Origin of the sequence: Terriglobus aquaticus (assembly GCF_025685415.1) — a bacterium.
GTDB classification, from domain to species: Bacteria; Acidobacteriota; Terriglobia; order Terriglobales; family Acidobacteriaceae; genus Terriglobus; species Terriglobus aquaticus.
On the sequence record NZ_JAGSYB010000001.1, the window covers coordinates 2,354,844 to 2,412,514 of the forward strand.

Consider the following 57,671-nt stretch of genomic DNA (forward strand, 5'->3'; position numbering starts at 1 on the left):
GATTCAGTACGTCGGCTGGACCCCGGTCATTGGCTTCGACCCCCGCATGGGCCCGCCCAAGACAGTACTGCCGGGCTCCATCGTCATCAACTTCAATGAGCATTTCGGGCTCGACGTCATGTGGCCCCACTTCCCCATGGAGTTCGCTCACCTATTTACGGAGCGACTTGCCTTCTGGCATGCCGACCTGCTCTGCAGGCTACCTGTCATGGAGAAGCTCCGCGACATCTTCAATGCACTTCCCGACGGTGCCATCGCCGCCGTGCCCGACTACGGTGGCCGTCGCAACTGGCTGCGCTTCAAGCACCATCGCTATTGGGAACTGGCCGGATGCACGACTCGGGGTGCCAGCCAATCGCAGTTTGACCACGGCACCGGCTGGTGGAGGCACATGGCCGAGCACCCAAGCGTTCCGAATGAGGCTGAGCGGAAGCGCAGACGCACCTACTACTACGACTCCGGCGTGGGCATCATGTTCTGGAAGCGCAAGTTCGGCGGCAAGGTCGTAGACATCCCGAACAGCCTCGTGAACGAAGGCCACTGCACCTCGATCAACCGCAAGAACTATAAGCAGGTGCAGCCCGGCGGTCCGCGCAATTTAGGTGCGGAGATCGACATGAACTTCGACATTGAAGAAGTCGCGAGGCAGCTCGGCATCGCGCACCTGCTCCCAGCATCCGCATGACGTCTAGCGAACAATCGAGTTCCCCCGGGCTTAGGGTTGCGCACATCATGCCCTGGGCTGGCATCGGCGGCGTCGAGATTGCCACACTTCGCCTTGTTGACGCGACGAGGCACCAAATCGATCATGTCGCGTTCTGCATGCAGGACGCCAACGTTGCTCCCGCCTTTGCGGAACGCGGCATTGAGACGGTCCTGTACCAGCAGCCCGTACCGAGCCTGCGCCACTTCGGCCGCTTCTATCAGCAGTCCAAACTGGTTGCGTCCAAACTCCGCGACGCCGGTGCTGACATCGTTCATTTCGCTGAAATCAACGGTGCGATCACCTGCGGCTTTGCCGCAATGCTTGCAGGGGCCAAGCGCGTCAGCCATGTGCGCAACGTGTATCCGACTCGCCCGTTGTGGAAAGACTGGCTCATCCTTCGCACGGTTCAGGCATTCATCTTCGTGTCCAAACAGGCGAGGGACTTCTCACCGATACCAGGCGGCAAGCGCAAAGCGCGAGTCATCTACGACGCGGTAACTGTTCCAGCCCCCAATGCTGACCAGCAAACCTCTGCACAGCTCCGCAGCGATCTTGGCATTCCGGAGGGTGCGCCTGTGGTCGGCATGGTCGCCCGCGTCAACCCGCAGAAGGACTACCCGACTCTGGCCCATGCGGCCGCACTCGTGCTGCAGCAACGCCCCGACACACGCTTCCTCATCGTTGGCGACAAGAGTATGGTCGACGTGAATCGCGCGCACTACGAGGAAGTCTCCGCGCTGCTTCACAAGCTCGGCATCGCGAGCAGCTTCGTGTTTGCGGGGCATCGCGAAGACGTCAAGCCGCTCATCGGCATCATGGACTTTTGCGTCCTGTCGACGCATCGCGAGGGCTTCCCTCTCTCGATCCTCGAAACCATGGCACAACGCAAGCCCGTCATCGCTACCGAGGTAGGTGGCATCCCCGAGATCATTCGTCCTGGCGAGAACGGCTATCTGGTCCCGCACGGCGACGCGCAGGCCCTGGCGGACCGCATCCTCTCGCTGATCAACGAACCCGCACTCGCACAACGCATGGGCCAACAGGCCGCTGCCCTGGTCCAGCGGGATTACTCCCCGGAACACTTCGCCGAAGAGATCATTGCGGTATACCGCAGCTTGGTTCCGCGAGGCGTGCAGACTGCTTCATGAAGCCGCCCATCGGTTTCGTACTCGTCACGCATACGGCTCCCGCTCAGGCGATTCGACTGTGTCACCGGTTGAATCACATGTTCGGCGATCCGCCGATCGCTATCCATCATGACTTCGGCAAAGCCGCACTCAATCGGGCAGACTTTCCTGCTAACGTTCGCTTCGTTGACCAGTGGGTCAACAGCGGCTGGGGCACCATCGGCGTCGTCGATTCGCTCATGGCCGCCCTCCGTCTGCTGTACACAGATCGCAACGACGGCTGGGGCGACCCCGACTGGTTCGTCTCACTCAGCGCCGCCGATTACCCGATCCAAACCGCGGAGCACATCCTCCACCAGCTTCAGAACAGCAGCGTCGACGGCTACCTCGACAATCGCGAAATCACCTATGCCTCGTCTGCATACTCGTCGGAGCGGCCAGGCGGAGCCTTCCCCTTCGCGCAGCCACGCTACCAGCAGCTTGCGTTTCGCCGCTACGTGGCCATCCCGTACCTGCCGTATACCATCGCCCGCCGCTTCGACGTGCCTGCGGAACGGTACTGCTTCACGGCGCCCTGGCTGATCCGGCGGTTCACACCCTTCCACGATGGCCTGCGTTGCTTCGCCGGCGATGCCTGGATGACCATGCGTCGCAAGGTCGCCCACCTTCTGCTGGCGAACGATCCGACGTGGCAGCGATTGCATCGCCATTTCGCATCGCGCCCCTCCCCAGAGGAGGCGATCTATCACACTTTCCTGCTCAATCGAGCAGACGTGCGCCTCGATGCAAAGAACCTGCGCTACACCGATTGGCGCGGCCAGCACGCACATCCGCGCACCTTGGGCGAACACGACGTCCCTCTTCTGCTGCGCTCAGCCGATCACTTTGCCCGCAAATTTCCCGATGACGCGGCGCTACTGCAACGGCTCGATCAGCAGGTCGAGCAACACTCCACCTCCAGGGCCTACGGCATGCACCCCAGCGTCTCCGTCATCATTCCCAGCTACAACTGCGCTCGCTACCTTCCGCGCGCCATCGAAAGTGCTCTCGCGCAAACCTATACCGATCTCGAAGTCATCGTGGTTGACGATGGCTCCACCGACAACACCGCCGAGGTAATACAGCCCTACCTCGACCGCATTCGCTACATCCGCCAGGCGAACAAGGGCCTGCCCGGCGCTCGCAACACCGGCATCCGCGCGTCGCAGTCGGAGTTCGTCGCTCTACTGGATGCCGATGACGCCTGGCTTCCGGACAAGCTGGAACGCCAGATGCCGCGTTTTCAGGATCCGGCCGTGACCATCGTCTTCACGGACCTGAGCGTGGAGTACGCCGATGGCAGCACAAAGCCTTCCTTCCTCGCCGAGCGCCCCCTAACCTGCGAAGGCGACGTCACCGACGCCTACATCCAATCCCGCTTCCTGTTTCCATCCGCGATGGTGTTTCGCCGCGACGCCATGGAAGCCTGCCGCCTGTTCGACGAGACCATGCTCGCCTGCGAAGACGTGGAGCTGTTCACCAAGATGACTTTGCGCGGCAAAGTGGCCTGGGTCAACGAACCGCTCATGATCCGCACCGAAGGCACCGGCCAGAACATCACCGGCAACGGTGAAAAACTGCAGAACTACCTGATCCGCGCGTTTCACTCCTTGCTCGGCAACGAGCCCATGCCGCAGAGCACACGTCGCATCATGCACCGCGAAATCGGGCTCAACTACTTCTACCGCGGCTACACCCGCTGGAAACAGGGCAAGCCCGGCGCTCGCCACGATCTTCTGCAAGCCATTCGCTTCGGCCCGCAAGTCCGGCTCAAGGCCTTGCGCACCCTGCTCGCCACGTATCTAACACGCTCGGGGCGGGCTGCCTGACCCGTTCTGGTACGTCACTTCGCGCGTCTGCCAATGCTAGAATCGCGTTGGTTCACCCTAGGAAAGTCCGGCGGCTGCAGGTGGCCATGCGCTGCGAAGGCCCGCTATCCGTGTTCGCCCTATGAGCTCTCTCGCCGCCCGCATCATTGCTTTCTACCTGCCGCAGTTCCACCCCATCCCCGAGAACAATCTATGGTGGGGTCCCGGATTCACCGAGTGGACCAACGTCGCAAAAGCCAAGCCGCTCTTTCGCGGACATCGGCAGCCGCGTCTGCCGGCTGACCTCGGCTTCTACGACCTTCGCGTCCCCGAAACCCGCGAGCATCAGGCGGAACTTGCCCGCGCCGCCGGCGTTGAGGCGTTCTGCTACTGGCACTACTGGTTCGGCAACGGCCGCCGCATCATCGAACGCCCCTTTGAAGAGGTTCGCGACAGCGGCAAACCCGATTTTCCGTTCTGCCTCGCCTGGGCCAATCAGTCCTGGACCGGCATCTGGCACGGCAATCCGAAATCGCTCCTTATGGAGCAGACCTACCCCGGACGCGCCGACGAAGAAGCCCACTTCCGCTGGGCGCAGAAGGCGTTTGAGGACCCGCGCTACCTCAAGGTCGATGGCAAACCCATGTTTGTCATTTTCGCTCCGCACGACCTGCCTTCGTCGTCTGCCTTCATCGATCACTGGCGCGAGCTCGCCGCGCAAGCCGGCTACCCGGGCCTCTACTTCGTCGCCATCTCCAACCGCTACAAGCACGGCGTCGATCCCTGGCAGTCCGACTTGCTCGCTCCTTTCGACGCAGTAACACCGCTTGCTCCCCAGGACTACCTGGAGACCAAGGGCCGTGCCACGCGGGACACGAACTGGAACCGCCGCTGGAAAGAGCTGAATTTCGGCGAGCGCTTCAATCGCCGCAAGCCGAAATCGTGGCTGCGCCCAACCCGCATTGAGTACCGCGACGTGGTCGCGCACGCCATGGCTGACATGCCGCAAGGCGAGCGCTTCTTGCCGTGTGTTCTTCCCGGCTGGGACAACACGCCGCGCTCTGCTCACCGCGGCGTCGTCTATGAAGGCGAAACTCCGGAACTGTTCCGGCAGTACCTGCAAAAGGCTGTGGATCGCGTTGCCGGAAACACCCCGGAACACCGTATCGTCTTCCTCAAAGCCTGGAACGAGTGGGCCGAGGGCAACTACGTTGAGCCGGATTCGGTCCACGGCCACGCCTACCTCGACGTGATTCGCTCCGTCGTCGGCAACTAAAGAGGCGCCATGAGTACCAACACCGTGGAAGCGGCGGAAACCTTACCGCCGGATCAGCTCGATTTCGCCTTCGACCAGCAGGACCTGAAGCGTCGCACCGTGCAGGGCAGCTTCGCCACCATGGGCGCCCAGGCGATCAAGTTCGTCGTCCGCTTCGGCTCCGCCGCTGTCGTAGCGCGCTTTCTCAGCCCCGCCGAGTATGGCCTGGTCGCCATGGTCTCACCCATTCTCGGATTCATCAGCACCTTCAACGACATCGGTTTCGGCCAGGCCATTGTCCGCTCGCCCGACATTACGCGGTCCCAGGTCTCTTCTCTCTTCTGGCGCAACCTTGCCGTCAGCATCGGCCTGGCCCTCCTCATGGCGCTGGGTTCCCCGCTGGTCGGCCGTTTCTATCATGAGCCGCGCACCGTCGGCATCGTGATCGCGCTGGGCGGCATGCTCGTGCTGAGCACCCTGAACATGGTGCCAAACGCCCTGCTGAAGCGCCGCCTGCAGTACTCGGCCCTGGTCATCGGCGATCTGGCAAGCCTCTGCGCCGCTACCACCGTAACCATCACGCTCGCGGTCACCGGTTTCGGTTACTGGTCGCTGGTGCTTGGCCAGCTTGCCTCGTCGTTCACCATGGTCATCATCACCTTCTCGTTTGCACGATGGTGGCCAACCGCATTCCAGCGCGAGACCTCCGTCACCCAGCACATGCGCTTCGGCCGCAATCTGACGGTCGTCAACCTGGCCACCTACTTCAGCATGACGGCCGACAACATGATCGTCGGAGTCGTCGCCGGCAAGACGGAACTCGGCCTTTACGACCGCAGCTACACGCTCACCGTGCAGCCGCTCAACCAACTCCTGGCACCGATCAACCAGGTGTCTATCCCGCTGCTATCCAAGCTCCACGATCAGCCCGAGCTCTTCCGCCGCTCGTACCAGACCATGCTTCGGCTGGCCCTACTGGCCACCATGCCCGCCATGCTGTGGTGCGTTCTGCTGGCACAGCCCATCATTCGCGCCATGCTTGGCCCTCACTGGACCGGCGCCGCTCCCATCTTTGCCTGGGTCTGTCTGGGGGGCCTGCTTGCGCCGCTGTTCTCCAGCACCGGTTGGGTCTTCACCACCGAGAATCGCACCGACGAGCAGATGCGCTACTCAGTCGTCTCTTCCCTCATCGGCATCGCTTCGTTTGCCGTCGGGGCGCACTGGGGTGCTTATGGCGTCGCCAAGTGCTCCGCACTCGCGTTCCTCTTCCTACAAACCCCTCTCATTCTCTACATCATGACCCGTCGCGGTTACATCGGCCGCGGACATCTGGCCCGCACGATCCTGCCGTTCCTGATCGCCTCGCCACTCGTAGCGGCGGCCCTGTACTGGATGCGCAACGTACACAAGCTCCCCGCAGTGGCGGGCGTGCTTGTGGTCAGCTATGCTTTGTTCGCTCTCATCCTGTTCCTGCTTCCGGGCGGCCGCGATCTCTTCCAAACCATCCGCAATCTGAAGTCGAGCTTCCGCCCATCCTGATTGAGAAGCCGTCTCCTACCGCTTCCGCAACGAACGCAAGGTAATCGACGCGGTCGTGCGCAGGTTGGCCGTCTGCCACGGCGCAAGCGTCAGGGCATGCAAGGCGTTCCGAAGGCCAGTTCCAAACTCCTTGCGATCCGCAAAACCTTCCGCCTGCTGGCGATAGATGCGAGCCAACGCTTCCTGCCTTGGACGCCAGCCGCAACCGGGCTCGCCATAGTGCTTGTCCACGAAGAAGCGCTGCGTTTGCAGCATGCGTAGAGGGTCTGCCGACTGCGAAGAGGCGGACATGCGATACCGCACGTGCACCTCCGGGACGAAGCCAACCTTGAACCGCTGGGCAATGCGTAGCCATAGGTCCCGGTCTTCGGTTGCGTGCATTGTCTCGTCAAACATGCCCGCACTCTCCAGGCACTTGCGCCGGATCGTCACCGATGAACAGGGCACTTCCATGCTGCGCGTGTAAATCCGCTCCGCCACGTAGCCTTCGGCCTTGCCGCTGTTGCCGTAGAAGGTATCCACCGTCACATCCGGCTCGCGAAAACGCGTGATCCCGCCGTAAGTCAGCCCAACCGTCGGTTCGCGCTCAAAGATCTCGACCGCGCGCGCCAACCGGTCCGGCAACCACACATCGTCCGCGTCCAGCATGGCGATGAGCGGCGAACTGGAAACCCGGATCGCGGTGTTGCGCGCCGCCGACGGCCCACCATTCTTCTGCCGCACGTAGGTCATGCGATCGCCCAGCCGCTCCTTGTACTCGCGCGCTACGGCCTCCGTGTCATCCGTCGATCCGTCGTCCACCAGCACCAGGTGCCAATCCGGCTCCGTCTGCGCCAGCACACTCCCAATCGACGTGGGCAAGTATCGGGCGGCATTGTAGGCGGCCATTACCACATCCACTTTGCTCAAGCGGCGGACCTCTCTCTGCTACCGGCCGCGCACGCCTTCACGTACACCTGCTCGGTTTGCGCCGCAATGCTCTTCCACGACTCGGAGCCGAACTCCTTTTGCCGTACCGCGGCGGCCAGCCGCTCTCGCAGACCCGCATCCTGCAGCACGCGCAGCATCGCCCGACCCAGCGCCTCGACATCGCCGGGCTCGACCAGCAGGGCATCTTCCTCGTTCGTCAGCAACTCGCGAAACACCGGCAGGTCGCTCGCAACGATCGTCTTTCCCAACGCAACACCCGTCGCCAGCGCACCACTCGTCGTAATCGCGCGATACGGATACACCACGACCGACGCCGCCCTGTAGAGCGCCACCAGCTCTTCTGTCGACGTAAACCTCAAGTCCAGCACCACGCGGTGCAGCCCAAGACGAGTCACTTGGGCCCGTACCGCATCCGTCAGCTCCGTCGACCCTGTTCCCACGACTACCAATGTCGCTCCCGCAAACTCCGCCTCTACCGCTGCCCACGCCTCCAGCAACAGGTCCAGACCCTTGTACGCCGACAGGATGCCTTGCCAAAGCACCAGTTGCTGGCCATCGGCGATCCCATACCCCTTGCGCACCCCATCCTCGTCAGCAAGCGGCAGATCGTAAAAGAACGGCCCGTGCGGGATCACGTCAACCTGCTCATTCGCAATCCCGAACTCCGTCTGCAGTCGCGCGCGGATCGAGTCCGAGTGGCAGATCAGGCGATCCACGCTGCGATACAGATCCTCAAATTTTGCACGGTGCAGATCGGCGGTGTTGTGCGGCATCAGGTCATGCACGGTCAGCACCACGCGCGCACCGCGCCGTTGTGCCAGCCGCATCAGCCATAGGTCCATGGGTGCGCGCGACAAGAACATCGGCAGAAACTGCACATGCAGCACATCGGGCGGACGCACCAGAAACTTCGCACCCAACGCACCGTGATTCAATGCGGTCTCCGCCACCTTCAACAGGCGGCGCAGCGTGCGCGGCAACCGCGGGAAGCGCCCCACCACATCCATGCAGCCCGGCTTCAACGTCAGACCGCGGCTGTCGAAGCAGTGCAGGTCCAGGTAGTACGTGATCGACCCAACGCTTACGTCCACGCCGTGCTGCAGCAGAGCTCGCGACAGGTACGCCGTGTAGTACGGCACCGTCGCTAACAGGTCCATCATGTACACGCGCAACCTCACCGGGCTGTGACTCATGCGCGCCGCTCCGAACGCGCGGCTTGCTGGTACACCTCGCGATAGTCCGCACTCATCCGGTCGGCAGAAAACTCTTGCACGATACGCGCGCGTGCATTGCGGCCAAACGCCAGACGCTCAGTCTCGCTGCTCAGCAGCCGCAGCATGGCAGCCGCCAAGGCGTGCGCATCTCCGGGAGTCACCAGCAGCCCGGTCTCACCCGGCACCACTAAGGTAGGAATCTCACCCGCAGTGGTCGCCACCAGCGGCAGCCCGCTCGCCGTGCCCTCGAGCAATGCGACCGGCAAGCCCTCCTGCCGCGACGCCGACACCATCAGGTCCAGCCCTGCATACACCGGCAGCATCGCTTCCTGGTGGCCCAGCAGGCGCAGCCGGGACTCGATCCTCAGCTTCCGGATCTGTTCCTCAAGCTGAGGCCGGTCTGGTCCCTCGCCCACAACGACAAACTCGATGTCAGGCAAGGTCTGCAGCACTTCAGCCGCAGCCTCGATAAACACGTCCACACCCTTCTCACGCGAAAGCCGTCCCACCAGTCCCACGCGCAACGACGTGCGGTGCGCTCCAGCACGGCCGTTCGCCACGTCGCTGAACACTGCAGGATCGATGCCGTTCCGAATGCGCCGCACCCGGTCAGCTCGAACGCCGCTTGTTAGCAGGCGCTGCTCCACCTCCGCTGAGACCGCCACCACCCTTGCGAACTGCCGCAACACCCACCGGTCTACCGCACCATACACACGCACCGCCAGATCATTGTCGTACCAGGTGTGGCAAGTGGATACCATCGGCACCTGCCCGCCGCGCAGCGCCGCCCAGCAGTACACATCGGCCTTGTACCCATGGGCATGCACCACATCGATGCCGTACTTCGACACCAGTTCGCGAATCGCATGCACCGTCGGTACACTCACCTGCCCGCTGCACGGCACAAGCACGGACGTCAGTCCCTCGGCCTGTGCTCGCTCGTGCATCTGCTGGCTCGCATTGGCAAAGCTGGCGATCACACTCCGGTCGCCTTCGCGTTCCAGCACGTGCGACAGATTCAGGATCACCGCCTCCGCCCCGTACATGCCTCCGCTGCTGATCAGTTGCAGAACGTTCACAGCGCCCCGTCCACTCGCTGCGCTCCCGGGTCCGTCGCATCGCCTTCTTTGCGGTTCAGCAACGCCCACAACCGCGCGTACGCGGCATCGCCCATCACTCGTTGTGCCATGGCCTTCCACCGTCCCACGCGGGCCGCACGCGCCAGTTCCCCGCTCGCGGGGTCCAGCAAGCGCTGCAGAAACGCGTCGCTGTGTCCTGCCAGGATGTTGAATCGACCGACCGTCGCCTCGCTGGAGCTCTTCACTGCTCCCGGTACCGACGTCCACACGGTCGTATACCCCGCCTCGTGGCATGCCTCGATCACCGCCGCATTGCTGCGCCCTCCCGGCAGTGAAAGGCTCGTCACCGGCGCGCCGATCGCGTCTTCCAGGGCCGATCGCGCATCCACCAGTTCGTGCCGCAGATCCGCTGCGCTGCACTGCGTCAGCAGCGTGTGCGTCCAGCCGTGCGCTCCAATGCCGTGCCCCGCCGTGTGCAGAGCACGCAACTGCGTCTTGTCCATGTAGTCCGGGCGCACACCCGTCCACCCGGCAGTGATGAAGAAGAAAGCCGAACGGCCCGATGCTTCGAGAGCCGGCAGCGCATACGTGTAGTTCGAGACGTGCCCATCATCGAACGTGACAATCGGCTCATAGGACGTGGCCGGCAGCTCTGCCATCATCCGCAGCTGCTGCTCAAACCGGGCACACGGCAACACGTACGAATAGGCCGACCCCTGGGGCCGCAGCTCGTGGTACAGCAGCGCTACCTTCTTGCGGTCTCCAGCAGCTGCGGCACCTGACGGTATACTCATCGGCGACTATCCCCGCAATCTGCCATGACCCTCGCACCTCTCGAACACGGATCCAACCGATGAAGCTTTGGGAAACGCTGCGCGCGGACGTATACCGCTATCGCGCAAGCACCAGCGCGGGCGCCTTCCTCAGCGCGTGGTGGCACGAACCCGGTTTCCGGTTCACATGGTACCTGCGCAAAGTCACCTTCTACTCCGCTCGCAAGCGCTCGCCTCTCTTGCTCGCCTACCTGTACAACCGCATTCTTCTGAATCACTATCGCTTCCGCTACGGCTTCGACATCTCGCCGCAGACGCGCATCGGACCCGGCCTGTACCTGGGCCACTTCGGCGGCGTGGTGATCAGTCCCTTTGCCACAATCGGGTCCAACGTAAACATCAACCAGGGCGCAACCATCGGTGCCACCAGCCGCGGCGCCAACCAGGGCGCGCCCGTGCTCGGGGATCGCGTGTGGGTCGGTGCAGGCTCCTTCATCGTCGGCAAGGTGCGCGTCGAACACGACTCGCTCATCGCACCGGGAGCCTATGTAAACTTCAACGTTCAACCGTCCTCGCTCATCCTGGGCAATCCCGGCCAGTGTGTCAGCCAGCGTGGCTCCGAAGGCTATATCAACAACGTGCTTCCCTCTTCGCACACCTAGCGCGTCTGCGGGACAAGCCGCGGCGGACCGGGTACGGCGGTGGCGAATTTGCGCGGCGGTCCTAACTTCTTGCGCTGGCCCGATGGTGCGCCGTTCAACTCGTTCACCAACACCTGTGCCCGCAGCGTAGCGCCCATCACCACCCACATCAGCCCGTTGATCTCCACGTAGCTCCAGCGATCGCCAAAGCCGTTCAGCACCAGCGCCGAAGTCAGCAGCAGCAGCATACCCAGGCCCAGCGCCTCGTAGAGTGGATCCTTGGCCAGCTTCGCCGTACGGAACAGCTTCCAGGACGCGCTAAACATGATGAACAGCATCGCCGCGAAGATAAGGAACCCGATCAGGCCGGTCTCCACCAGCACCTTCACATAGTAGTTGTGCGTGTCCTTCAGGTTGTCCGTGTGCTCGCCGAACTGGAACGATCCGAAGCCGATTCCCGTGACCGGATTCTTCATGAACATGTCGCGCGACTGGGTCCACAGGTCCACGCGCTCCTGTGCCGACGCTTCCAGTTGCCCGTTCGCATCGTGCGTCATGTTCACGCGTTCGCTTACCGCGGTTGGCACCACGGTTTGCCACGTCACCAGGAACACAACCAGCACAACCAGCAGCTTCCGATCCTTCAGCAGCGCCAGTGCGCCAATTGCCACCAGCGTTGCAATGTATGCCGCGCGCGAAAAGGCGTACAGCATCGTGATCAGCGTGAAGCCTGTCAAGACGTAGAACCAGAACTTCGTCTTGAAGCGTTTCAGCACCCGCGCAAACGCCCAGAAGAACATCGCAAACTGCGTCAGGAACGCGGCCAGCTGATTCGGCCCATAGGCAATCGGGCCGCTGGTCCGCTTGTTCTCATCGAACACAGCCCAACTGTGCGATAGGCTCTCCAGCAACGCGCTTCGATCGACCAGCGCCGTGGAGATCGCCACCACGATGAGAGCGGTCCGTATCTGCTTGCGGTCTTCCAGCACCATGCTGGCCGCAAACAGGACCATCGGAAGAATCAGATAGTCCTTCCAGGTGACCAGGTTGGCGTCGTTCAGCCATAGTGGCAATGGAGCGTTGCCCATAATGCCGCCCAGCCACATGGACACATACAGGTAGACCACAAACAGGATCCACACCGGATATAACGCCGAAGGCGGAAGCCGTTTGCCTTTGAAGAACGCCCCAAGGATCACGCAGACCACCAGCAACGTCACCGTCTGCGACGCCAGCGGGTAATCCTCGAAGTGAAATCGCATCGTCCGGTACGGCAGGAACGGCATCACGTAATACATGCCGAGCACCGGCCGCCCGGTAAGCGACACAATGCACATGATCCAGAAGCCGAGGTAAGCGACGATCGGGATGTAATGTCCTAGACCTGTACCCATACCCTCACCACTTCGCCAAAGCCGTTGCCGCAGACCCAGCACCGGCTTTCATTCGCCTCGGCAAAACAGGCCCGCGCGAACGTTGGACGTTCAAACGGGCCTGACGTGCTCCTTCTCTCGAAACGGCCGCCCGCCGGCGGGCACTCGCCCCTGACTTAGCAGCGCACCAGGTTGTCCGCCTGAATGCCCTTCGTCGCGTTGCGCGAGTCCACCACCAACTGGCTTTCCTTCACAATGCGGGCGTAATCGTAGTCCGTGTGATCCGTCGCGATCAGCACGCAGTCGTACTGACCCAGGTTCTCCAGCGGCGTCGACGTCATGTTCAGGTTGTACTTGCGGCCGCGGCCCACCGTCGGGTGGTACGGGTCGTTGTACACCACCTCGGCGCCCTCATCGCGCAGGAGCTCAATCAGGGTCAGCGACGGCGATTCGCGCAGATCGTCGATGTCCTTCTTGTAGCTCATACCCAGCATCAGCACCTTGGCGCCGTTCAGCGGCTTCTTGTGCTTGTTTAGAGCCTTCGCCACCTGCGCCACCACAAACTCCGGCATGGCCTCGTTCACTTCACCGGCCAGCTCGATAAACCGCGTGTGGAAGCCGAACTCCTTTGCCTTCCAGCTCAGGTAGAACGGGTCGATCGGAATGCAGTGACCACCCAAACCGGGGCCCGGATAGAAGGCCTGGAAGCCGAACGGCTTGGTCGCCGCCGCATCGATCACTTCCCAGATGTCGATGCCCATGCGCAGCGCCAGCACCTTCATCTCGTTCACCAGCGCGATATTCACGCAGCGATAGATGTTTTCCAGCAGCTTCGTCATCTCCGCTGCCTGCGTGGTCGACACGCGAACCGCGCGGGTAAAGATGCCTTCATACAGCGTTGCCGCCAGTTCCGCCGCAATCGGCTCGTGACCACCGACTACCTTGGGAATGTTGTGGCGCGCCGTGGTCGTGTTGCCCGGATCTTCGCGCTCCGGCGAGAACGCAACGTAAAACACGCCCGACTCGGCCGGCTCGCCTTCCGGTCCCTGCACCTTCAGGCCCTGCTTGTTGCCGGCCTCTAGCAGCGGAATCAGAACTTCTTCGGTCGTGCCCGGATAGGTCGTGCTCTCCAGCGCGACCAACTGCCCGGCCTGCAGCCAGGGCGCGATCATCTTCGCCGTATCCACGATGTACGACATGTCCGGCTCATGGTGCTCGTTCAGCGGCGTCGGCACGCACAGGATGATGGCATCCATGTCGGTCAGCTTGCTGAAGTCCGCCGTCGCCGTAAAGCCCTTGCTGCGGATGCTCTCGATCTCTTCGGACGGGATGCGGAAGATGTACGACTTCCCCGCCATCAGGCTATCGACCTTTTTCTGATCGATATCGAAGCCCGTCACCTTGAAGCCCGCCTCCGCGAGCAGCATCGACAGCGGCAATCCGACATAGCCCAATCCGATAATGCCGATTGCGGCGCTACGGTTCTTCAGGCGTTCCAGGCGAGGGGCAGACAGGGAGGACACACGAGTGGCAGACATGCTCCGCCCATTATTTCACCAGCCCCACTTTCTCCAATGATTCATTTCTAGTCAAAAGGTGGGATTGCGATTCCGCTACCATGGAATAGCTTGGTTCCAAATCATCTTGGAAGGCATAGAGCCGTCGTGAATCCCTGCGCCGTGCTCATCTGAAAACACCCATGGCACGCTATCTCATCACCGGCATCGCAGGCTTCATCGGCTCTTCCCTCGCCCACAAACTTGTTGAGCAGGGTCACGAAGTGTGCGGCGTAGACAACCTGGTCACCGGCCGGCTTGAAAACCTCGCAGACATTCGCTCCTCGGTCGAGTTCCACCAGGGCGACATCCAGGACGGCGCACTCATGCGCGCCGTTTGCGAAGGCGCCGATGTGGTGCTGCACCAGGCCGCCCTCGCCTCCGTTCCCCGCTCTGTGCAGGACCCGCTCACCTCGCACAACAACAACATCAACGGCACCGTGCAGGTACTGCTCGCCGCGCGCGATGCCAAGGTCCGCCGCATCGTCTACGCCGCGTCCAGCTCGGCCTACGGCGATCAGCCCACGCAGCCCAAGGTCGAGACCATGGCGCCCATGCCGCTCTCGCCCTACGCCGTGCAAAAGCTCACCTGCGAGTACTACATCCAGAGCTTTTGCAAGGTCTACGGCATGCAGGGCGTCTGCCTGCGCTACTTCAACATCTTCGGACCGCGCCAGGCTGCGGACTCGCCCTACTCCGGCGTCATCGCGCAGTTCATCTACAAGATGATGGCCGGCGTGACGCCCACCATCAACGGCGACGGCTCCGTCTCGCGCGACTTCACCTTTGTCGCCAACGCAGTGCAGGCCAACCTGCTGGCCGCCACCGCGCCCGACTCAGTTGCCACCGGCCGCGTCTTCAACGTCGGCACCGGCCACAGCCACACCTTGAACGACCTGTACCACGGCCTTGCCGAAATCCTCGGCTTCCCGCACCCGCCGCAGTACGGCCCCGTCCGCACAGGCGACGTACAGCACTCCCTCGCCGACATCACCCGCGGCCGTGAAGAACTCGGCTACAAGCCCATGGAAGACTTCCGCGCCGGCCTAGAACAGACCGTCGCCTGGTACAAGGAAGAGGCCGCCAAGCAGCAGGACCAGCTCGCCTCCGCGTAAGCCTTTCGCACCCCAGTCAAGACACAACGCCTGCCACTTCCAAGCGGAAGCGGCAGGCGTTTCACATCTGCGAAAGCAAGCAGCTACAACCGGATGCGTGTCGCTGCGATCGTGCCTTTCACTTCCGTCGGTGTCGCCGTGCCGTCCAGGTTCCACACCTTGAAGTCGAACGTCCCGGTGTAGGTCTTGCCGTTCGGCGCGACCGTCACTACCTCGTCCATGGTGAAGTAGTTCGTCGCCGTCGCCGAAGGCGTCGCAGGATTGAACAGCCAGCCCAGGTGGTGCAGCTTTACGCTGCGGCCGCCAGCCGACTTCCACACGCCCATGCAAACGTTGCCGCCCTCCGGGCTAAGAAACGCACTCTCGACCTCGGTGCCGTCGATGTGCCAGGTCTTGAAGCTGTCATTGAAGACGGTGTCCGTGCCCTCAATGGTGTAGATCGCGTGCCACATGCCCACGATGCTCGGGTTGATAAACAAGGGTTCCTCATCTGCGCCGAAGAACAGCGGCAGTTTCGCCGCGCCTTCCCGGGTGCCCTGGGGAGCACCGCATGCCGCATTGGCCCGAGTGGCGAAAGCAGCGAAGCAGAACAAGACGAGAGTGGGAATAAGAACGAGACGAACGCGCAGCTTGCGCACGGCCATTTGCAACTTCATGGGGTGACTCTCCTGTTGTCTTCGGTGCTTCCAACCAATCCGCACCAGAGAACGTCCGCATCCTGGCGCACCCCACTTAGGGAAGCAATGGCCGGCGGGTAACTTCTAGCTCCCCACGTAACCGCTTCGATCATCTCCACTTACTGCTTCACCTCCCCGCGGCAATGCGGCTCAAAGTCGTCGGGCACCGCTCAGTTCCGGTGGTACCATTGCGCCCAAAGCCAGCCGGAATCGAGCCTATGCCCGTACTGCAGCCACAGACGACTATCCGATTCGGCATCTTTGAGCTCGACGTTCAGGCTCGCGAACTCTATCGCAACGGCGTCCGCATCCGTCTTGCTCCACAACCGCTGGACCTGCTCATAGCGCTTCTCGAACAGCCCGGTGCCGTGCTCACCCGCGAAGTCCTCCAGCAGCGCCTCTGGCCTCCAGGCACCTTTGTCGACTACGAGCACGGCCTCAACAAGTCCGTTCGCAAGCTTCGGGAAGCGCTGGGCGACTCCGCCGATTCTCCCCGCTACATCGAAACCGTCCAGCGCTCCGGCTACCGCTTCATCGCTCCCGTGATCCAGCCGGACGCGCCGACGCCCGCAGCGCCGCCCGATCCCTCCCCCACACAAGCGCCACCTTCAACCCCCGCGTCCGCAGACACCACTGCGAAACCAACCGGAGCCGATCGGCCGACCCGCCGCTACCAGCGCTATGCGGCTTACGCCTTCCTGCTCCTCCTTGCAGTGGCAACCGCTACCATCGCCGTCCCGCGGCTTATTGGTTCGCACTCCAGAAACACGGCCGTCCCCGGTCACGACCCCAGGGCACAGGAGGCATACCTGCACGGCCAATATCTCTGGTTCGGCGGGCACCCCTTCGCAGCCTCGGACTACTTCAAGCGCGCCATTGAGATCGAGCCCGACTACGGCGCAGCTTGGGCAGGCATGTCCATGTACTATGGCGCAACGCTCGTCAACGGCCGCATCGATCCCACCGCTGCCCTGGGTCTGCAGCAGGATGCAGCCGCCAAAGCTCTCCGTTTCGCTCCGAATCTTGCGGAAGTTCACCTCGCGCAGTGTGGCTCTCTCTTCCTGAACACCTGGCAATACCAGGTCGCCAACCCGGAGTGCGAGCGCGCCCGCCAACTCGACCCTGCGAACGCCGAGATCTATCACTTTCAGTCGAAGATGCTTGCGGCGATTCACCGTGAGCAGGATGCCGTGGAGATGCAACGAACAGCATCGCGCCTCGATTCGCTCTCAAAGCCGTGGGCCATGAGCCAGGCGCTGCTGCAAGCACGCCGGTATGACGAAGCCTTCGCCGAAGGCAGGGCTCGCCTGGAAGCATTCCCGCACGATCCTCGCCTGCTCTACAACCTCGCGCTCATCTCCCTGTATCGCGGAAATCCCACGCAGTACGCCGACTTCCTCGAGCAGTCCTACCGCTCCGATGGAGACGAAGCTTCTGCCGCACAGATCAGCGACGCATACCGCAGTTCTGGTGTCTCAGGCATAGCCCGCTGGAAACTGGAGCGCCTGCAGCAGCAGAGTCGCACCGGGTACGTATCGGCCTTCCGACTCGCCACCGCCTACATGGCCGTGGGAGACCGCGAGCAGGCCCTCACTCAACTCACCATCGCCGTCCATCAGCATGCACCCGATCTGCTCTGGATACGCTGCTACCCGGAGTTCGACGCCCTCGGCTCCGATCCCCGCTACCAGGCAATCGCACGGCAACTGCCGAGCCGTTAGCCTGCCACGCTCTGCTGAGCCAGTGCACGACCCGGCCGCTCGCCTGAAGCGGATCAGCGTCCCAGGTGCTTCTCGAAAAACTGCGCCATCGCCTCGTCCGCTTCCCTCGTCTCGGGCAGCGTTGGGTCGTTCCAGAACGCGTGCGGTAGTGCTTCAAACACGATCAACTCCGCATCATCACCCGCCCGGCGAAACGCCCGGTGCAGCGTCGCCGTTCCGCTCAACAGCAGATCGCGGGTGCTGGTTATGAACAGCGTCGGCGGCATCCCGCTCAGGTCCGCATAGATGGGTGATAGCACCGGGTCCTTCAGGTCCGTCGTGCCCGCGTACTCATCGTGCGTGCGTGGCTTCGGCACGTCCAGGTGTCCGGCCAGACCGCGCAGGCCAAACAGGGCCTCGGAGTCTCCACGGTTCGCCCAGTCGCCAAAGCCCGAAAAGATGCCCAGCGCTCCCGGCTCGGGCAGGTGAAGCTGCTTCAGCCGCACCGCCACTTCACCGGTCAGGATGGCTCCCGCCGACGTCCCGAAGATACCCACATCCGCAGGCTTATGGGTCTTCAACACCTCGCGATACACCGCGATCGCATCGTCCAGCGCCGCGGGAAACGGATGCTCCGGAGCCAACCGGTAGAGCACCGCAATCGTTCTGGTCCGCGACAACGCCGCCACCGGCACCGACTCCGTTAGCGATCCTGAATCGGAATTGAATCCACCACCGTGCAGGTTGATCAGCACACGGTTCGCATGCGCCGTCGGCAATTCTTTCGGCGTAATCATCCGCACCGGGACGCCAGCCACCGTAGCGGCCTCCACCTGCACGGGGTACAGCTTCTCAAACGCCTTCCCGGCCCCGGCCTGCCACACATCCGTACCCTTGCGCCGATCCTCCAGCGACTGCACCGTCGGGTCGTCCGGCCAGGCCTTCGCCAGGCTGCGTTGCGCCTCCACACTGACGGTGCCCGGCACCGGCACCACCCGGGTCACCTGCGCTGTGCCATCGGTCAGGATCACACTCGTGTCCGCCGCCGGCGTAGCGCTCGAAGTCTGCGCCACTGCAATTGCCCCACCTGACACCATCCCGGCCAGCAACACCACCGCCCCACAACGCAACATCCTCTTCCCCTTCATCGTCCTGTCACCCTGCCCTGCCTCACAAACAGGCGCTCCAATGCAGGGCTTTCCGAAACTCTAACCCGGGTTGCTAAGCCTGCTCCCACAATCCATGCATCTGTACAACCCCTAGGCAGCACGTGTCGGCTAGAACACTCGCGCGGCCGCTGGCTTCCGCATACACTGCGCGAGTGGCCACCCCGCATTCCCTTAAAGTCCTGCTCAGTTCCTACCCCGATCCCGAAGCGGAAAAAGTGCGCGCCAACCTGCTGCGCGTCTATGACTTGTCAGATCGTCGCCACTCGCTTGTTGAGCGACCCGAAGATGCCGATCTTATCCTGATCGGCGGCATCGGAAATGAGTCCAGCCAGGATCGCTACGTGCGAGAAACCCTGCACCATCCGTTAATCAGCCGCTTTCCCGGCAAATGCTTCACCGTCTCCTACCGCGACAAACCTCTTCTGCTCAATCGCGGTGTGTACGAATCCGCACTGGAGAGCCGCTGGAATACGGGCCGGTGCGTCACTGGCTCCTATGCCCTCTCCGGTCACTACAATCCTGCGATTCAGTCCGCCGAGAACATCCCGAAAGACCTTTTGTTCAGCTTTGTCGGTCGCATGTCGCATCCCGTCCGGCGTCAGCTCATGGCGATGCGGTTCCAGCGCGAAGACATCTTCCTGGAAGACACCTCTACCTTCAACTACTGGGCTTGCTCCGAAGAAGTTCGGCAAGATCGCGAACAACAGTTTTCCAGGGTGCTCGCCCGGTCCCGTTTCTGCCTGTGCCCTCGGGGCGTTGGCGCTGGCAGCATCCGGCTCTTTGAAGCTATGCGCAGTGGCGTCGCCCCGATTGTCATCGCCGATCGGTGGATCTGGCCCGAAGGTCTGCCATGGGAGAAGTTCTCGATCCGTGTTGCAGAGAGCCACCTGCATCATCTGGAACGGATCGTCGCCGAGCGCGAAGACGACTTCGCCAGGATGGGAGCCATGGCCCGCCTCTGCTGGGAAGAAACTTTCGCAGATGACACCTATTTCGAGTACCTGGTTAGCCGCTGCGCCGATCTCCGCAAAAACCAGGTGCTGCCCGAAGCGCTCTACTGGTCGCTCCGCCATCTCTACGTGGCGTACACGGAATATTGTCCGCGACTCCGCTCTTACGCCCGCGTCGCTATTGCCCGCGTCTCCGCACGACGGTCTTGATGGTCTCGAACATGACCAGCAAATCCAGACCCAGCGTCATGTGTTTGATGTAGTACAGGTCGTACTCCAGCTTCTCGCGCGCCTGCTCCAGCGTGGCTCCGTACCCGTACCGCACCTGTGCCCAGCCGGTCAGGCCCGGACGAATCAGGTGCCGCAGGTTATAGAACGGCAGGTTTTCCGCCAGGTAGGGCACAAACTCCGGCCGCTCCGGCCGCGGTCCCACCAGGCCCATATCGCCGCGCAGCACGTTCCACAACTGCGGAACCTCGTCGATGCGCGTCTTCCGGAGAAACGTCCCGATCGGCGTCACCCGCGGATCGTTCTTCACCGCCCACTTGGCGCCGCTCGCCTCCGCGTCTGTGCGCATAGAGCGAAACTTGTACACATGGAAAGGCTTGCCACCCATGCCCACACGCGTTTGCCGGAAAAAGATGGGCCCCGGCGAACTGAGTCGAACCGCGAGTACCACCAGCGGAAAGAACGGCAGAAACACCAGCAGGATGCAACCGGCCACCAGGCCCGAAACCAGCACGCGCGTCAGTTGCACGCCGGTCTTCACGCGGAATCCTTCGCCGTAGAACATGGTGCTCGGCTGCAGGCCGGACAACTGGATCTTGCCGATCAGTTGTTCCTTCACTTCGCCCACGCGCTCGACCCGCACACCGTGTAACCGGGCCTGCAGCAACTCGTCTACGGGCATCTGTCCGCGTGCTTCTTCCAGGGCCACAATGATGCGCTGCAGCGGCTTCTTTTCCGCCAGCAGTCGCTTGATCTCGGCACCCCAAACTTCGCGGCGCCTCGTCGCTTCTTCTTCGGTCAGCGGTCGCCAGTCGAGCACTTCCATGCCCACGTCGCGCCGGGTGCGCAGCAGCTCCACGATCGACTGCGCCTGTTCGCCATCGCCCAGGACATACACCCGTTCCCGCAAGCCGGGCAAGTTGACCATCCACACATAGGCGCGCCGCCACAGCATCAACGCCGGCGTTAGCAGCAAGAAACCAAGCGCGTACAGGTTCTGCCGGATCGCGATTTCCGGCCAAAAAAACATGGCCGCCGCGAGCACAAAGCAGGAAAAGCCCAGCACCAGCAGCATGCGGAAGAAGATCTGAAACGGGACTGAGACCGTCTCTGGCTCGTACAGGTCGAAGTAGTACGACAGCAGCACAATCACCAGCGTCAGGCCAGCCAGCTTCAGCCAGCCATCCTCGTACACCAGCGCGAGCGCCATGTCTGGCCCCAGCAGTATCTGGCTCGCCAGCAGAAAACACCCCAGCACCACGATGGTTTCGCCCAACAAGAGCGCTACCACCCGGGTGGGCAGATAGACATTCAAGAAACGGATCACGCCCGGTTCACCCTTCCGTTATCCGTCGTAGCCGTAGTACCCGCCGACCTGGGGGGCGTCCTCGACCGCATTCAGCACCACGCCCACAATCTTCGAAGCTCTCAACTCCTGCTGTGCGCGCTGCGCTACCTCATACTTTGTCTGACCGGCCCGGGTCACCAACACCACTCCGTCACATGCTCGCGCCAGGTTTACGCCATCCGCTACCAGCGTCACCGGCGACGAGTCGATAATGATCCAATCGAAGTGGTCGTACAGGGATCGCAGCAACCCCTCAAACCGCCCATTGCCGGAAAGATCCGCCGCATTGTCTGCATCCGAACCGCTGGGTAAAAACGATAGGGACGCGAAACTCCGATTGAGAGGTCCACTGTCCGGCAGCTGCATCTGTTGCAAAACATCGTCCAGCGATGTTTGGCCGGTAAGGTAATCGGTCAGCCCCGGCCCTTGGTCCGCACCCAGGATGCTGTGCAGCCGTCCACGCCGCATGTCTCCGTCGATCAGCAGCACGCGCTGGTTGCGGAACCGCGCAAAGCCAAGCGCCAGGTTCGACGCAATAAAGCTCTTACCCTCGCCGGGTACACCGCTGGTGATCAGCACCGTCTTCAGCGGGTGGTCCAGCCGCAGTTCGTATAGGCGCGAGCGCAGCACGCGAATCTGCTCCACCAGCGCACCGCGAGGCTCCAGAGCTGGCAGCAGCTTTACATCCGGCTCCCACACCAGCTTGCGAACGCGCGGCCCACTTGGGGTATCCTCCGCCTTTGCCTCGACCAACTGCGCCGACCGCAGCAACGCGGCCGACAACTCTTCGCGGGACCGGCCGCCGGTCCCGGAGCGGAGCGCCGTTGCGGCATCTCCCGGCAAAGCCGCCTGGCTTGAGGACTCACCTGCCTCGGGCGTCTTGGTCCGGTTCAGTTCGGCGATCCGGTCCATCTCGGCACGCAGCAGTGCCTCGTAAATCTTACTCATGGGTTGTGCTTGCTCTCTTGGCGGGGCTGGGGGCTGCGCAATCATCGAACACCATCACAGCGAACTCTTATTCTATGAGTACGAAGAGTAGGTCAGCGCCCCGGTCGCAGCCATTCCCCTTTTGGGCTACTCAGGCTTTCGCAGGTTCAGCAATGCTCGATCGCCTCACCCTTCGCAGAAACATACGGGAGATCCAGTTCCGGCCGGTTGAAGCTGTTCCCGGAACCTGATCGGAAAGAGGAATGGTCGACAGCACCGGCAATTCCAAAAACGCCCACACGTCCCGCTCGCTCCTCATCGACGTATCGCGGAACTCCAGCAAGAGCACGATTGCCAAACCCAGCGCCAGCCCACCGGCTGCACCCGCCGCCAGAAACACCGGCCGCTTTGGCGAAAACGGAGCTTCCGGCAGATTGGCTGCATCCAGCAGACGGAACTGTTCGCCCTGCTGGCGGTTCTGCAGGTCGGTCGCCATCTGCGCGGTCTGGATTTTGTTCCGGAGGTCGTTGTAGAACGCCTGCGCTGTATCATTATCGCGCGTCAGCTCTTTATACTGCGCCGCAATGGCGGGGCTCGCCATCAGCTTGGACTGGTACGAGCCAATCTGGCTCTGAATCTGAGCCTCCTGCGCACGTCTCTCGGCGATCTGCAGATTGTCCGACTGGATCTGCGCTTTGAGCTGCTGAATGGCCGGAGTGTCCGGGACCCGGATGGCCACTTCCGGACTTCCCGGTCGGCTTGCGCTCTGGCGGGGCAGGGACCTGCGAAGCTCTGCAATCTGGCGGTCTACTGCAATCACATCCGGATAGCTGGCCGTATAGTGCGTCAGCATCTCCGCTTTCACTGCCTGCAGGCGCTGGATCTGCTGAGCAACCGGGCTTTCCGTCGGCACGTCGGTGCCCGCGCTCATGGCCGTCTGCTTTGCCGCTTCGTTGTTGGCGGCCACCTGTTGCGCCAGCATGGTTTCCGTCAGCGCCTTCTCGCGCTGCAGGCTCCCCAGAGCCTGCGTGATCGACTCAAGCTGTCCATTCAGGGAAGCGAGCATGTTGCTGTTCGTGCCCTCTTCGCCCGGCAGTCGCCCCAGATACTGCACTTGGAATTGCGCGAGTTTCGCGTCCTGCTCGTCCATCTTGCGCTTCGCGTCTTCCAGTTGGCTCCGCAGGAAGTCCACCGTGCCCCCCGCTGCTTCCGAAGACGATTTCAGGCTTTCGTTGATAAACAGCGACGTGATCTCAGTGCAGACCTGCTGCGCCGTGTGCGCGTCACCGGCCTTGAACGAGATGAAGAACCCGGGGAGCCCGCGGCCCGTCTCCGAAGCGATCGTCTTTACATCGATATTCTTGCGCGCCATGTCGATGCGGTCATCCATCGACGCCTTCTTGTCCGCATATAGGTTGTAGCGATCCACGATCGGCTGAAGGCTGGAACGGCTCAGAATCCGTTCCTTCATTGACCCGAGCCGGCTATCCAGATCTGTGGAGATGACCGGCTTCACGATGCCTTCCGCAACTCTCTGCCCTTCCACCAGCACCGAGGTCTGCGACAGGTACTGCGGCGGGATCGTGTAGCTGAACGCAACAGCGATGATCGGCAAAATGACGAGAGGGATCAGAACAATCCAGCCGCGGCGTTTCAAGATGCTGATGTAATCAGCCATTACCAGCGAGCGATGTCCAAGCATGAGTTACTTCCTGCCAAAGATAGGTTTCGGAGAATACGTGACGCCGATCGAACCGTACTGCGTCAGGCCGTTGAACGCAATCCCCGAAGGGGCGTATCCCGAAAAAAGTTGACGTTGAATCGTATACGCGGCAAACGCCGAAACCGAGCGGCTCACCTGCGCTGAGATCTGCCCGCCCGCCACGACACCCTGACCGTTATAGCCCGGCAGAATCGAGTGGCTCAGTTGCGACGAGTGGTTCCAACCCACCAGCCCGCCCACGTTGTAAATCCGGGCAAACGGCCGCGAGATGTTGCCCACAACGGAATCCTGCTCAGACCCCAGCACCACGCCGTTGCCGTTATTTGTGCCGCGCGTGTAGTTCAGCGAAGCGTTGTACTTGGTCGCCTGGTAACTCAGCGAAGCAGTCGCTGACACGCTCGTCGAAGTCTGCGTGACGATGCTGACATCCCCGGACCGCACCGTCCACTGCGGACCGACGGAAGCCGACAGGCTCAGCCGCGGACTCAGCACCCGGCTGATTGTTCCCTGCGCGGTATGCGTCTGGAAGCCGTAGTTCGCCGGCCCAAACAGGGACGAGCCAGGAAACGTCGAGTTGCCGAAGCTGTACAGAGCTCCCACCGACATCCGCTCATTCAAACGGTGCTGCAACGACGCGTTCGCCGACTCCTGGTCGTTGTCCAGCCCTGATCCGCCAACCGTCGATCCCGTATAGCGCTGGATCGAGTAGTTGCCGCTGACACCCAGGCTGGTGCTCGCGGTCAGGATGCGGCTCGCCGTTCCGCTCACGGTGTTGCTCACACGCGTGCCATACGTGGTCAACACACCCAGCGTCGGCACGGACGTGATTACCACCGGCGGCAGACCCTGGTCGCCCACACCCGGAACGCCCGACAGCGATCCCACCGGAGTTTGCGGAAGGTAGCTGATCGAGTCGCCGATCAGGAAATTCCAGTGCTTCTTCTGCAATCCCTGAGACAGGGTGAGCGATTGGTAGTAATACGACGGAAAAGAGGATTCGCCGAACGAGTAGCCGCCAGCGTACACGGCACTGAACTGGTGCCGCGGATTCGCGGAGAGATATGCCAGGTCGCCACCCAGGCTCGTGAAGCTGCTCACACCTTGGCCGGTGCTGCCGTTGTAGCCGCTTACCAGCGACTCCGATGCCGTCAGGGCATACCGAAGCTCTCCGCCGATGTCGGGCAGCGCGAACTGGCTATACGGCGCGGGCGCGCTGGCGGTGGGCGTCGCCTGGCCATGCGCCGTAGCGCAAACCGCCGCCGCACACAGGGAGAAGAAAAATGGGGTGCGTCGAAACGCCATAACGATCCTTTACAGGCAGAGATAGAAAACTTGGATAGCGCAAGTACAACAGTGCAGCAAGCAACTCTTACCGGCTCACGATGGTATCGCCCGGCATCAACGTTACGCCTTGCATATCCCCTGTGGTAACGGCTTTCTTGTAATCGAAATTGATCTTCTGCTGACCCTTGTCCGTCTTGCGAAGCACATACAACTTCTTTTTCGCATACGGGGTCAGCCCGCCGGCAGCGGAGATCACCTGCAGAAAAGTCATACCGGGCGACAGCACCAGCGGTCCTGGCCGTCCGATCTCACCCAGCAGGAAGATCTCCTTGGGCGCCACGCCGAGCATGGTCACAGTGACCTTTGGATCCGCCACATACTTTTGAAGACGGTTCTCCACGTCTCGGCCCAGCAGCATCGGCGTCAGGCCCGCGGCTGGCACGTCACCCAAAAGTGGTACGGAGATCCGTCCGTCCGGCCGCACCGGAATGCCGCTCTGCGAAAGCTTCGGCTCATTCCACACATTCAACTGCAACTGGTCGCCTGGACCGATTACATAGCTGTCCTGCGAGACCACGGATTTTGGATCCGCCGTTGCCTGCAGCGCAACGCCTGTTCCGGCTGCTGCCGTTCCGCTCGTCACTGCACCGGCGCTCGTGGTCGCCGTTCCCGAAGTTGTTGTGGCTGCAGCAGTTGGCGTTGGCGGCGGAGCGATTGCCGGACGCGTCTGCGCCCGGGCCGCAAAGCCCGTCCAACACACCAAAACCACACCTACACTACCGATTCCACGCTTCACGTCCTAACCCTCACATCCATCATCGTCTCGGACACCGGTCTATGCCGGCACCGTTCCGCAATCCCGGACAGATTCTCGCAGAGCCACATGGGGCTCACGATACCTTTCTCCAGGTCGCGCGTCCTTCTTGAGACGCGGTAGATTCTCGAAACGATTGCTATAGAATAAGCTCCTTGATACAAATCTTCGAGAGAATTTTCTCAATCCCAAGGTTCTCTTGCCGGCACTAGCTGTCCAGCCTTGCAGAAACCCGCTGCGTTTCTTGTGAATCGGTCGTGCCTGCCATGAATGAAACTGCTGTCTTGAATCCAGTCCCTGCAACCGCCCGTTTCGGCCGTTCCATTCCGGCATCCCTGGCGGTCCCGCTCGCCCTCTTGGTGGTCTTCGTTGTTCTGCTGTACGCCGGCGTCGCCGCCAAGCTGGTCTATGACTGGTACGACCTGCCTGATTTTTCCCACGGCTTCATCGTTCCGTTGTTTTCGGCCTTTCTCATTTGGGAGCGCCGCCGCAATATCGCCAGCACGCCTCTGCAGCCCACCTGGTCCGGCATTCCGGTCGTCCTGCTCGGTCTACTCTTTCTGCTGACCGGACGCTTCGGCGCCGACCTTTTCCTCTCGCGCCTTTCGTTTCTGATCCTGCTGTGCGGCACGATCTGGACCATCGCAGGTCGCCCCATGCTGCGCGCCCTTCTGTTCCCCATCGGCGTGCTTCTCTTGGCGATTCCACTGCCTGCCGTCGTCTTCAACCAGCTCACGTTCCCGCTGCAGATGTTGGCTTCGCGCGTCGCCTCCGCCATGCTCCCCTGGGCGGGTGTCCCCGTCCTGCGCGAGGGCAACGTGATCAATCTGCCAGCCATGCAGCTTGAAGTTGCCGAAGCCTGCAGCGGTATCCGCAGCATGATGAGCCTCTTCACCGTGGCAGTCTTCTTCGGCTATCTCTTCGAGAAGGACAACTTCCGCCGCATCCTGCTCGCCCTATCCAGCCTGCCCATCGCGGTTGCTGCCAACGCGCTCCGCATCTTCGGCACCGGCCTTTGCGTTCAGTACTGGGATCCGGACAAGGCCATGGGCTTCTTCCACGAATTCTCCGGCTGGCTCATGTTCCTCGTATCGCTCAGCTGCCTCTACTTCATCCACATCGCCACCCGTCGCATCGGCCGCCACGGCGGAACTGCGCAACCCGCATGAAATCCACCAAGCTCTGGACCGTCGTCGCCCTTCTCCTGCTCACGCTGGTGCTCATCAAGCTGCGTGGCGACACCGATCGCACGCCGCCCAGCCAGCCGCTCGCCCAATTGCCGTCCGATCTGAACGGGTGGACGGGTCACGACATCGCCATCCCTCAGGAGCAGTTGGACATCCTCGGAAAGGGCGTCTTCCTCAATCGCCTCTACCAGGGCGGCAACACACCGGGCCAGTCCGCTACCGTCGGCCTGTTCATCGGCTACTTCCCGACCCAGCGCTCCGGTCAGTCGATCCACTCGCCCCAGAACTGCCTTCCGGGCGCCGGCTGGAACTTCGACTCCTCCGGCACCACGGAACTCCATGACGTCTCCGGCACGGATCGCGTCGGCGAATACGTCATCTCCAACGGCGCGCTTCGCCAGGAAGTTCTCTACTGGTACCGGAGCCATGGCAGCAATATCGCAAACGACTATGCCGCCAAGTTCCACATGCTGCGCGACTCCATCCTCTACGGCAGGACGGACGCCGCTTTGATCCGGGTGATTACCCCCGTGGTCCCCGGCGAACCGCTTTCCGCGGCCCACGACCGGGCTGTTCACTTTACCGAACAGCTGCTCCCACTCTTGCCGGCCTATATCCCAAATTAGTTGCAGCGTGCCGAACCACCTTTGCGGTACGCTCAGGTTTACTGTTATGACCCAGCGTTTGTTGCCCCCCTCGGTTGCCCCCGTCCTGCTCGCGTGTAGCCTGCTGCTTTCCGCCACCGCCTGCAAGAAAGATCCCAACGTACAGAAGCAGAAGTACGCGGATAGCGGCGAGCGCTACATGAAAGAGGGCAAGTTCCGCGAAGCCGGCATCCAGCTCGCAAACGCCATCCGCATCGATAAGAACTACAGCCGGGCGCATTACGACCTCGCCAAGACCTACCTGTCCATGGGCGTTCCCATCAGCGCCTACCAGGAACTCCTGCGCACCGTCGACCTGGATCCCAACAACAAGGACGCCCGTCTCGATCTAGGCAAGATGCTCATTGCCGGCGGCCTTCCAGACCGCGCCATGGAGCAGGCCAAGGCCGTGCTCGCGCTGGACCCCAACAACGCCCAGGCGTACGCACTTCGTGCCGAAGTCGAGCATGCCCACAAGGACAACGACGCCGCCCTCGACGACGCCAAGCATGCCCTGCAGCTTGCCCCCAACGACTCCTCACTTCACGCCCTGCTTGGCGTTCTTCAGGCCAACAATCCATCCAACCCTGAAGCCAAGTCCGAGCTGGAAAAGGCCGTTAATCTCGATCCCAAGAACGCCTCCGCACGCATCGCCCTCGCAGAGGTGCTCAATGCCAGCGGTGACGCGAACGGTGCACAGCAGCAGCTTCGCCAGGCCATCGTTGCGGCGCCCAACGCGCTCCAGCTTCGCGTCGCCCTCGCAGCACTCCTGCGCAGGAATGGCGATCAGGCCGGCGTCGTTCAGACTTTCCAGAGCGCTGCCAACGATCTCCCGGACAACGAAGCCGCGGTCGCCATGCTGAAGGACTTCTACCTCACGCAGAACAAGACCGCCGAGGCCAGGGCAGCCTATACCTCGCTCATGCAGGCTCATCCCAAGAGCACGCCGATCAAGATCGCCTATGCGCAGATCCTTATGCAGAGCGGCGACACTGCCGGTGCACAAACGGTCGTCAATGATCTTTCCAAGAACGACAGCAAGAACCCGCAGGTCCAGGTACTCAACTCCCTTCTGCTGCTGAAGCAGGGCAAAATCGATGACGCCTACGCTCTGGAACAGAAGGGCGCACGCAACGCTCCGGAAAACATTCCGCTCCAGCTTCTGCTCGGCCGCACCGCGCTTGCCAAGAACGACATGACCATGGCGGAAAACGCCTTCCGCGCCGCGGCTCACGTGGATCCGACCAACCTGGAAGCTCTCAAGGGCCTCGCCTCTGTCGCCATGGTTCGCGGCGATAGCAACACGCTCTCCCAGGTCGCCACCGACACTCTCACCGCGCATCCGGGTACCGAAGACGCTTTCCTGTGGCGCGCCACTGCCGCTGCCAGCCAGAAGGAGTGGGCCCACGCTCAGGCCGACCTGGACAGTGCGCGCAAGCTGAACCCCAACGACGCCCGCGCCCTCTTGCTGCAAGGCCAGATCCTGAACGCCCAGGGCAAGACCGGCGAAGCCCGTTCGTCGTTCGAACAGGCGTATCAGAAGGACCCGCACTCGGCGGAAGCACTCAGCGCGCTCACCACCATGGATCTCGCCGCCAAGCAGCCCCAGGCTGCCCTGAGCCGCATCAACGCAGCCCTGCAGCAGTCGCCGGACAATCCCCAGGTGCTCTACCTGAATGCCATGCTGCAGATGTACATGAAGAACTATCCGGCAGCGAAGGCCTCCGCGGAAAAGGTCGTCCAGGCCAACCCGGCGAATGAGGCCGCGCTTCAGCTCTACTCGCAAGCACTGGTCGCCACCGGTGGCACCGACCAGGCTCTGACCCTATGGCAGAACTGGTTCAAGAGTCATCCGACCGATGCTCGCGCTGCCCTTCTGCTGGGAACGCTCGAAGAGGCCAAGGGCGATACCTCCAAAGCGCAGGACTACTACAAGCAGGCGCTCCAGATCCACCCCGAAGACGGTGCCGCCAGCAACAACCTGGCTTTCCTCATGGTCGAAACCGGCGGCAACACCGATCTTGCCCTCAGCTACGCCCAGACCGCCCGCAAGCAACTGCCGAATTCGCCCAGCACCGCAGATACCCTGGGCTGGGTCTACTACCACAAGGCAACTTACTCCATGGCCCGCGATCTTCTTGAGGATGCGGCCCGTCAGGCTCCACAGGATCCCAACATCCAGTACCACCTGGGCGCCACCTACGCCAAGCTGAACGACAAGGCCAACGCCCTGCAGCACCTTAAGCAGGCCGTCACCCTTGCACCGGACAGCCGCGCCGGCAAAGCAGCAGCCTCCACCATCTCGCAGCTCGGCTAAGCTTCACTCCCTTCCACAACGTAAGAACGCCCGCGATGGCTCACCGTCGCGGGCGCTCTTATCTCCAGCGCAAACTTCTCACCGGCCTTTCGCCTTCGCGAAAGCTGCCTGAAGCTCCCGCAGCATCGCCGCCTCGCTGAACTTCTCCGCCGCCCGCAGACGACCGGCCTCTCCCATGGCGCGTCCGCGCTCAGGATTCTGCAACACTTCAAGCAGCGCCTCGGCCAGCGCTTCCGGCTGTTCCGGCGGGACCAGCAAACCGGTCACGCCCTCCTGCACCGCCTCCGCGTTGCCGCCCACGGTGGTCGCCACCACCGGCAGTTCCGCGGCCATGGCCTCGACGATCGCGTTTGAAAAACCTTCAGACCGGGACGGCAGCACAAACACAGTAGCTTGCCGCAGCACGTCCATCGGCCGCGCCACACCTCCCAGGAATCGCACCCGGTCGGCGATGCCCAGCTCCGCCACTCGCCGCTCCAGCCCCGCCACATACTCCGCTTCCAGCGGCTGTCCTGCCAGCCAGAACTCCACCTCCGGGCGGCTTCGCAGCACCAGCGCCGCCGCTTCCAGCAGCGTGTCCTGCCCCTTCACCGCGCGCAGGTTTCCAACGGTCACCACGACCGGCCGCTCCGGCCAGGTTCGCGGCTCCTCAGCGGCTGGCAGCGCCACGCCGTTGTACACTACCCCAACGCGTTCCGGCGGCACCCGGTCCACCTCTACCGCGTGCCTCCGCACCTCTTCCGACACGGCGATCACAAAATCCGGCAGCCACGGCAACCGCCGGTACGCCGCCCAGTGCTTCGGCTCCCGCAGAATACCCATATCGCGCCGGTTCCAGATCAGCTTCGCGCGCGACAGCAGCTTCACCGCCAACCCGCCAAACAGGTTGCTGCTCTCAAAAAACGTCATTACCACGCTGACCCGCGCCCGCCGCAGAAACCGGCCCAACTCCCAGGCGCCCCTCAGCGCTCCCGCAGAAAACACGCTGTGCAGCGGCAGAAGGTACACCGGGCACTCCGCCGCCGCGAGCAGATCGGGATCGCACTCCACCTGAAACGTCACGATCGTCACGCGGTATCCGGCTGCCCGCAGCATCCGCACCGTCCGCAGCACCACGCGCTCCCCGCCGCCCAGCACCGCAGGAAACTGGTCCAGCAGCAGCAGGATGTGTTCCGGATCGCCCGGCCTCCACACCGTCCCGCGCAGCGCCTCGGCCACGGTGATCACGGCACCAAGACGCGTGCTGGTCCCGGGCAGACCTTCGTCCGCCGCTACCGCCACACGCTCTCCCCTGTCAGAAACTTCCAGAACGCCATCGCAGCCGCGACATTCAGCATGCTGAACGTCGTCGGGATCGCGACCAGCTTCGACCGCCGCAGACCCGGCGCGAACGTGCCGACCAGAGCCAACCCATAGAACAGCACCTGCAGTACCAGCAGCACATGCATCAGCCTGCTCTCGGACACCGCCGACGCCACCAGCATCACGACCAGCAGAAACGGCACAATCAGCCGCAGCAGTTTGTGACTGATCAGCCGCCCCAGCAGCGGATTCGACCCGCTCAGCAGCCACGGAGCTAGCCGCAGCATTTGCAGGTTGCCGGTCAGCGTTCGCACCTTGCGACGGAACTCCTTGCCCGGCTCCACAAACAGCCGGTCCCGCGCCACGGCGGCCGGCTGAAACAGAACCCGGTATCCGCGACGAGCCACCTGCATCGGTACCAGCACGTCATCCAGCACCAGCCCTGCAGGCAGCGGCTCAAACAACGCCCGCCGCATCAGGTAGATCGCCCCGGTCACACCGACCACGGAACCGCTTTCGCTTTCCATGCGGCGCACAGCTTTTTCGATCTTCCAATAGATGCCAAGCGCTTCGCTGGACGGCGTACCGTCTTCGTTCTCCAGCAAGAGCTCGCCGCTCACCGCGCCGACCGTCGGGTCGGCAAAGGGAGGCAGGAGCCGCCGCAGCGCATCGCGATCCACCCGCTGCCGCACGTCCAGCATCAGCAGCACCTCGCCCGTTGCCCGCTGCACGCCCGCGTTCAGGGCCAGCGCCTTGCCTCCGCTGGCGGGCAGCAGCACCGCTTCCACCTGCGGATAGCGCGCCAACACCTCTGCCGTCTCGTCGGTCGAACCGTCCGAAACGACCACGATCTGCAAGAGGTGGCTCGGGTAGTCCAGCTCCGCCAGGTTGGCCAGCTTCGCCGGCAGGTGGTGCGCCTCGTTCCGGGCCGCCATGACCACGCTCACCGTCGGCTCTGGGGCTCCCGTCTGCACGGGTCGGCGCCTTGCCGCCATCCGCAGGCACAACCAATACCCCGCGTACGCGTAAAAGATCACTGCCAGGCAGCAGAAGAAGACCCACTCAGCAATTTCGTGCAACACCATCCCCCTTAGCATAGAGTCGGCAGCGCGCCAGCCATGCATCTCACACTTGTGGTGTGCTTCCAGAGCAACGCACCCGGCCATCGGAGACGACGAAACACTTGCGCACCAAACAGAAACTGGCGATCGCTGCCATCGCCGCACTCACCGCCGGTCTGGCCTGCGCCTCCTGGTGGAGTTACACCACCGTTGGCACTGGCACTCTCGGTTCTGCTTCGGCAGACGCTCTGATCGTCTTCGGCTCGCCCGCTGAGATCGACGGTTCCCCTTCCGCGATGCAAACCTGGCGGGTGAACGAGGCCGTCGCCGAGTTTCGCCGGGGCGCCGCGCCGCATATCATCTTCGCCGGCGGTGCGGCCGGCAACAAGTTCGTTGAAGCCGACGTGATGGCGCGAGAGGCCCGCAGCCTCGGCGTTCCCCAGTCCGCGATCGCAACGGAACGCCACTCCCGCACCACCGTCGAGAACCTCCAGGGCGTCTCCGCCATCATGCAGGCTCATGGCTGGACCTCGGCCGAGCTGATCAGCAGCGCCGACCACCTGCCCCGCATCGCCGTGCTCGCCCGCTCTTTGCCGTTCCAGTGGAGGCTCCACACTGCGCCGACACCGGGCCGCGGCCGTCTCTCCACAGCCGTCGCCTACATGGAAGAAGCTCCCGTCACCCTGATCCTGCGCACCTTTGGATCGTCCGCTGAGCCCATCATCCACACCGCTGCCCTGGTCGAGCACGGCCTTGTCTTCCTGCCCAAGTGGATCGTCTGGAAAATCCGGCATCACGGGGCACCCTACGTCCCAACCAACGCACCGGACGACCCACCCGGAACCGCCGCTGTTGAGAGCAGCCCACGCTGACCGGCAATCAGCACAATGCGCGCTGCCGCGGGCCCGGGGAACGAAGCACACGGCATCACAGAAGTTCAAAGAGATTGATAATTTGGCCGCAACATCGTCCAGCGAAGCAAAGCGCTTCAGGCCACTCGCAGGCAGAAGTCCAGAACTGCCGGTTACAGGACAGAGGGCTTCAGCGACAGAGTCGAAGCGTCCAGCACCACGGCCGAACGCTCGCGTCCTAGGTTCCGGCGCAGCACAACCAGGAACCCGACTCCGGTCAGCAGAAACAGCCAGGTTTGCGGTTCAGCCGCTTCGCCCGGCAACGCCGGCGCTTCCTGGATCGGAACGTTCAGCAGTGCAACAGGCGGGTTGTCCACACTCGCGGTCTCAATCGTGAACGGGCTGGCATCGATAAACTGCTCTGCCAAGACCTCGTCCGGAGGCGTCTCGAGCATCGCCGTTTCTACCGGTGAATCTTCGATGGCGGGCATGTCGCAGGCAAACGCCACCATGTCTTCCACTTCGCGGGTCGACACGATCGGCTTCCGCTTCGGCGGAACATAGTTCGGGTGCTGTTTACCCCAGGCGATCCAGCGCGCGACGGTGGCCTTGCTGTAGTGTGGCCACTTTACTTCGGTGATCACGCGCTTCACGGCACGCTGACAGGGCTCGACCGCGCTCACACCAACCGTGATCGCGCAGCAGAGGAGGATCCCAAGAATGATCCAGGCGGAGAGACGAAGTTTGTACCGTTTCAGAGAGGACATAGGCGGCAGCAGATCTGGCAACAAGAGAGTTAGCCCCACACAGCGAACGTGCTTTCAACTTCTTTAGGGTCTGATGCCCACGCTGATGGAGTTTGTTGTCTTTAGACGACTATAAATTAGTCGGCGAAGCGACGCAGCGAACGACCTAAGCCGCGACAAAGAAAAATAGGAAGCAGGGTGTAACTGCGTCAGTATGCCATTGACGACAAGCCCCTGCAAACAGATTTCGCAAGAGCGTCAAAAAACTTTTCACCTGCCGCCAAGCAGGCTGGCTCAGTCCAGGACAGTCTGCCACCGGAAGCAGCTAGGAGCTCGGGCTCTCCCGCGTGCTGTGCAGGTCGGCCGAAAGCAGGACCGCCTCCGCAATGTCCCGCATAGAACGGCGCCGGTGACGGCTCTCTGCCTGCAGCCGCTTGTAGGCCTCCGCCTCGCTGATGCCCAAGTCCCGCTGCAGAATGCCCTTCGCGCGGTCGACGACCTTCCGGCTCTCCAGGCGGTTCGAAAGCTCGTAATTTTCAGTCTCCAGCCGAGCCCGCTCAATCTCGGCGCCCACCAGGATCCCTAGCGTCGCAAGCAGACGGCGTTGCAGGTCCGTGTGCTGATACGGTTCACGGTGCTGCACCGTAATCACCCCGATCACGCGATTCGCGCACACGATCGGAGTGCACAGCATGGCCTCGAACCGGTCCTCCGGCAGCGCTGCAAAGAATGAAAAGCGCGGGTCTTCCGACGCCCGTTCAGAAATTGCAACCGACTCGCGATGTTGCGCCACCCACCCCGTGATGCCCTGCCCCACGGCCACGTTCAGCTTGTCCACTTCATTGCTGTGCGGGTTCTTGCTGGCACGCAGCACCAGGTGATCCTGCTCCAGCGTGTACACAAAGCAGGAGTCACACGGGATGACTGCGCTCACAAACTTCATGATTCGCTCCAGCACCAGGTGCAACGGGTCGGCAAGCGCGATCCGGCTGCCAATCTCATGCAGGATGTCCAGCGGTGCCAAGCCGTCCTTGAACCCGGCCATGGTCGACGTCATCGACGACACCTGCTGCACGCCGGAGTCCTTCGCCGTCGGCACGGCGCGCGCGGGCGCAGCGACTTCCTTCTCGACCGGCGCGCTCAACTCGGCAGGCGGACGCGGCGTGCGTTTGCGCGCCAGCGTCTTGCTGGAGTACTGCGCCGCCTCGTTGATCATGAATCCCATCTTTGGTCGCGACGGCTCGAAATCCGGTTGTACGCCGTGCTGCTGCAGCTCTTCCGTGGTGGTCGGCCCCACGGAGATCACCACGGTCGTTTCGAACGCCCGGCGCAGGTCGGCCGCCACGCCAATCTCGTCCGCCACCTGGAACAGGTGCAGCACCTGCACGGCAGTCATGAAGAGCACCACGTCGATGCTGCCCGCGATGGTCGAGGACACCGCATGCTGTAAGGGCTGCAGATCTTCTGGCAGCGCCCACTGGTACACGGGCACCTTGGTCACCGAGGCGAAACGGTTCACCAGTTCGGCCAGCAGTTCCGGGTTGCTTGCACCGTATTCCTGCACGGCTAGCCGCATGCTCTGCGTGCGCTCACCCAGCGCCGTGTCGATCGCCTCCAGCACCTCGCGCCAGGTTGCGGGCTCCGTGGCCTGCGCCGCAATCGGCACACCTAGTTCGGTTAGTGGTGCCTGCGGCTTCACGCCTCGCGAGATCACCGTAAGACCGCGCAGCTTGCTTACGATCGCGTCACGCTCAAACGCCGTGTCCAGGATCGCCATCATCGCGCGAACGCCCACACCAGTGAAGAAAATCATCGCGTCGAACTGGTCGTTCAGCAGGGCGCGGCCAAACTCGATGCATTCCGTGTTGGAGGCCAGCGGGATCTCGCGCATGGACGGCACCACCAGCGGGTCGCCGTTGTAGGTGCGGATCAGCTTTTCCACTTCACGCGCACGGCGCGACTCCAGCGACAAAACGCGGAGTCCATCGAAGCTGGCGTGCGGCATGGGCAAACCTCCTTCTGCGCGGGGTGGTGAGCTCTACCAACAAGAGGGCGACCGACCTGAATCACGGGCCGGCATGCTTCAGATCGCAAGGAAAGGTGAAACGGGTCGTTTTCCTAGACTATCCGTTCGCCTGCTCCGTGGCTATCCGTTCCACAGAGCTTCGGTTGACGCTCCTCCGGGGATGCCTTATAGTCCAGTCACCGGAACACCCCGATCGCAACCGCCGCAGGTTTGTGATCCGCCAGCCTCTGTTGCCTGGCACTCGTTCCCGGTGTTCCACACGCTCCATGACGAGCCTGAGCTTTGCAGGATTTCTGCGCTCGGCCCCCTCATGCCCACGCGTGCCAATCCTTCGACTCTCAGGCTGAACCCTTCACGCTTCGCCTTGCTCGGAGAGTCGCCTTGAACGACATCGCATCCATCTCCGCCGGCTTTGACGCTGTGCAGAAGCAGTACCTGCAGGGATTCTTTGCGGGAGCCATGCAGCGCATGCCCTTCGCGGGGCATACGGCTTCCGGTCTGCTGACACACGACGCGGCAAGCGGCGCAAGCAACCTGGCAGCACCCGCGCCCGCAGACGAACCCACCTTCTGGGGCACCCCCGTCAGCGATCTGTGCGCGGAAGAGGTGTGGAAGTACGAACGCAATCCCCTGGACTGCTGGGACGACCTCTTGCGCCACGCCGCGGAAAACAACGCTCCCGATGCCGAGTTCCGCTATCGCTTCAAGAGCTTCGGCCTCTTCCACGTCGCCCCTGCGCAAGACAGCTTCATGCTGCGCATGCGCGTGCCCGGTGGCGTCATCACGGCTGCGCAACTGCGTGGTCTGGCCGCCATGGCAGAGCGCTGGGGCAACGGCCGCCTTGACCTGACCACGCGCGCCAACGTGCAACTGCGCGAGCTAGAACCGCGCAGCATCGTGGACGTGCTCAACACCATTCAAAAGCTCGGCATGACGTCGCGCGGCTCGGGTGCCGACAACCTGCGCAATCTCACCGCCTCACCCATCAGCGGCCTGGACCCGCACGAGCTGCTGGACGTGCAGCCCTACGCCGACGCTCTGCAGAACTACATCTCCAACTCGCGCGACCTCTTCGGTCTGCCCCGCAAATTCAACATCGCCTTTGACAACGGCGGCTGCATCAGTGCCCTGGCAGACACCAACGACATCGGCTTCTCCGCCGTGCGCGTTGCCAGTGGCCGCAGCGTTCCGCCGGGCGTTTACTTCCGCGTTCTGCTCTGCGGCATCACGGGTCACAAGCAGTTCGCCGTCGACAGTGGCTTGCTTCTGCTGCCCGAGCAGGCGGTCGCGGTCGCGGCCGCAATGGTGCGCGTGTTCGCAGAGAATGGCAATCGAACCGACCGCAAGAAGGCGCGACTCAAATACCTCATCGACGACTGGGGCATCCCCAAGTTTCTTGAGGCGGTGCAGGCAAAGCTCGACTTCCCCGTCATTCACTGCGAGGCCGCCGAGTGCGAGCCGCGCGGCCCCATTGATCGCGCCGGGCACCTGGGAGCCCACCCACAACGCCAGCCCGGCCACATGTACCTGGGCGTATCCACGCCTGTGGGTTGGCTCGAAAGCGGCCAGGCACGCGCACTTGCGGACGTAGCTGACCAGTTCGGCTCCGGCGATCTGCGCCTCACCGTATGGCAAAACCTAATCGCGCCGAACATTCCGTCGGAGCAGTTGCAGTCAGCACAGAATGCGGTCCGCGCCTGCGGTCTGGACTACGAGGCGGGCACCATACTCAGCGGCACCGTTGCATGCACCGGCAGCCGCGGATGCCGCTTTGCCGCGACAGACACCAAGGGCCATGCGCTTGAAATTGCGCGCACGCTCGATGCGCAGTTTGCAATTCAGCAGCCCGTCAATCTGCACGTCACCGGCTGCCCAAACTCCTGTGCGCAGCACTACATCGGCGACATCGGCCTGATGGGCGTCAAGATCAACGGCGCCGAGGGCTACCAGGTCAGCCTGGGCGGCGGCGCCGACAACGATCAGGGCCTGGCACGCGAGCTGTTTCCCGCGCTGCCCTACGCGGAGGTCCTGCCAGCACTGCAGGCGCTGTTCAGCGCTTTCCAGGCGCAACACACCCCGGGTGAAAGTTTCCTCAGTTTCGCGCGGCGTCACAGCCTGCCCGATCTGCGCGAGATGTGTTCCGCCGCCCGCATGGAGGTGCACGCGTGAGCACTGTTCCCTACATCCCGGACAACGCGCCCTTCAATCCGGAACAGCGCGCCTGGCTCAACGGCTTTCTCGCCGGCATCTTCTCCAATCCGCCCGCTTCCGCAGTCGCTGCTCCTGCTGTCGCCTCGCTCAAGTTCGGTGTCTACTTTGCATCGCAAAGCGGCACTGCGGAACGTCTGGCGAAGAAGCTCGCAAAAGAGCTCAAGCTGCAGGGTCACATTGCAGAAGTCGCCTCGCTCGCGAAGATCAAGCCCGCCGATCTCGCACAGCAGGAGAACGCACTTCTGCTGCTCAGCACCTACGGCGAAGGCGATCCGCCGGAGAGTGCTGTTGCCTTCCGCGACGCTCTGTTCAGCGACTCCGCCCCGGAGCTGAAGACCCTGCGGTACTCCGTCTTTGCCCTGGGCGATAGCCACTACGAACACTTCTGCAAGTTCGGCATCGACATGGACGAACGCCTTCAGTCCCTGGGTGCTACGCGTTTCGTCCCAGCGGCTGTAAGCGATGTGGATGTGGACGCGCCGTTTGCACAGTGGGTCGCGGATCTCAAGCCGCATCTCTCGCACAAGCCTGCGGAGTCCAACGTCGCGATCCAGAACAACGCGACCGGGCACGTCCTCGCAGGAGACACACCGGCCGCACCACCTGCTGCGGAACAGCCTCACCTCTTCACCCGCGAGAATCCCTACTTCTCCGAATTGCGCGAGCGCCGCGCACTGACGCGTGACGTGTCCAGCAAGCTGACCATGCACCTGAGCCTTGCTCTCGACAACCCGCAGATGCACTACCAGCCCGGCGACGCCTGCGGTGTCATCGCGGAGAACGATCCCGCGCTCGTCGACGAAATCCTATCGCTCGTGCCCTTCGCGGATTCCAGCAGTGTGGATCTGCCGAAGCTCGGCAGCATGGCCGTGCGCGAGGCCTTGTTGCGCCATCTGCAGCCCACGCGCCTCTCGCGCAAGATCGTGCAGCACTTTGCAGACCGCACCGGTGCCAAGGAGCTCACCACGCTCTTGCTACCTGAGGAAGCCGGGCAGCTCGACCGCTTCATGTGGGACCGCGGCATCATCGATCTGCTTCATGCGTACCCCGGCGCCATCACGGCTGCAGCCGAGCTCGCGGGCATGCTGCCGCGCCTCGCGCCACGGCTGTACAGCATCTCGTCCAGCCCGGCCGCACACGGCCGCGAGGTGCACTGCACGATCGCAGTGGTCCGCTACCGCTCGCACAATCGTGAGCGCGGCGGCATCGCCAGCACCATGCTTGCCGACCGTGTAGACCTCGGTGCAAAGCTGCCCATCTACATCCAGCCCAACAAGAAGTTCCGCCTTCCCGCGGCAGATGTTCCGATGATCATGGTCGGCCCCGGCACAGGCATCGCTCCTTTCCGCAGCTTCCTGCACGAACGGCAGGCGCTGGGACACAAGGGCCGCAACTGGCTCTTCTTCGGCGAGCGCAGCGCCGCAACCGACTTCCTGTACTGCGAAGAGCTGCGATCCATGACCGACAGCGGCCACCTCACCCGGCTGGACACAGCGTTCTCCCGCGACCAGGCGCACAAAATTTACGTGCAAGACCGCATGATCGAGCACGGCGCCGAGTTGTGGCGCTGGCTGCAGGATGGCGCGCAACTTTACGTGTGCGGCGATGCCAGCCGCATGGCCAAAGACGTCGATGCCGCGCTGCACACCGTCGTGGAGCAGCATGGCGCCATGGACGCCGAAGCCGCGAAAGACTTCGTCTCTCAACTGCACGACGATCGCCGCTACCACCGCGACGTCTACTAGCTTTTTAGGACACCCATGTCATTGCCGCTCTACGAACGCGCGATGGAGACCGACAGCACCGACCTGGTGCGCATGACGCTGCTGGAAGGCGGCGCTGCGCCCGCGCTGGTCGAGGCGCTCATCCCTTCGCGCCCGCTCGATCCGGGTGAGCAGTACCGCTTCCACTTCGACATGACCAAGTGCATCGGCTGCCGTTCGTGCGAGGTGGCCTGCAACGAGCAGAACGGCAATCCTGCCGACATCAAGTGGCGCCGCGTGGGAGAGCTGGAAGGCGGCGTGTACCCGCACACGCAGCGCACCTATCTCTCCATGGGCTGCAATCACTGCCTCAGCGCCGATTGCCTGCGCGGCTGCCCCGTGAACGCCTACACCAAGGACCCGGTCACAGGCATCGTGCTGCACTCGGCCTCGGCCTGCATCGGCTGCCAGTACTGCGTTTGGAACTGCCCCTATTCCGTGCCGCAGTTCAACCCGGAACGCGGCGTTGTCGGCAAGTGCGACATGTGCCGGGGTCGCCTCGAGGAAGGGCTGGAACCCGCCTGCGTGAACGCCTGTCCGGAAAACGCCATCCAGATCGAAATCGTGAACAAGGCCGACTGGCGCGAGAACTACGCCGCCGCTGAATCGCCCGGCATGCCGCCCGCTGGAAACACCATCTCCACGACGCGCATCACGCTTCCGGAAAACTCGTCGGCGTGGCTCGAGCGCGTGGACAATGGGCAGATCCCGCTGGAGCACGCGCATCCATCGCTGATCGTCATGACCACCACCATGCAGGCCACCTTTGGCGCGCTCACTGCGCTCACCCTGCTTCGCTCGCTCGATGCAATCCACCTTTCGCTGCTCGTTCTGCTTACGGCGGTGGCGCTCAACGTCTCGGTCTTCCACCTTGGGCGGCCTGCCTACGCCTGGCGCGCCATGAAAATGTGGCGGCGGTCCTGGCTCAGCCGCGAGGTCCTCTGCTTCAGCATCTTCATGCTCGCCATCGTGGGCTGCGCCGCCGCGTCCTGGGCAGCGGTCTTCGGCATACGCCACGCCGCGCAACTGGTACGGCCCCTCGCCTTCGCCGGCCTTCTCTCCGGCCTCATGGGCACGCTCGCCAGCGCGTACATCTACCTGGTCAAAGCTCGCCCAGCCTGGAACACGCTCCACACTCCCGCAGACTTCCTGCTCTCCGCTGGCCTCATCGGAGCCACGCTGCCAGCCGTCATGCAGCAGCCCACCGACGCTTTCGCAGGCATGCTCCTTCGCTTCGGCCTGCATGTGCCCACGTTGACCGCAAGGGTGCCACTCTCTGCCATCGCAACATTGTCGGGGCTCTGGGCACTCAACCTGCTGCTCCGCGTCTATCGCCTGCGCGCCTCGCGCATGTTTGAGGCGCGTGCCTCGTACAACCTGCTCCGCGGGGAAGCGCTGTGGTGGCGTGTTGCGCTCGCCGTCCTCGCGTGTGCCGCTACCGTGCTGTTCAGTGTCGCACCGCTGCCGGTGCCTGCGTTGTTCGTCGCAATCACCGCAGTCGCGCTCGGGCGCTATCTCTTCTTCGTTTCCGTGGTGCCGCTCAGCATGGGGCTCACCTTCATCGGTGGCAAGCCCGCGGGAGCACACGCATGAAGCTCCATCGTGGCCCAAGCTCGGTCGACTCCACGCCCGACGCCTCGCTCGCCGACATCGCCGCAGCAGCAGAGCCCATGCCGCTCTGGTCGCGCGTCAAGCGGCTGCTCGGCATCGATACCGCGCAGCGGAAGTACGCCTACGGCAACGATCCCCGTTTCGGCTACATCTCGGATTCGCGCGTTGCGGACACGTGGACCAAGACCACCTGCGGCTACTGCTCCGTGGGTTGCGGCATGCTGGTGGGCACGCGCAACGGCAAACCCGTGGCAGCCCGCGGCAACCCCGATCACCCGGTGAATCGCGGCAAGCTCTGCCCCAAAGGTCTCAGCGAGCACCACATCCTCAACGCTCCCGGACGCGCCACCACGCCCATGCTGCGGCGCGGCGGCCGCGGTACGCCGCTCGTCCCCGTGTCGTGGGACGAGGCGCTCGACGTCATGCTCTCGCGCATCGGCGCGCTCCAGCGCGAGAACGGTAATGAAACCCTGGGCGTCATCGGCACCGGCCAATTGCTCACTGAAGAGTTCTACACGCTCGGCAAGCTCGTCCAGCTCGGCTTCCGCACCCGCAATTACGACGGCAACACCACGCTCTGCATGGCCAGCGCCGTCTCCGGCTACAAGCTCAGCTTCGGCTCTGACGGCCCGCCCGGCGCCTACGCCGACATGGAAACTGCCGACGTTGTGCTGCTCGTCGGCTCCAACATCGCGGACAACCACCCCATCCTCTGCAACCGGCTCCGCAAAAAGCCAGGGCAGGTGCTCATCGTCGCCGACCCGCGCGTCACCAAGACGGCAATGATGGCCGACATCCATCTGCCCTTGAAGCCACGCTCGGACATCGCCCTGCTCAACGGCATCGCGCACATCCTCTTGCGTGATGGCATGGTCGACCGCGACTACATCGCCACGCACACCGAAGCCTTCGACACCTTCGCCTCCTTTGTCCAGGACTTCACGCCAGAGCACGTGAGCGCGGTCACCGGCTTGCCCGCGGAAACCATCGAGCGCGTCGCGCACCTGTACGGCACGGCAAAGGCAGCCTTCATCGGCTGGACCATGGGCGTGAATCACTCCACCCAGGGTGCCGTGACCGTCGCCGCCATCAACAACCTCGCGCTCATCACTGGCAACATCGGCCGCAGCGGCGCTTCGCCCTTCTCCATCACGGGGCAATGCAACGCCATGGGCACGCGCGAAAGCGGCTTCACCTCCGCGCTGCCCGGCTATCGCAAATTCGATTCCGTGTCCGACCGCGACGAGCTCGCAGCCATCTGGGGCATCTCCGCCGATCGCCTGCCCACCGCGCGAGGCCTCGCCTACCCCGACATCATTGAAGCCGCCGTCGCAAAGCGCGTGAAAGCCCTATGGTTCATCGCAACCAATCCCGTGGTCAGCTTCCCTAACTACAAGCTGCTGGAGCAGGCGCTGACCACAGCCGAGTTCGTCGTCGTGCAGGACGGCTTCTTCCTCACGCCAACCTCCGAGTTCGCCGACCTCGTCCTGCCAGCCGCCATCTGGGGCGAGAAGGAAGGAACCTACACCAACAGCGAGCGCCGCATCAGCAAGGTGAACGCCTTCAGCAAACCGCCCGGCGAAGCGCGGCCAGACTTCGACATCTTCCTGGCACTCGCCGACCGCCTCGGCCTGCGCGAGGAACTCTACCCCGGCTGGCACACCACGCATGACGCCTGGCTCGAGTGGCAGCGCGTCTCTGCCGGTCGCCTCTGCGACTACTCACCTTTTACGTGGCAGCAGATCGAAGATTTGGGCGGCATGCAGTGGGGCGGCGACCGTCTCTACGGCGACGGCAGCTTCCCGCGCGAGGGCGGCCGCGCACTTCTCCACTGCGTTCCCTGCCTGCCCTTCACGGAACAGCCTGACGCCGAGTACGGCTTCATCCTCAACACCGGTCGCACCGTGGAGCACTGGCACACCCGCACCAAGACCGGCGCAATCCCCATGCTCAACGGCATGGTGCCCAACGCCTGGCTTGAGATGAACCCGCTCGACGCCAGCCGTCTCGACCTTCGCCAGCACGACCGCGTCGACATCATCAGCCGCCGTAGCACCGTCGCCAACGTTGAGCTGCGCATCACCGGCATCATCGCTCCCGGCCAGGTCTTCATGCCCTTTCACTTCGCAGAGCAGAACAGCAATCTCGTCACGCTGGGAGCCTTCGATCCCATCAGCCGTGAACCCAACTTCAAACAATGCGCTGTGCGTGTGGAACACCACAGGAATCGCTAACGCATCCTTCCGCTTTTCCCGCCGCGGCCATGACCGCCCTGGCGGCGCTTCACTGAAGCGATCCTTCAACCGACCAAGCGACCAATAAAGCGATCCATGACGCTCGCTTTCCTGACCTGCTCCGTTCAGCTCCGTGCCCCCGCACAGCTGTCCCAATCTCGATCTACCCAGGAGACCTTCTGTCATGGCCAGCAGCAAAGCCTTCCTCAAGTCCGGGCACCCCGCCACGCTTCTTGCGTCATTTCTCTACTTCGATTTTTCCTTCGCCGTCTGGGTGCTCAACGGCGCCATGGGCCCATTCATCTCGGAGCAGTTTCACCTCACGCCCGCTCAGGTCGGCCTCATGGTCTCCGTGCCCACGTTTGCGGGCGCGCTCATGCGCTTCCCGCTCGGCGTGCTCAGCCAGTACATCGGTCGCAAGAGCGCCGCGATTCTTGAGATGAGCTGCATCATCCTTGCTCTGCTCTTCGGCTACTTCTTCGTCAACAGCTTCAACAGCGTGCTCGCCATGGGTGTGCTGCTCGGCATCGCTGGCGCCAGCTTCGGCGTTGCGCTCTCGCTCGGATCGGGCTGGTTCCCGCAGGAATACAAGGGGCTCGCCATGGGCATCGCGGGCGCGGGCAACAGCGGCACCGCACTTGCCGCGTTCTTCGCTCCCCGGCTTGCGAAAACCTATGGCTGGCAGCACGTCTACGGTCTGGCCGCGCTTTGCATGCTGCTTCCCCTCGTCGTCATGATCGTCTTCGCCAAGGAGCCGCCCGACACCGAACACCAGACCCTGCGCCAGCACCTGAAGTGCCTGGTGGAAGCCGACGGCTGGTACTTCAACCTGATCTACATCATCACTTTCGGCGGCTTCATCGGCCTGTCCACCTTCCTACCCTCGCTCTACGTGTCGCAGTTCCACATCGCTAAAACACAGGCTGGAACGCTCACCATGTTGGCCACGCTTACCGGCTCCGTTACACGTGTCATCGGCGGCTGGTTTGCAGACAAGATCGGCGGCATCACCACGCTCTCTGTCGTGTTCCTCATCGCAATCGCGGGCCTTTTCGGCCTCACCACGCATCCCACGCTCGGTGTCACCACGGCCCTCCTCATGCTGTGCTTCGCCGCGCTCGGCGCAGGCAACGGAGCCACCTTCCAGATGGTGCCGCTGCGCTGGCCGGTGACCACCGCCATCGCGGGCGGCATGATCGGCGAAATCGGCGCGCTCGGCGGTTCCGTGCTGCCTAACGTCCTCGGCCAGTCCAAGCAGCACACCGGATCCTACGGCGCGGGCTTCGCCGCCTACGCCTGCTTTGCCATGCTTGTGCTCGTGGTGCTCCGCGTCGTCTCTCGCCAATGGACACGCACCTGGGTTGGCAAGGGCGGGCGGGCGCCGGGCACCTATGTCGAGAGCGAAACCGTCGTCACCGGCGAAGGCCTGCTCGTGCAGTCGTAGCCTCTTTCCTTGGACGTTCCATCGCGACACCACATCAGGCACACCGTGCCTGATGCGGTGTCGGCTACGCCGCTGCACTATGCTCAACGGAAAGGCCAACGGCACAATGACTCTGCTTCGCTCTCTTCTGCTGGCGTGCATTCCGGCAGCCATCTCTGCCGCGCAGTCCCCGGTTCCAGACACACGGCCACAGACTCCGGTGCTGCCCGCGAACGCGCCCGCGGGAAAGCCCGTAGTCAATGTGCTGCTGCGCGAACGCGGCAACGCCACGCAGTGGTTCGGCGCCTTGCCTAACCCTGAGACGTACGGTCACGGCGACTCGCTCCTGCGTCTCTCCCTGGCCCAGCGCCTCCAGCGACTCGACTGGCAACTTGAGATGAGCAACAGCGCGGAGCTTGCATTGCCCACCGACGCGGTCTCTCCCGTGTCCGCGCAAGGCCAACTCGGCCTCGGTGGAACGTACTTCGCCAGCAACAGCAACAACAATTTTCCCGCGGCCGTTTCGTTCAAGACAGGCTTCGCCCGCTTCCACTTCCACAACGACAAGGGCCTCTTCCGGCTGGGTCGATTCGAGTTCTTAGACGGTGCCGAAACCACTCCCAAAAACACAGCGCTCAACTGGGTCCAAACCAATCGCATCGCGCAACGCCTCATCGGCAACTTCGGATTTTCCAATGGCCAACGATCGCTCGATGGCGTCGACCTGAAGATCGGTGGAACGAACTGGGACGTGACCGCGATGGGTGCGCGTGCGGACCAGGGCGTATTTAAGATGAACGCCAATGAAGAGCTGAACGTCGACGTTCAATACCTTGCCTACACGCGCTATCTAGCAAAGCAGCGCGTGCAGTTCCGCACCTTCGGTCTCGGCTATCACGATGGCCGCACCGGCCTGACCAAGACTGACAACCGCACTGCCGCCGCACGCGCTCTCGATCACAAGAACATCCGCATCGGCAGCTTCGGCGGAGACCTGATCGCCGCTCTGCCCGTTGGTCGTCAAACCTTCGATCTGCTCGCGTGGGGCGTGGGGCAAACCGGCCGCTGGGGCCTGCTGGACCACAAAGCCGGTGCCGTCGCCGTGGAGGGCGGACTGCGGCTTGAAACCGTCAGGACGAAGCCATGGTTGCGCGGTGGCTTCCTGCGCTCCACCGGCGACAACAACAACACCGACGGCACACACAACACCTTCTTCCAGGTGCTACCCACTCCCCGCAACTACGCCCGCTATCCCTTCTTCAACATGATGAACAGCAAGGACGAGTTCGTACAGCTCATCGACAAACCCGCAGCCAGGTTGGACCTGCGCACCGACCTGCATTTCCTGCAACTCACCGCCCCGTCGGACTTCTGGTACCAGGGCGGAGGCGCCTACGACAACAAGGCCTTCGGATACATCGGCCGACCCGGCAACAATCACGGCAGCTTCACTTCGCTGTACGACATCAGCGCCGACGTCGCCCTCACTAAGCAGTTCACATTCACCACGTACTACGCCCACGCGTTCGGAAAAACCGTAATCAAAAGCATCTACCCGATCCAAACCGGATCCAACTACGGGTACATCGAACTGCTCTACCACGGGTCGCATTCCCTCCGCTAAACCGGCGAGTGCCAACTGGAGAATGCGCTCACTGCTGCTGCCGTTACGGAACCGGCGTAAGCTCCTCCAGCAGCTCGGCCTTGTGCTCGGCAGCCGCAATCAGCGCCCATGTCTCTGCGCGCAGCCGAGTGCCTTGGCTTGTCGTTCCCTGAGGGAGAAATGCAGGCCCGCTAGGATTTGCTCCCGGCCCCGTTCCCCCCTTGCGGAGAAGGCCGAACAGCCTGGCCTAGGATCCGCTCTCTTTTCCGCCGACCACGGTGGCGACAAGGGACGGCAAAAGAAGCATTGCGAGAAACGTCAGAGCGGCGATGACACTGTGCATGGGATCCCCATCATGATCACGGCCTGGCGATACATCGCCATGGCCTTGGAATGAGCACTCGATCCGGGGAAGATGATGCGCTTATCTAAGGAACGTGTCGGGCGCGAAATCGGATTTCCTAATTCCGAACAAATCGCAAACTGCTCCAGCGCCTGTCACCTTGCACGCGCCGTCCGCACTTTTTCGATCTACAGGCCTGAGTTCGGCACCATCGAAGCTGGTGGTGGATCAAACGAAACTAAGCTCGTTTCGAAGATCCTGTTGCTCAGGTGAACCGGACTCCATGTCAGGAGTCGCGACGTTCGGGTTGCCACTGATCTTCAAAACCGGGTTCGACCGCGTCACGATGATCTTCACGCTCGCGCTGCTGGCGTTCACGCTCTTTCTGTTCGCGTTCTTCGTGTCCGTCACTCATGGCTCAATTTTACCGTTGGTGACTATCTGCAGGCTCTGCTTGTGCAGCGAAGCGCGCCTTCCAAGCCACCGCGAAACGTGAAAACAGCAAGGGCGACGGAAGAGTGGAGAAACTTGAAAGATACTTGACGACCCACCTTCGATTGCTGATCCAGCTAGCACGCTATGTTAGCTGCTAACAAACTGATACATAAGTGCGTTGTTAACTACAACAGTTGTGGCAAGCAATCCCACCAAAGCCTTGAAAGGCAGTGTTTAAGATCGAATCTTCAAATTAGGTCATTAGTTTTGGTTACCCCGCAAAACACATGCATGAGCATCACGCCGAACCAGGATCGTGGCTCTCACGCACACGCTTGAGTTACTGGAACTAAACAGGAGAATTGATGAAAGGCACACTCAGGAAGAAGCTATTCTTCTCGGCTTCTCTCATAGGTATGCTCTGCTGCACCGTCCGACCTTCGGACGCTCAGAGCACGACACCTCATGCGCTCACATTAAGCAACAGTGTGGAGACCATCGACAAGAATGGCCGCCGTGTCCTGGTTGCCGATGTGAAAGGTGACCTGAGTGGAGTGCTGACACTCGCGCTTGTTACGGCTCCCAACGGCGTCGTCTCGGATGGAGAGTGGGCACTCAACGTGTCGTACCTAGAGTACGGGCCGCCAGACGATGATGCGGACGGTGACGCCAGTCAGAAGCTCGTGCAGCGCGGCGTGATCAAAGGCAAGGTAAAGAGCGGTTCCGTCGTTCTCTCCCCTGCTGGCCTGCCGACAGATATGACTTCCATTCAGTTGGATATCACCGGGGCAACTCTTGAATTCGCTGCGATCAAAAGCGGCAGCGGCGCTGTAACCGGCAACTCGATGGATCAGCAGAATGCGTCCAGCGGAACTCTCACCATCAGCTACTAAAGGCTTGACCGACATGCAATCCAAACTTCGGACCCTTCGAAATCTTCTGCTTTTCTGCCTGATCGCAAGCTGTTTCATCACGCCTGCGCGAGCGTCTCACCTGCGCGGAACGAGCGTGGGCTGGCAACCTACCGGAACCCCCGGGACCGTTCAGTTCACCGTGCTCTATTCCCAGGCTGGATCTGGAACCCTCGGCGGTTCGGTCGGTCTGCAATTCAATTTTGGAGACGGTAGTAGCGCGAACGTTACAGCGACGATCACTTCCGTGAACTCGGCGGAAAGTTACTTCACTGCTTCGGCGACATTCACGCACACCTACACTTCCGTCGGACCGTTCACGGCTTACTACGAGAATTGTTGCCGCGTGAGTACCACGACGACAGGCTCGGGTTTAAGTCTCCGTATGGAAACGCTTGTCAGCCCATTTGCCAGCCCGGCGAACCACCCGCCCGTTGCGGTATCGCCCGCAATTGTGACGGTCCCAATTCAGTCGTTGGCAACGTTCACCATCTTCGCGACAGATCAGGACAACGATACGATTCACTACCGGCTTGCGACGCCGCAGGAACAGTTCGATGAAACCGCGACAAACTGCTCGACCCAATCACCGCCGGGGCTGACCATCAGCAACAGTGGTGTGGGCACATGGGATACCAGCAGGATCACTGCCGCCGGTTGCAACTACCCCGCGCCCGTAGCGGGGCAGATTTGGCCCGTGCAGTTCATGATCGAAGATCTGGACAGCAACGGACAGGTCAAGTCGAAGGTCCCGGTTGATGTGCTGCTCAAATTCGTTAACGTCACCCAGCCCGCTCCAACGCTCACCTTCAGCACGCCCACCACAGTCGTGGCAAGCCCGGGTAACCCCCTCACGTTCACGGCGACAGCCATAAACACCACGCCAGGTTCCCGCATCACGCTCAACGCAGTCGGTCTTCCAACCGGCGCCACGGCGACCAACATCAATCAAACTTTGACTCAGCCGGTCAGCAGTGTCTTTAGTTGGACCCCGACCCTGGCGCAGGAAGGTACCTACGTCATCGTTTACACCGCGACGAATGACACTTACGAACAGACAGTCGGTTCCGTAAGCGTCAAAGTACTGAGCTCGCAGCCGCCCTCCCTCACCTGCTCTACAGGCCTGACTGCGCAATACAACGCGCTTGCTTCGTTTCCACTGACCGTTCTGGACCCGCAAGGCGACGCCGTAACCGTAACGTGGTCCGTCGATGGCAACGTCAGTCACACCGACACCGTGGCCGCTTCGTCCAACGCAACCACGCTTTCGCTGAACCAGGCGTTCACTACACTTGGCGCGCACACCGTAAGCGTCTCGGCCACCAACACAGACAACCAGACGAGCACCTGCTCTACGCCGGTTACGGTAACTACCGCTGACCAGACGATCGCCTTCGGGGCGCTTCCGAATCTGACCTATGGCGATGCCGGCATCAATCTCGCGGCGACAGCCACGTCAAACCTGCCGATCAGCTACGTAGCGACGGGGGCTTGCTCCGTTTCCGGAAACACTCTTTCGGTTCAGGGTGTCGGCACCTGCTCGGTTACAGCGAACCAGGCCGGCGATGCCTCCTACAACCCAGCCACATCTGTTACCCAGACCACGTCGATCGCACCTCGTGCTCTGCACGTGACGGCGGCTAATGCAACACGCGTCTACGGCTCGGCGAATCCGACGCTGACCGGCAATGTCACCGGCACGGTGAACGGTGACGTGATCACGGCAACCTACTCCACCTCCGCAAACGCAACTTCACCCGTCGGAACCTACCCGATCACACCTGCTCTGGCCGGCACTAACCTGTCGAACTACAGCGTTGTTGCGAACAATGCAACCCTGATGGTGACGCAAGCCACCATCACTGTCAGCGCAAACAATGTCACTCGTAACTACGGCACCAGCAATCCAACGCTCACGGGAACAGTCTCCGGCGTGGTGAATGGCGACCAGATCACCGCGACCTACTCCACACCCGCAACCGTGTCCTCGCCTGTCGGTACTTACCCCATCACGCCCGCACTGACCGGTCCGGCCCTTTCGAACTACAACGTCGTCACAAACAACGGAAGCCTCACAATCAACAAAGGCGTGATCGCCGGGGTGCAGATCACCTCGTCGGCACCCACGGTCTTCCTGCAAACCAGGCTGACCTTCCAGGCCGCGGTAACGGGCACGGGAGGCACGCCTACCGGATCCATCTCGTTCGTCGATGGGACGACTCCGCTGGGTTCGGCACAATTAGTGAACGGCATCGCTCAGCTGACTTACTCGGACCTTACGACCGGATCTCACCAGATCACCGCCGTGTATTCGGGCGACTCGAACTACATCGGCGCTGCCAGCGCTCCAATCTCTCAGCAAATTGCCGACGTGGACCTTCGCCTGCAACTCAACGCTGCCGGATCCACCACCCAGACAGTCATGCCTGGCGGTTCGACCACTGTGGGCTTTACGGTCGCGCCCTTGGGTATGAGCGCCTTCCCGTCTGACGTAGCCCTGTCCGTCACAGGTCTGCCGCCAGGTGCAACGTACACCACCTCTACTACCAACGTGACCAAGGGAAGCTCTGCCACGCAGGTGACCTTGACCATCAAGGTGCCGGCCGCGACTGCGTCCGTGCGCAGCAACGAGGTCGGCGGCAAGGTAACTGCCATTGCAGTCGCTCTGATCGTTCTGCCGTTCTCCGCAGCCATGCGACGTCGCGCCCGGAGTCTTGGTCGCCTCACCGCGATGCTGTTGCTGGTACTCGGTAGCGCAACGGTGCTCCTCGGCCTAACGGGCTGCGGCACCAGCAATGGATTCCTTGCGCAACCGGAGAAGTCCTACACCGTTACAGTGACCGCATCCACCGCTGCGGTGAGCCGTAGCACAACCATGCAGCTCATCGTGCAGTAAGGACGGAGACCGTGAGAAAGAATCAGACGTACATCAAAAAGCTGCGCACCCAGGCCTTCGGACTGGGTGCGTGCGCCACCATGCTTCTCGCTGCCCTGGGAACCTGCCAGGCGCAGGCGGGAAGTCAGTCCAAGGCTACGGTGAGCGATCTCGCCATCACCTTTGCGGCGGATCGCACCAACCCCGTGAACGGTGCGAACACCTGGCTGCTGGGAGGCAGCGCAGAGTTAGGTGCCGTGGCGTGGAAGGGCTTGGGCCCTGTTGTGAAGGTGACCGGCCTGACCAGCGATGCGCTTGCAAGCCAGCGCACACCGTTGAATCTGGTCGTCACCGTCTTCGGTCCTCGTTACCGGTTTCAGCCGCGTCATGCCAGCGGGAAGCTCTCCGTATTTGGAGAAGGCATGCTTGGCATTGCAAACGGATTCCGTGGCTTGTTCCCGAGTCCATCGGGGTCGACCACCAGTTCGAATTCCATGGCTCTGGAAGTGGGTGGCGGGGTCGATTGGCAGCTGGCCAGGCATGTAGCGGTTCGACCGGTCGAGGCAAGTTGGCTCAGAACACAATTCAACAACTCCACCACGAACGTCCAAAACCACCTGATTCTCGAGGGTGGACTTGCGCTACGGTTTTGACCTGTACGAGTGACTAGCTTACGGCCGCGGTCGCGGAAGGCGATGACCTTGGGTCCCTTCCGCTTCTGCACCCTAAGCCGCATCTTCAGTTGAGAGCCAGGTACCTTCCGCCGGCCTTCTGCCGCTTTCCCTTTTCCAAGCTTGGTAAGCTAGGGCGCATAGCGTCCCAGTACTGCTGCGTCTACGTGGATTCCACTTCGCTGGAAGGTCCGCGCAGTCAGAAGCAAGTAACGGCAAGTCCCGAGCCCACGGGCACATCGTGGGTAAGGGAGCACTTCGGTATGCACACGTTGCACCACCGAAGCAAAGACCACGGTCAACAGATCAGTCAGCAGCAGGGCAGGTGATGTAAATGGAGAAGAGCTTGGGTCGAGCCACAGAAGCGTTGTGGGCAGGCGAGAGAAGTGGACATCCCTTTGGCGCCGCGCAGATGCCGCTGGTGCCGGCGATCAGCTTCGGCTACGACACGGTGGAGTCCTGGAGCGACGTGGCGCTGAACCGTGCACCGGGACACATCTACTCGCGCAACACAAACCCGACACTGGCAGTGCTGGAAGAGAAGATGCGCGTGCTGGAAGGCGCGGCAGCCGCGGTGAGTTTCTCTTCGGGCATGGCGGCCATCAGCAACACGCTGTACACCCTGCTGCGGCCGGGTGACCGCATCGTCAGTGTGACCGACACCTATGGAGGAACGAACCGCATCTTCACGGAGTTCCTGCCGCGCATGGGCGTGGAGGTCGCGCTTGCCCGAACGCATGACGAGGAAGAGATCCTTCAGGAGATTGCGAAGGGGTGCCACGTGCTGTACCTGGAGACGCCGACGAATCCCACGCTTAAGGTGCTGGATCTGCGCAAGCTATGCGCGGCGGGCCGGGCTGTGGGCGCAGTGGTCGTCACCGACAACACGGTGGCCACACCCGTGAATCAGAATCCGCTGGCGCTGGGCAGCCATCTGGTAGTGCACTCGGCCAGCAAGTTCCTGTGCGGCCACGGCGATGCGCTGGGTGGCATCCTGTGCGGCAGCGAGGAGCTGGTGCATCAGGTCTTCGCATACCGCGAGATCAACGGTGCGGTGCTCGATCCTTTCGCCGCATACCTGATCGCCCGCGGTTTGAAGACGTTGGTGCTCAGGGTAGAGCGCCACAACAGCAATGCCATGACGGTTGCGCGCTTCCTGCAGGAGCACCCTGCAGTGGAAGACGTCTTCTACCCCGGCCTGGAGAGCCACGCCATGCACGCCGTAGCCGCCAGTCAAATGCGCGGTTTTGGCGGCATGCTCAGCTTTTCGTTGCGCGAGGGCTACTCGGTGAGCGGGGTGCTCGAGCGCTTGCACCTGGCCTACCGCGCGGCGTCGCTCGGGCACGTGGAGACGTTCGCCGGCATTCCAGCGACTACGAGCCATGTGGAATGCACCGCGGAGCAGCGCGCTGCAATGGGCATTCCCGAAAGGCTGATTCGCTACTCCGTGGGGATCGAAGACGTGAACGACCTGACTGCGGATCTGGCGCAGGCGCTCGAGCGGCCCTGATGAACCGCAGGAGATTTCTGCAGGTCGCGGGGGCGTCGGCACCGCTGTTCGGCGCTGCCATGGCAAACGCTGCAGGCCCGTCCGCCGTGCAGCGCTCGGCCATCGCGCCCGCTCTCAAGGCGACGCTCGACGAGCAGATCGCACGCTACATGCAGCAGAACAACGCTCCCGGCATGCAGTTCGCCCTGGTGGATCTCCGCGGCACCGAGTACCTGGCGAGCTATGGCTTCGAGGATCTGCGGACGCGGAAACCTCTGACCCCGGATCGGCTCTTCCAGATCGGCTCCATCTCCAAGTCGATGGCCGCCATCGCCGTGCTGCAGTTGGTAGAGGAAGGCAAGCTGGACCTGCAGCGGCCCGTGCTCGATACCCTGCCCTTTCTGCCGTGGAGCACGCCTCTGGGGTCAGTAACATTGCAACACGTGCTGACGCACACGACGGGTCTGCCCGGAGATGGATCGCTCTACTTCCCCGGCAACTTCTGGACCCACCGGCAACGGTATGCTCCAGGCGAGCGTTACTTCTACTCGAACATGGCCTTCAACACATTGGGCCTGCTGGTCTCCACCGTGGATGGCCGTTCGTACCAGGAGTCGCTCACGTCACGCGTGTTGCATCCGGCCGGAATGAACGGGACCGTACCGTCGCTTGGCGGAGCGGAATGGGCAAGGCAGGCGACCAGCTATGTGCCGGCAAGCGTGGACGTTCCGTTTCACCGATTCGACGCGCTGCGTGAAGCGCCTCCATTTCACGAGGACACGAGCGCGGGCTGCGTCGCTTCTACACCGCTGGACATGGCCTGCTATTTGCGCTGCCTGCTGCGCGGCGGTGTTGCCGATAGCGGCGCACGCATCCTGAGCCCCGCCAGCTTCAAGAGCATGACCACCTCGCACGTGAAGGCAAACGAATGGGGCCCGCATGCCGGGTATGGATTCGGCATCGGCGTCGACCACCAGAGTGAGGACACCATCCTGATGCACACGGGTGGCATGGTGAGTTTTATGTCTGCGATCTACCTGAACCTGACCCGCGGCATTGCAGCATTCGCCTCCATCAACGCACAACAGGGATACCGTCCCATGCCGGTGGTGCGTTATGCGGTTGAGGCGCTGGCTGCGGAAGGGACCTCCTCCCCGCCGGCGTCGATTGCCGCGCCTGCACCTGAAACCTCGCCAAAGGCAAACGACGCGGGGCCCGTAACCAGGCCGGACCTGGTAGGCACCTTTGTCAACGACGATCCCTGGCAGGGGACATGCAGGGTGGAGGAACGGGCCGGCAAGCTGACGTTGAACGGCACCCCGTTGCAATCGACGGGCGACGGTTCCTACTGGGTTGAATCGGAACCCGGCGCGCCAGACCGCGCGGCCTTTGTATGTGTTGCCGGTGGCCAAGCTCAGATACTACTGGTGAACGGCACGCCCTTTAGAAGGTGGCATGCTCCGCCGATCTCCTAGTCGCGCAGTCAAAGAGTGATAACAGTCACCATCTGAAGCGAAGCGATCAGTTGCTCCCCCCTGAGCGTTCTGGCGATTTGCAAAAGGATTGATCCCGCCGAAGTCTGCCCTACTTAGCCGGCTCCGAACGCAGAGTTGCTGAAGAGAGTTCAACGAAACAGTGTGTGCATGTGACTGCCGAGCGGTAACTCCTACAAACGCCGTTGTGAGAAATAAAGCCCGCTCCCACTACTTACCTTGCTAACCCGCGCACCGCACAAGCTATCCTGTGGACTATGCCACGTGACTTCGCCCAAGTTTCTTCCCAGTTCCTTGCCTCGATCGATGCCGAGATCGAGCGACTCCAGAGTTTGCGTAAGCAAGTAGCCACTGCGGTCGATGCAGACCAGGCGATCACCAAGACAGCAAAGACCGCTCGCAGAGGAATGAGCGAAGAAGGTCGTCGCAAAATCGCCGAAGCGCAGAAGGCCCGCTGGGCCAAGCAGAAGAAGGCCGACAACACCGCGACGAAAGCATCGTCCCGGAAGACCTCTCTGAAGCAGACTGCAAAGAAAGCCGCCACGAAGAAGCCTTCGAAGAAAGCTGCTGCGGCCAAGACGATCGAACAGGCTTAGCCAGACCGTACCGCTCCGGAACTCGAGCGCGGTTTCCTCATTCCCCTCTCGGTGCTTCTCTTTCCAGAGTTCCAGCGTCGTGAGCGCGGCTCGCTGCCTCGCTCTATCTGCTTCCTATATCCTTGCTGCGTAGTTGCCAGACCAAACCCATCTACTTACGGGGGCTGAAATGTCCGCTCCGATCTCTAGAAGAGCTCTGGTCAAGACGGGAACGCTCAGTGCTGGTTGGGCTTTGCTTCGTCCTCGCTCTTTCGCGGCCATCTCACCCGTTGTTGGTAAGACCCGCCTCGAGCAGTTCGACTACGGTCAGGTGGAGTTGCTGGACGGCCCCATGCTCGACCAGTTCAGACAGAACCATACCTTCTTCCTGAACCTGAGCGATGACATGATGCTCAAGCCATTCCGTGTAGCCGCTGGGCAGCCAGCACCGGGCGAGGACATGGGCGGCTGGTATACGGCGTCACCGAACTTCGACCCACCCAGGAACATGACCGGCTACATCCCTGGGCATACCTTCGGGCAGTACCTCTCTGCCTTGGCGAGAGCGTACGCGGTCACGGGCGACAAGAACACACAAGCCAAGGTGGACCGGCTCGTAAAGGGCTATGCGGCGACCATCTCTCCAAAGTTCTGGAACGATTACTGCCTCCCCGCCTACACGTCGGACAAGACAACCTGCGGTTTGATCGACGCTCACCAATTTGCAGGCCAACGCGACGCCTTGGCTGTGCTGAATCACGCAACAGACGTGGTACTTCCCTTCCTTCCACCGAAGGCCCTGAACCGTGCCGAGATGGCGGAGCGACCGCACCCGAACGTCGCATGGACGTGGGATGAGAGCTACACACTTCCTGAGAACTTCTTCCTTGCCTATCAGCGGAGTGGAGATGTGCGCTACCGCGAGTTAGCGATCCGATTCCTTCAGGACGACACCTACTTCAATCCCCTAAGCGAAGGAAAGAATGTGCTGCCTGGCGAGCATGCATACAGCCATCTCAATGCGCTCTGCTCCGCAGTGCAGGCCTACCTGGTGACAGGAAGCGAAAAGCACTTGCGAGCCGCAACGAATGGCTTCAACTTCGTTCTCTCCACGCAGAGCTTTGCGACTGGCGGCTGGGGCCCCAACGAATCGTTCCGCAAACCCGATACCGACGCCCTGGCGAAGAGCCTTGAGGACACCCACGCGAGCTTCGAGACGCCGTGTGGCGCGTACGGGCACTTCAAGATGGCGCGATACCTCATGCGCATCACTGGCGATAGCACCTATGGGGACAGCATGGAGGCCATTCTCTACAACACGGTGCTCGGTTCCCTGCCGATCCAGGAAGACGGCCAGAGTTTCTACTACTCCGACTACAACAACGATGCTGTGAAGGGCTTTCACCCGGATAAGTGGCCCTGCTGCTCCGGCACTCTGCCGCAGATCACAGCCGACTACGGTATTTCGAGCTACTTCCGCGCACCGGGAGCCGTCTATGTCAACCTGTTCGTGCCGTCGCGCGTCTCGTGGCAGCAGAGCGGTGCACGATACGCGCTGGAACAGCGTACACAATACCCCCTTGTGCCAGTGACCACGCTTCGTGTCCTCGCGCCCAGGCCTGCGACCTTTGCTGTGCATCTTCGTGTGCCGGCTTGGGCGGGTCCCAAGACGGCTGTCCGCGTGAACGGGAAGCCATTCGCATCGTCGCTCCGGCCTGGCACCTTCCTTGCGATCCAGCGTGAGTGGAAGAACAGCGACACCATCGAGTACACCCTGGACATGCCGATTGCGCTCAAGGCGGTCGACTCCAAGAACCCGGACAATGTCGCGCTTATGCAGGGTCCCCTCACTCTTTTCGCGGTGAACGACGTACACGCCCGGTTCAGTCGCGCGCAGCTACTCGGAGCCTCGCAGAAAAGCCAAG

Annotated in this window: 44 protein-coding genes and 1 pseudogene (2 of these 45 cut by a window edge); 27 read left to right on the forward strand and 18 right to left on the reverse strand. The window is 62.3% G+C overall.

The features are described 5' to 3' along the window. The 5 genes from OHL12_RS09870 to OHL12_RS09890 all read left to right on the forward strand — a co-directional run. A protein-coding gene (locus tag OHL12_RS09870) for a hypothetical protein (protein WP_263413651.1) crosses the window boundary here: on the forward strand, nucleotides 1-685 show its 3' portion. The gene continues 170 nt to the left of window position 1, outside the view; the window shows 685 of its 855 coding nt (coding positions 171-855); the start codon falls outside the window, past its left edge; the stop codon is at nucleotides 683-685. Nucleotides 686-732: 47 nt separating this feature from the next. Then, nucleotides 733-1,854: a glycosyltransferase family 4 protein gene (locus tag OHL12_RS09875; protein WP_263413652.1), complete on the forward strand. Its 1,122-nt coding sequence runs from the start codon at nucleotides 733-735 to the stop codon at nucleotides 1,852-1,854. Beyond that, a complete protein-coding gene (locus OHL12_RS09880; RefSeq protein WP_263413653.1) occupies nucleotides 1,851-3,701 on the forward strand; it encodes a glycosyltransferase in 1,851 nt (616 codons plus the stop codon). Before OHL12_RS09875 ends, OHL12_RS09880 begins: the two co-directional genes overlap by 4 nt. A 121-nt stretch (nucleotides 3,702-3,822) precedes the next feature. After that, entirely contained in the window at nucleotides 3,823-4,956 is a 1,134-nt protein-coding gene (locus OHL12_RS09885) for a glycosyltransferase WbsX family protein (RefSeq protein ID WP_263413654.1), read from the forward strand. Between the two features lie 9 nt (nucleotides 4,957-4,965). Beyond that, nucleotides 4,966-6,474: a lipopolysaccharide biosynthesis protein gene (locus OHL12_RS09890; protein ID WP_263413655.1), complete on the forward strand. Its 1,509-nt coding sequence runs from the start codon at nucleotides 4,966-4,968 to the stop codon at nucleotides 6,472-6,474. 15 nt (nucleotides 6,475-6,489) lie between these two features. Here OHL12_RS09890 and OHL12_RS09895 read toward each other — a convergent pair whose 3' ends face one another. Genes OHL12_RS09895 through OHL12_RS09910 form a run of 4 tightly spaced genes read right to left on the reverse strand, consistent with a single transcriptional unit; the run spans nucleotide 6,490 to nucleotide 10,491 of the window. Beyond that, complete coding sequence (locus OHL12_RS09895; protein WP_263415114.1) at nucleotides 6,490-7,374, reverse strand: glycosyltransferase family 2 protein; 885 nt, start codon at nucleotides 7,372-7,374, stop codon at nucleotides 6,490-6,492. Between the two features lie 5 nt (nucleotides 7,375-7,379). Then, nucleotides 7,380-8,597, reverse strand: a complete 1,218-nt coding sequence (locus OHL12_RS09900) for a glycosyltransferase family 4 protein (protein ID WP_263413656.1) — start codon at nucleotides 8,595-8,597, stop codon at nucleotides 7,380-7,382. Beyond that, nucleotides 8,594-9,697, reverse strand: a complete 1,104-nt coding sequence (locus tag OHL12_RS09905) for a glycosyltransferase family 4 protein (RefSeq protein WP_263413657.1) — start codon at nucleotides 9,695-9,697, stop codon at nucleotides 8,594-8,596. Before OHL12_RS09905 ends, OHL12_RS09900 begins: the two co-directional genes overlap by 4 nt. After that, nucleotides 9,694-10,491, reverse strand: a complete 798-nt coding sequence (locus OHL12_RS09910; RefSeq protein ID WP_263413658.1) for a polysaccharide deacetylase family protein — start codon at nucleotides 10,489-10,491, stop codon at nucleotides 9,694-9,696. The genes OHL12_RS09905 and OHL12_RS09910 overlap by 4 nt, the downstream gene beginning before the upstream one ends. 59 nt (nucleotides 10,492-10,550) lie before the next feature. Here OHL12_RS09910 and OHL12_RS09915 point away from each other — a divergent pair, with 59 nt between their 5' ends. After that, a complete protein-coding gene (locus tag OHL12_RS09915) occupies nucleotides 10,551-11,132 on the forward strand; it encodes a serine O-acetyltransferase (RefSeq protein WP_263413659.1) in 582 nt (193 codons plus the stop codon). Here OHL12_RS09915 and OHL12_RS09920 read toward each other — a convergent pair. Both OHL12_RS09920 and OHL12_RS09925 read right to left on the reverse strand, forming a co-directional pair. Then, nucleotides 11,129-12,505 carry an O-antigen ligase family protein gene (locus OHL12_RS09920; RefSeq protein ID WP_263413660.1) on the reverse strand — a complete coding sequence of 459 codons (1,377 nt, stop codon included), beginning with the start codon at nucleotides 12,503-12,505 and terminating at the stop codon, nucleotides 11,129-11,131. The two genes, OHL12_RS09915 and OHL12_RS09920, sit on opposite strands and share 4 nt — an antisense overlap. A 155-nt stretch (nucleotides 12,506-12,660) precedes the next feature. Continuing rightward, the gene (locus OHL12_RS09925; protein WP_263413661.1) at nucleotides 12,661-14,022 is read right to left on the reverse strand and encodes a nucleotide sugar dehydrogenase; all 1,362 of its coding nucleotides are present in this window, start codon (nucleotides 14,020-14,022) and stop codon (nucleotides 12,661-12,663) included. 161 nt (nucleotides 14,023-14,183) lie between these two features. Between OHL12_RS09925 and OHL12_RS09930 the strand changes: the two genes are divergently transcribed. Next, nucleotides 14,184-15,155 carry an SDR family oxidoreductase gene (locus OHL12_RS09930; protein WP_263413662.1) on the forward strand — a complete coding sequence of 324 codons (972 nt, stop codon included), beginning with the start codon at nucleotides 14,184-14,186 and terminating at the stop codon, nucleotides 15,153-15,155. Nucleotides 15,156-15,238: 83 nt separating this feature from the next. On the opposite strand, the gene OHL12_RS09935 is transcribed toward OHL12_RS09930, so the two are convergent. Continuing rightward, nucleotides 15,239-15,811, reverse strand: a complete 573-nt coding sequence (locus OHL12_RS09935; RefSeq protein WP_263413663.1) for a hypothetical protein — start codon at nucleotides 15,809-15,811, stop codon at nucleotides 15,239-15,241. A 239-nt stretch (nucleotides 15,812-16,050) separates the two neighbouring features. Between OHL12_RS09935 and OHL12_RS09940 the strand changes: the two genes are divergently transcribed. Beyond that, complete coding sequence (locus tag OHL12_RS09940; RefSeq protein ID WP_263413664.1) at nucleotides 16,051-17,553, forward strand: winged helix-turn-helix domain-containing protein; 1,503 nt, start codon at nucleotides 16,051-16,053, stop codon at nucleotides 17,551-17,553. A 53-nt stretch (nucleotides 17,554-17,606) separates the two neighbouring features. Here the strand turns inward: OHL12_RS09940 and OHL12_RS09945 are convergent, their stop codons facing one another. Further along, nucleotides 17,607-18,665 carry an alpha/beta hydrolase gene (locus OHL12_RS09945; RefSeq protein WP_263413665.1) on the reverse strand — a complete coding sequence of 353 codons (1,059 nt, stop codon included), beginning with the start codon at nucleotides 18,663-18,665 and terminating at the stop codon, nucleotides 17,607-17,609. Nucleotides 18,666-18,853: 188 nt separating this feature from the next. Between OHL12_RS09945 and OHL12_RS09950 the strand changes: the two genes are divergently transcribed. Then, the gene (locus OHL12_RS09950) at nucleotides 18,854-19,861 is read left to right on the forward strand and encodes a glycosyltransferase family 47 protein (protein ID WP_263413666.1); all 1,008 of its coding nucleotides are present in this window, start codon (nucleotides 18,854-18,856) and stop codon (nucleotides 19,859-19,861) included. Here the strand turns inward: OHL12_RS09950 and OHL12_RS09955 are convergent. The 5 genes from OHL12_RS09955 to OHL12_RS09975 all read right to left on the reverse strand — a co-directional run bounded on the left by OHL12_RS09955 (nucleotide 19,830) and on the right by OHL12_RS09975 (nucleotide 25,930). Next, entirely contained in the window at nucleotides 19,830-21,206 is a 1,377-nt protein-coding gene (locus OHL12_RS09955) for a TIGR03013 family XrtA/PEP-CTERM system glycosyltransferase (RefSeq protein WP_263413667.1), read from the reverse strand. The two genes, OHL12_RS09950 and OHL12_RS09955, sit on opposite strands and share 32 nt — an antisense overlap. Before the next feature lie 18 nt (nucleotides 21,207-21,224). Further along, entirely contained in the window at nucleotides 21,225-22,175 is a 951-nt protein-coding gene (locus OHL12_RS09960) for a tyrosine-protein kinase family protein (protein ID WP_263413668.1), read from the reverse strand. A 130-nt stretch (nucleotides 22,176-22,305) separates the two neighbouring features. Further along, entirely contained in the window at nucleotides 22,306-23,856 is a 1,551-nt protein-coding gene (locus OHL12_RS09965) for a GumC family protein (protein WP_263413669.1), read from the reverse strand. Between the two features lie 3 nt (nucleotides 23,857-23,859). Beyond that, the gene (locus tag OHL12_RS09970; protein ID WP_263413670.1) at nucleotides 23,860-25,179 is read right to left on the reverse strand and encodes a hypothetical protein; all 1,320 of its coding nucleotides are present in this window, start codon (nucleotides 25,177-25,179) and stop codon (nucleotides 23,860-23,862) included. Between the two features lie 67 nt (nucleotides 25,180-25,246). After that, complete coding sequence (locus OHL12_RS09975; protein ID WP_263413671.1) at nucleotides 25,247-25,930, reverse strand: polysaccharide biosynthesis/export family protein; 684 nt, start codon at nucleotides 25,928-25,930, stop codon at nucleotides 25,247-25,249. A 329-nt stretch (nucleotides 25,931-26,259) separates the two neighbouring features. Here OHL12_RS09975 and xrtA point away from each other — a divergent pair, with 329 nt between their 5' ends. From xrtA to OHL12_RS09990, 3 genes are read left to right on the forward strand one after another with little or no spacing between them, the layout of a single operon-like run. Next, a complete protein-coding gene (gene xrtA, locus OHL12_RS09980) occupies nucleotides 26,260-27,144 on the forward strand; it encodes an exosortase A (protein ID WP_263413672.1) in 885 nt (294 codons plus the stop codon). Next, nucleotides 27,141-27,788 carry an exosortase C-terminal domain/associated protein EpsI gene (locus OHL12_RS09985; RefSeq protein ID WP_263413673.1) on the forward strand — a complete coding sequence of 216 codons (648 nt, stop codon included), beginning with the start codon at nucleotides 27,141-27,143 and terminating at the stop codon, nucleotides 27,786-27,788. Before xrtA ends, OHL12_RS09985 begins: the two co-directional genes overlap by 4 nt. A gap of 46 nt (nucleotides 27,789-27,834) precedes the next feature. Continuing rightward, the gene (locus OHL12_RS09990) at nucleotides 27,835-30,123 is read left to right on the forward strand and encodes a tetratricopeptide repeat protein (protein ID WP_263413674.1); all 2,289 of its coding nucleotides are present in this window, start codon (nucleotides 27,835-27,837) and stop codon (nucleotides 30,121-30,123) included. A 78-nt stretch (nucleotides 30,124-30,201) separates the two neighbouring features. Here the strand turns inward: OHL12_RS09990 and OHL12_RS09995 are convergent, their stop codons facing one another. Together OHL12_RS09995 and OHL12_RS10000 are read right to left on the reverse strand one after the other, a co-directional pair. Further along, the gene (locus OHL12_RS09995; protein ID WP_263413675.1) at nucleotides 30,202-31,404 is read right to left on the reverse strand and encodes a glycosyltransferase family 4 protein; all 1,203 of its coding nucleotides are present in this window, start codon (nucleotides 31,402-31,404) and stop codon (nucleotides 30,202-30,204) included. Further along, nucleotides 31,395-32,504: a glycosyltransferase family 2 protein gene (locus tag OHL12_RS10000; RefSeq protein ID WP_263413676.1), complete on the reverse strand. Its 1,110-nt coding sequence runs from the start codon at nucleotides 32,502-32,504 to the stop codon at nucleotides 31,395-31,397. The genes OHL12_RS09995 and OHL12_RS10000 overlap by 10 nt, the downstream gene beginning before the upstream one ends. A 104-nt stretch (nucleotides 32,505-32,608) precedes the next feature. Between OHL12_RS10000 and OHL12_RS10005 the strand changes: the two genes are divergently transcribed. Beyond that, nucleotides 32,609-33,358, forward strand: a complete 750-nt coding sequence (locus tag OHL12_RS10005; protein WP_263413677.1) for a YdcF family protein — start codon at nucleotides 32,609-32,611, stop codon at nucleotides 33,356-33,358. Nucleotides 33,359-33,510: 152 nt separating this feature from the next. On the opposite strand, the gene OHL12_RS10010 is transcribed toward OHL12_RS10005, so the two are convergent. Continuing rightward, on the reverse strand, nucleotides 33,511-34,104 hold the full coding sequence (locus OHL12_RS10010) for a hypothetical protein (RefSeq protein WP_263413678.1): 594 nt from the start codon (nucleotides 34,102-34,104) through the stop codon (nucleotides 33,511-33,513). A gap of 304 nt (nucleotides 34,105-34,408) precedes the next feature. Beyond that, a complete protein-coding gene (locus tag OHL12_RS10015) occupies nucleotides 34,409-36,088 on the reverse strand; it encodes a uroporphyrinogen-III synthase (RefSeq protein ID WP_263413679.1) in 1,680 nt (559 codons plus the stop codon). A gap of 402 nt (nucleotides 36,089-36,490) precedes the next feature. Here OHL12_RS10015 and OHL12_RS10020 point away from each other — a divergent pair, with 402 nt between their 5' ends. The 6 genes from OHL12_RS10020 (at nucleotide 36,491) to OHL12_RS10045 (ending at nucleotide 46,975) form a co-directional block, all read left to right on the forward strand. Continuing rightward, nucleotides 36,491-38,278 carry a NirA family protein gene (locus tag OHL12_RS10020; RefSeq protein WP_263413680.1) on the forward strand — a complete coding sequence of 596 codons (1,788 nt, stop codon included), beginning with the start codon at nucleotides 36,491-36,493 and terminating at the stop codon, nucleotides 38,276-38,278. Then, the gene (locus OHL12_RS10025; protein WP_263413681.1) at nucleotides 38,275-40,065 is read left to right on the forward strand and encodes a diflavin oxidoreductase; all 1,791 of its coding nucleotides are present in this window, start codon (nucleotides 38,275-38,277) and stop codon (nucleotides 40,063-40,065) included. Before OHL12_RS10020 ends, OHL12_RS10025 begins: the two co-directional genes overlap by 4 nt. A gap of 15 nt (nucleotides 40,066-40,080) precedes the next feature. Further along, nucleotides 40,081-41,676: a DmsC/YnfH family molybdoenzyme membrane anchor subunit gene (locus tag OHL12_RS10030; protein ID WP_263413682.1), complete on the forward strand. Its 1,596-nt coding sequence runs from the start codon at nucleotides 40,081-40,083 to the stop codon at nucleotides 41,674-41,676. After that, nucleotides 41,673-43,928, forward strand: a complete 2,256-nt coding sequence (locus tag OHL12_RS10035; RefSeq protein WP_263413683.1) for a molybdopterin oxidoreductase family protein — start codon at nucleotides 41,673-41,675, stop codon at nucleotides 43,926-43,928. The genes OHL12_RS10030 and OHL12_RS10035 overlap by 4 nt, the downstream gene beginning before the upstream one ends. Nucleotides 43,929-44,112: 184 nt before the next feature. Continuing rightward, nucleotides 44,113-45,372 carry an MFS transporter gene (locus tag OHL12_RS10040; RefSeq protein WP_263413684.1) on the forward strand — a complete coding sequence of 420 codons (1,260 nt, stop codon included), beginning with the start codon at nucleotides 44,113-44,115 and terminating at the stop codon, nucleotides 45,370-45,372. A 106-nt stretch (nucleotides 45,373-45,478) separates the two neighbouring features. After that, complete coding sequence (locus tag OHL12_RS10045) at nucleotides 45,479-46,975, forward strand: alginate export family protein (protein ID WP_263413685.1); 1,497 nt, start codon at nucleotides 45,479-45,481, stop codon at nucleotides 46,973-46,975. A gap of 608 nt (nucleotides 46,976-47,583) precedes the next feature. Here the strand turns inward: OHL12_RS10045 and OHL12_RS10050 are convergent. Then, nucleotides 47,584-47,712, reverse strand: a complete 129-nt coding sequence (locus OHL12_RS10050) for a hypothetical protein (protein WP_263413686.1) — start codon at nucleotides 47,710-47,712, stop codon at nucleotides 47,584-47,586. Nucleotides 47,713-48,220: 508 nt separating this feature from the next. Here OHL12_RS10050 and OHL12_RS10055 point away from each other — a divergent pair. The 8 genes and pseudogenes from OHL12_RS10055 to OHL12_RS10085 all read left to right on the forward strand — a co-directional run. Continuing rightward, complete coding sequence (locus OHL12_RS10055) at nucleotides 48,221-48,625, forward strand: hypothetical protein (protein WP_263413687.1); 405 nt, start codon at nucleotides 48,221-48,223, stop codon at nucleotides 48,623-48,625. A 13-nt stretch (nucleotides 48,626-48,638) separates the two neighbouring features. After that, nucleotides 48,639-48,998, forward strand: a pseudogene (locus OHL12_RS17445) (hypothetical protein); the annotation flags it as partial. Nucleotides 48,999-49,028: 30 nt separating this feature from the next. Further along, on the forward strand, nucleotides 49,029-51,539 hold the full coding sequence (locus tag OHL12_RS10060; RefSeq protein ID WP_263413688.1) for an MBG domain-containing protein: 2,511 nt from the start codon (nucleotides 49,029-49,031) through the stop codon (nucleotides 51,537-51,539). Nucleotides 51,540-51,550: 11 nt separating this feature from the next. Further along, a complete protein-coding gene (locus OHL12_RS10065) occupies nucleotides 51,551-52,171 on the forward strand; it encodes a hypothetical protein (RefSeq protein ID WP_263413689.1) in 621 nt (206 codons plus the stop codon). A 364-nt stretch (nucleotides 52,172-52,535) separates the two neighbouring features. Then, the gene (locus OHL12_RS10070; protein WP_263413690.1) at nucleotides 52,536-53,699 is read left to right on the forward strand and encodes a cystathionine gamma-synthase family protein; all 1,164 of its coding nucleotides are present in this window, start codon (nucleotides 52,536-52,538) and stop codon (nucleotides 53,697-53,699) included. Then, complete coding sequence (locus OHL12_RS10075; RefSeq protein WP_263413691.1) at nucleotides 53,699-55,153, forward strand: serine hydrolase domain-containing protein; 1,455 nt, start codon at nucleotides 53,699-53,701, stop codon at nucleotides 55,151-55,153. The genes OHL12_RS10070 and OHL12_RS10075 overlap by 1 nt, the downstream gene beginning before the upstream one ends. A gap of 275 nt (nucleotides 55,154-55,428) precedes the next feature. Next, on the forward strand, nucleotides 55,429-55,767 hold the full coding sequence (locus OHL12_RS10080) for a hypothetical protein (RefSeq protein ID WP_263413692.1): 339 nt from the start codon (nucleotides 55,429-55,431) through the stop codon (nucleotides 55,765-55,767). A gap of 232 nt (nucleotides 55,768-55,999) precedes the next feature. Further along, on the forward strand, nucleotides 56,000-57,671 hold the 5' portion of the coding sequence (locus OHL12_RS10085) for a glycoside hydrolase family 127 protein (RefSeq protein WP_263413693.1). Its footprint extends 110 nt past the window's final position; the window shows 1,672 of its 1,782 coding nt (coding positions 1-1,672); its start codon is at nucleotides 56,000-56,002; its stop codon lies off the right edge, out of view.

What these genes read in the sequence shown, in the direction of transcription:
- OHL12_RS09875 (WP_263413652.1), top strand. Translation starts at nt 733, where the DNA reads ATGCCCTGGGCTGGCATCGGCGGCGTCGAGATTGCCACACTTCGCCTT.
- OHL12_RS09880 (WP_263413653.1), top strand. Translation starts at nt 1,851, where the DNA reads ATGAAGCCGCCCATCGGTTTCGTACTCGTCACGCATACGGCTCCCGCT.
- OHL12_RS09885 (WP_263413654.1), top strand. Translation starts at nt 3,823, where the DNA reads ATGAGCTCTCTCGCCGCCCGCATCATTGCTTTCTACCTGCCGCAGTTC.
- OHL12_RS09890 (WP_263413655.1), top strand. Translation starts at nt 4,966, where the DNA reads ATGAGTACCAACACCGTGGAAGCGGCGGAAACCTTACCGCCGGATCAG.
- OHL12_RS09900 (WP_263413656.1), bottom strand. Translation starts at nt 8,597, where the DNA reads ATGAGTCACAGCCCGGTGAGGTTGCGCGTGTACATGATGGACCTGTTA.
- OHL12_RS09910 (WP_263413658.1), bottom strand. Translation starts at nt 10,491, where the DNA reads ATGAGTATACCGTCAGGTGCCGCAGCTGCTGGAGACCGCAAGAAGGTA.
- OHL12_RS09915 (WP_263413659.1), top strand. Translation starts at nt 10,551, where the DNA reads ATGAAGCTTTGGGAAACGCTGCGCGCGGACGTATACCGCTATCGCGCA.
- OHL12_RS09920 (WP_263413660.1), bottom strand. Translation starts at nt 12,505, where the DNA reads ATGGGTACAGGTCTAGGACATTACATCCCGATCGTCGCTTACCTCGGC.
- OHL12_RS09925 (WP_263413661.1), bottom strand. Translation starts at nt 14,022, where the DNA reads ATGTCTGCCACTCGTGTGTCCTCCCTGTCTGCCCCTCGCCTGGAACGC.
- OHL12_RS09930 (WP_263413662.1), top strand. Translation starts at nt 14,184, where the DNA reads ATGGCACGCTATCTCATCACCGGCATCGCAGGCTTCATCGGCTCTTCC.
- OHL12_RS09935 (WP_263413663.1), bottom strand. Translation starts at nt 15,811, where the DNA reads ATGAAGTTGCAAATGGCCGTGCGCAAGCTGCGCGTTCGTCTCGTTCTT.
- OHL12_RS09940 (WP_263413664.1), top strand. Translation starts at nt 16,051, where the DNA reads ATGCCCGTACTGCAGCCACAGACGACTATCCGATTCGGCATCTTTGAG.
- OHL12_RS09945 (WP_263413665.1), bottom strand. Translation starts at nt 18,665, where the DNA reads ATGTTGCGTTGTGGGGCGGTGGTGTTGCTGGCCGGGATGGTGTCAGGT.
- OHL12_RS09960 (WP_263413668.1), bottom strand. Translation starts at nt 22,175, where the DNA reads ATGAGTAAGATTTACGAGGCACTGCTGCGTGCCGAGATGGACCGGATC.
- OHL12_RS09965 (WP_263413669.1), bottom strand. Translation starts at nt 23,856, where the DNA reads ATGCTTGGACATCGCTCGCTGGTAATGGCTGATTACATCAGCATCTTG.
- OHL12_RS09970 (WP_263413670.1), bottom strand. Translation starts at nt 25,179, where the DNA reads ATGGCGTTTCGACGCACCCCATTTTTCTTCTCCCTGTGTGCGGCGGCG.
- OHL12_RS09985 (WP_263413673.1), top strand. Translation starts at nt 27,141, where the DNA reads ATGAAATCCACCAAGCTCTGGACCGTCGTCGCCCTTCTCCTGCTCACG.
- OHL12_RS09990 (WP_263413674.1), top strand. Translation starts at nt 27,835, where the DNA reads ATGACCCAGCGTTTGTTGCCCCCCTCGGTTGCCCCCGTCCTGCTCGCG.
- OHL12_RS10010 (WP_263413678.1), bottom strand. Translation starts at nt 34,104, where the DNA reads ATGTCCTCTCTGAAACGGTACAAACTTCGTCTCTCCGCCTGGATCATT.
- OHL12_RS10015 (WP_263413679.1), bottom strand. Translation starts at nt 36,088, where the DNA reads ATGCCGCACGCCAGCTTCGATGGACTCCGCGTTTTGTCGCTGGAGTCG.
- OHL12_RS10030 (WP_263413682.1), top strand. Translation starts at nt 40,081, where the DNA reads ATGTCATTGCCGCTCTACGAACGCGCGATGGAGACCGACAGCACCGAC.
- OHL12_RS10035 (WP_263413683.1), top strand. Translation starts at nt 41,673, where the DNA reads ATGAAGCTCCATCGTGGCCCAAGCTCGGTCGACTCCACGCCCGACGCC.
- OHL12_RS10040 (WP_263413684.1), top strand. Translation starts at nt 44,113, where the DNA reads ATGGCCAGCAGCAAAGCCTTCCTCAAGTCCGGGCACCCCGCCACGCTT.
- OHL12_RS10045 (WP_263413685.1), top strand. Translation starts at nt 45,479, where the DNA reads ATGACTCTGCTTCGCTCTCTTCTGCTGGCGTGCATTCCGGCAGCCATC.
- OHL12_RS10050 (WP_263413686.1), bottom strand. Translation starts at nt 47,712, where the DNA reads ATGAGTGACGGACACGAAGAACGCGAACAGAAAGAGCGTGAACGCCAG.
- OHL12_RS10060 (WP_263413688.1), top strand. Translation starts at nt 49,029, where the DNA reads ATGGAAACGCTTGTCAGCCCATTTGCCAGCCCGGCGAACCACCCGCCC.
- OHL12_RS10075 (WP_263413691.1), top strand. Translation starts at nt 53,699, where the DNA reads ATGAACCGCAGGAGATTTCTGCAGGTCGCGGGGGCGTCGGCACCGCTG.
- OHL12_RS10080 (WP_263413692.1), top strand. Translation starts at nt 55,429, where the DNA reads ATGCCACGTGACTTCGCCCAAGTTTCTTCCCAGTTCCTTGCCTCGATC.